The organism is Sphingopyxis yananensis, assembly GCF_020687785.1.
Lineage (GTDB): Bacteria > Pseudomonadota > Alphaproteobacteria > Sphingomonadales > Sphingomonadaceae > Sphingopyxis > Sphingopyxis yananensis.
Genome location: NZ_JAJEWI010000001.1, coordinates 1 through 57,671, shown reverse-complemented (window position 1 = coordinate 57,671; position 57,671 = coordinate 1). Strand labels below are relative to the sequence as shown.

The 57,671-nt window shown below is 54.2% G+C and carries 50 protein-coding genes, 1 tRNA gene and 1 pseudogene (1 of these 52 running past the window's edge); 23 read left to right on the top strand and 29 right to left on the bottom strand.

The window, feature by feature from the left end:
* Nucleotides 1-858: the 5' portion of a sulfate adenylyltransferase subunit CysD gene (gene cysD, locus LKO31_RS00260; protein ID WP_227688082.1), read on the bottom strand. 48 nt of this gene lie to the left of the window's left edge; the window shows 858 of its 906 coding nt (coding positions 1-858); the start codon lies at nt 856-858; the stop codon falls past the left edge of the window.
* A 208-nt stretch (nt 859-1,066) separates the two neighbouring features.
* Here cysD and LKO31_RS00255 point away from each other — a divergent pair, with 208 nt between their 5' ends.
* From LKO31_RS00255 to LKO31_RS00245, 3 genes are all read left to right on the top strand, one after another.
* Complete coding sequence (locus LKO31_RS00255) at nt 1,067-1,324, top strand: hypothetical protein (RefSeq protein WP_227688081.1); 258 nt, start codon at nt 1,067-1,069, stop codon at nt 1,322-1,324.
* A 225-nt stretch (nt 1,325-1,549) separates the two neighbouring features.
* A complete protein-coding gene (locus LKO31_RS00250; protein WP_227688080.1) occupies nt 1,550-2,002 on the top strand; it encodes a MaoC family dehydratase in 453 nt (150 codons plus the stop codon).
* A gap of 22 nt (nt 2,003-2,024) precedes the next feature.
* On the top strand, nt 2,025-2,876 hold the full coding sequence (locus LKO31_RS00245; protein WP_227688079.1) for an HpcH/HpaI aldolase/citrate lyase family protein: 852 nt from the start codon (nt 2,025-2,027) through the stop codon (nt 2,874-2,876).
* Between the two features lie 91 nt (nt 2,877-2,967).
* Here LKO31_RS00245 and LKO31_RS00240 read toward each other — a convergent pair whose 3' ends face one another.
* The 5 genes from LKO31_RS00240 to hisI form a co-directional block, all read right to left on the bottom strand.
* Nucleotides 2,968-4,443 carry a phospholipase D-like domain-containing protein gene (locus LKO31_RS00240; protein ID WP_227688078.1) on the bottom strand — a complete coding sequence of 492 codons (1,476 nt, stop codon included), beginning with the start codon at nt 4,441-4,443 and terminating at the stop codon, nt 2,968-2,970.
* Between the two features lie 196 nt (nt 4,444-4,639).
* On the bottom strand, nt 4,640-6,442 hold the full coding sequence (locus LKO31_RS00235) for an acyl-CoA dehydrogenase C-terminal domain-containing protein (protein WP_227688077.1): 1,803 nt from the start codon (nt 6,440-6,442) through the stop codon (nt 4,640-4,642).
* Between the two features lie 69 nt (nt 6,443-6,511).
* Entirely contained in the window at nt 6,512-6,934 is a 423-nt protein-coding gene (locus LKO31_RS00230; RefSeq protein ID WP_227688076.1) for a MerR family transcriptional regulator, read from the bottom strand.
* Nucleotides 6,935-7,061: 127 nt separating this feature from the next.
* The gene (locus LKO31_RS00225; protein ID WP_227688075.1) at nt 7,062-7,667 is read right to left on the bottom strand and encodes a hypothetical protein; all 606 of its coding nucleotides are present in this window, start codon (nt 7,665-7,667) and stop codon (nt 7,062-7,064) included.
* Nucleotides 7,668-7,695: 28 nt separating this feature from the next.
* A complete protein-coding gene (gene hisI / locus LKO31_RS00220) occupies nt 7,696-8,097 on the bottom strand; it encodes a phosphoribosyl-AMP cyclohydrolase (RefSeq protein ID WP_227688281.1) in 402 nt (133 codons plus the stop codon).
* Between the two features lie 153 nt (nt 8,098-8,250).
* Here hisI and purF point away from each other — a divergent pair, with 153 nt between their 5' ends.
* The gene (gene purF, locus LKO31_RS00215; RefSeq protein WP_227688074.1) at nt 8,251-9,708 is read left to right on the top strand and encodes an amidophosphoribosyltransferase; all 1,458 of its coding nucleotides are present in this window, start codon (nt 8,251-8,253) and stop codon (nt 9,706-9,708) included.
* 5 nt (nt 9,709-9,713) lie between these two features.
* Complete coding sequence (locus LKO31_RS00210; RefSeq protein ID WP_227688073.1) at nt 9,714-10,439, top strand: SDR family NAD(P)-dependent oxidoreductase; 726 nt, start codon at nt 9,714-9,716, stop codon at nt 10,437-10,439.
* A 112-nt stretch (nt 10,440-10,551) separates the two neighbouring features.
* On the opposite strand, the gene LKO31_RS00205 is transcribed toward LKO31_RS00210, so the two are convergent.
* Both LKO31_RS00205 and LKO31_RS00200 read right to left on the bottom strand, forming a co-directional pair.
* Complete coding sequence (locus tag LKO31_RS00205) at nt 10,552-11,754, bottom strand: serine hydrolase domain-containing protein (RefSeq protein ID WP_227688072.1); 1,203 nt, start codon at nt 11,752-11,754, stop codon at nt 10,552-10,554.
* 53 nt (nt 11,755-11,807) lie between these two features.
* A complete protein-coding gene (locus tag LKO31_RS00200) occupies nt 11,808-12,770 on the bottom strand; it encodes a metal-dependent hydrolase (RefSeq protein ID WP_227688071.1) in 963 nt (320 codons plus the stop codon).
* Between the two features lie 181 nt (nt 12,771-12,951).
* Here LKO31_RS00200 and LKO31_RS00195 point away from each other — a divergent pair, with 181 nt between their 5' ends.
* From LKO31_RS00195 to LKO31_RS00180, 4 genes are all read left to right on the top strand, one after another.
* Nucleotides 12,952-13,896 carry an alpha/beta hydrolase gene (locus LKO31_RS00195; RefSeq protein WP_227688070.1) on the top strand — a complete coding sequence of 315 codons (945 nt, stop codon included), beginning with the start codon at nt 12,952-12,954 and terminating at the stop codon, nt 13,894-13,896.
* Nucleotides 13,893-14,384, top strand: a complete 492-nt coding sequence (locus tag LKO31_RS00190) for an RNA pyrophosphohydrolase (protein WP_227688069.1) — start codon at nt 13,893-13,895, stop codon at nt 14,382-14,384. The genes LKO31_RS00195 and LKO31_RS00190 overlap by 4 nt, the downstream gene beginning before the upstream one ends.
* Before the next feature lie 156 nt (nt 14,385-14,540).
* Nucleotides 14,541-15,095, top strand: coding sequence for a 2-amino-4-hydroxy-6-hydroxymethyldihydropteridine diphosphokinase (folK, locus tag LKO31_RS00185; RefSeq protein ID WP_227688068.1), 555 nt, complete (start codon nt 14,541-14,543; stop codon nt 15,093-15,095).
* A 53-nt stretch (nt 15,096-15,148) separates the two neighbouring features.
* A tRNA-Lys gene (locus tag LKO31_RS00180) sits at nt 15,149-15,224 on the top strand.
* Between the two features lie 14 nt (nt 15,225-15,238).
* Here LKO31_RS00180 and LKO31_RS00175 read toward each other — a convergent pair.
* From LKO31_RS00175 to LKO31_RS00140, 8 genes and pseudogenes are all read right to left on the bottom strand, one after another.
* Nucleotides 15,239-15,424 carry a hypothetical protein gene (locus LKO31_RS00175; protein ID WP_227688067.1) on the bottom strand — a complete coding sequence of 62 codons (186 nt, stop codon included), beginning with the start codon at nt 15,422-15,424 and terminating at the stop codon, nt 15,239-15,241.
* A gap of 603 nt (nt 15,425-16,027) precedes the next feature.
* Nucleotides 16,028-17,193, bottom strand: a pseudogene (locus tag LKO31_RS00170) (IS3 family transposase).
* A gap of 447 nt (nt 17,194-17,640) precedes the next feature.
* Nucleotides 17,641-20,247: a porin family protein gene (locus tag LKO31_RS00165; RefSeq protein WP_227688066.1), complete on the bottom strand. Its 2,607-nt coding sequence runs from the start codon at nt 20,245-20,247 to the stop codon at nt 17,641-17,643.
* 105 nt (nt 20,248-20,352) lie between these two features.
* Entirely contained in the window at nt 20,353-20,841 is a 489-nt protein-coding gene (locus LKO31_RS00160) for a hypothetical protein (RefSeq protein ID WP_227688065.1), read from the bottom strand.
* An 82-nt stretch (nt 20,842-20,923) separates the two neighbouring features.
* On the bottom strand, nt 20,924-24,301 hold the full coding sequence (locus LKO31_RS00155) for a TonB-dependent receptor domain-containing protein (protein ID WP_227688064.1): 3,378 nt from the start codon (nt 24,299-24,301) through the stop codon (nt 20,924-20,926).
* A 795-nt stretch (nt 24,302-25,096) separates the two neighbouring features.
* A complete protein-coding gene (locus LKO31_RS00150) occupies nt 25,097-27,283 on the bottom strand; it encodes a TonB-dependent receptor (RefSeq protein WP_227688063.1) in 2,187 nt (728 codons plus the stop codon).
* Nucleotides 27,284-27,503: 220 nt separating this feature from the next.
* Nucleotides 27,504-29,270, bottom strand: coding sequence for an alkyl sulfatase dimerization domain-containing protein (locus LKO31_RS00145; protein WP_227688280.1), 1,767 nt, complete (start codon nt 29,268-29,270; stop codon nt 27,504-27,506).
* Nucleotides 29,271-29,273: 3 nt separating this feature from the next.
* Complete coding sequence (locus LKO31_RS00140; protein WP_227688062.1) at nt 29,274-30,116, bottom strand: SDR family NAD(P)-dependent oxidoreductase; 843 nt, start codon at nt 30,114-30,116, stop codon at nt 29,274-29,276.
* 279 nt (nt 30,117-30,395) lie between these two features.
* Between LKO31_RS00140 and LKO31_RS00135 the strand changes: the two genes are divergently transcribed.
* Together LKO31_RS00135 and LKO31_RS00130 are read left to right on the top strand one after the other, a co-directional pair.
* Complete coding sequence (locus LKO31_RS00135; protein ID WP_227688061.1) at nt 30,396-31,643, top strand: TetR/AcrR family transcriptional regulator; 1,248 nt, start codon at nt 30,396-30,398, stop codon at nt 31,641-31,643.
* An 835-nt stretch (nt 31,644-32,478) separates the two neighbouring features.
* On the top strand, nt 32,479-34,002 hold the full coding sequence (locus tag LKO31_RS00130; protein WP_227688059.1) for a flavin-containing monooxygenase: 1,524 nt from the start codon (nt 32,479-32,481) through the stop codon (nt 34,000-34,002).
* A 207-nt stretch (nt 34,003-34,209) separates the two neighbouring features.
* On the opposite strand, the gene LKO31_RS00125 is transcribed toward LKO31_RS00130, so the two are convergent.
* From LKO31_RS00125 to LKO31_RS00115, 3 genes are all read right to left on the bottom strand, one after another.
* The gene (locus LKO31_RS00125; RefSeq protein WP_227688057.1) at nt 34,210-34,722 is read right to left on the bottom strand and encodes a hypothetical protein; all 513 of its coding nucleotides are present in this window, start codon (nt 34,720-34,722) and stop codon (nt 34,210-34,212) included.
* Nucleotides 34,723-34,842: 120 nt separating this feature from the next.
* Nucleotides 34,843-36,021, bottom strand: a complete 1,179-nt coding sequence (locus LKO31_RS00120; protein WP_227688056.1) for an HPP family protein — start codon at nt 36,019-36,021, stop codon at nt 34,843-34,845.
* Between the two features lie 162 nt (nt 36,022-36,183).
* A complete protein-coding gene (locus LKO31_RS00115; RefSeq protein WP_227688054.1) occupies nt 36,184-36,843 on the bottom strand; it encodes a TetR/AcrR family transcriptional regulator in 660 nt (219 codons plus the stop codon).
* Between the two features lie 154 nt (nt 36,844-36,997).
* On the opposite strand from LKO31_RS00115, the gene LKO31_RS00110 reads away from it, so the two are divergent.
* From LKO31_RS00110 to LKO31_RS00100, 3 genes are read left to right on the top strand one after another with little or no spacing between them, the layout of a single operon-like run.
* Complete coding sequence (locus LKO31_RS00110) at nt 36,998-37,876, top strand: alpha/beta fold hydrolase (protein WP_227688052.1); 879 nt, start codon at nt 36,998-37,000, stop codon at nt 37,874-37,876.
* Nucleotides 37,869-38,732 carry a thioesterase family protein gene (locus LKO31_RS00105; protein ID WP_227688050.1) on the top strand — a complete coding sequence of 288 codons (864 nt, stop codon included), beginning with the start codon at nt 37,869-37,871 and terminating at the stop codon, nt 38,730-38,732. The genes LKO31_RS00110 and LKO31_RS00105 overlap by 8 nt, the downstream gene beginning before the upstream one ends.
* The gene (locus LKO31_RS00100) at nt 38,729-39,367 is read left to right on the top strand and encodes a GNAT family N-acetyltransferase (RefSeq protein WP_227688048.1); all 639 of its coding nucleotides are present in this window, start codon (nt 38,729-38,731) and stop codon (nt 39,365-39,367) included. The genes LKO31_RS00105 and LKO31_RS00100 overlap by 4 nt, the downstream gene beginning before the upstream one ends.
* A gap of 72 nt (nt 39,368-39,439) precedes the next feature.
* On the opposite strand, the gene LKO31_RS00095 is transcribed toward LKO31_RS00100, so the two are convergent.
* Nucleotides 39,440-39,886, bottom strand: coding sequence for a globin domain-containing protein (locus LKO31_RS00095; RefSeq protein ID WP_227688047.1), 447 nt, complete (start codon nt 39,884-39,886; stop codon nt 39,440-39,442).
* Nucleotides 39,887-39,978: 92 nt separating this feature from the next.
* Between LKO31_RS00095 and LKO31_RS00090 the strand changes: the two genes are divergently transcribed.
* A complete protein-coding gene (locus LKO31_RS00090) occupies nt 39,979-40,404 on the top strand; it encodes an RrF2 family transcriptional regulator (protein ID WP_227688045.1) in 426 nt (141 codons plus the stop codon).
* A 93-nt stretch (nt 40,405-40,497) separates the two neighbouring features.
* Here the strand turns inward: LKO31_RS00090 and LKO31_RS00085 are convergent, their stop codons facing one another.
* Nucleotides 40,498-41,337, bottom strand: a complete 840-nt coding sequence (locus LKO31_RS00085) for a TauD/TfdA dioxygenase family protein (RefSeq protein ID WP_227688044.1) — start codon at nt 41,335-41,337, stop codon at nt 40,498-40,500.
* A gap of 86 nt (nt 41,338-41,423) precedes the next feature.
* Between LKO31_RS00085 and LKO31_RS00080 the strand changes: the two genes are divergently transcribed.
* The gene (locus tag LKO31_RS00080) at nt 41,424-42,077 is read left to right on the top strand and encodes a Crp/Fnr family transcriptional regulator (RefSeq protein WP_227688042.1); all 654 of its coding nucleotides are present in this window, start codon (nt 41,424-41,426) and stop codon (nt 42,075-42,077) included.
* Between the two features lie 5 nt (nt 42,078-42,082).
* Here the strand turns inward: LKO31_RS00080 and LKO31_RS00075 are convergent, their stop codons facing one another.
* The 3 genes from LKO31_RS00075 to LKO31_RS15135 form a co-directional block, all read right to left on the bottom strand.
* Nucleotides 42,083-42,472: a VOC family protein gene (locus tag LKO31_RS00075; RefSeq protein ID WP_227688041.1), complete on the bottom strand. Its 390-nt coding sequence runs from the start codon at nt 42,470-42,472 to the stop codon at nt 42,083-42,085.
* A gap of 91 nt (nt 42,473-42,563) precedes the next feature.
* Nucleotides 42,564-42,788 carry a hypothetical protein gene (locus LKO31_RS00070; RefSeq protein WP_227688040.1) on the bottom strand — a complete coding sequence of 75 codons (225 nt, stop codon included), beginning with the start codon at nt 42,786-42,788 and terminating at the stop codon, nt 42,564-42,566.
* 409 nt (nt 42,789-43,197) lie between these two features.
* On the bottom strand, nt 43,198-43,902 hold the full coding sequence (locus LKO31_RS15135; protein WP_407699223.1) for a substrate-binding domain-containing protein: 705 nt from the start codon (nt 43,900-43,902) through the stop codon (nt 43,198-43,200).
* On the opposite strand from LKO31_RS15135, the gene LKO31_RS00060 reads away from it, so the two are divergent.
* On the top strand, nt 43,847-44,023 hold the full coding sequence (locus LKO31_RS00060; RefSeq protein WP_227688298.1) for a hypothetical protein: 177 nt from the start codon (nt 43,847-43,849) through the stop codon (nt 44,021-44,023). The two genes, LKO31_RS15135 and LKO31_RS00060, sit on opposite strands and share 56 nt — an antisense overlap.
* Nucleotides 44,024-44,030: 7 nt before the next feature.
* Here the strand turns inward: LKO31_RS00060 and LKO31_RS00055 are convergent, their stop codons facing one another.
* From LKO31_RS00055 to LKO31_RS00040, 4 genes are all read right to left on the bottom strand, one after another.
* Nucleotides 44,031-44,912, bottom strand: a complete 882-nt coding sequence (locus LKO31_RS00055; RefSeq protein ID WP_227688039.1) for a PstS family phosphate ABC transporter substrate-binding protein — start codon at nt 44,910-44,912, stop codon at nt 44,031-44,033.
* Between the two features lie 193 nt (nt 44,913-45,105).
* Nucleotides 45,106-46,209 (bottom strand): PstS family phosphate ABC transporter substrate-binding protein, encoded by a 1,104-nt coding sequence (locus LKO31_RS00050; protein ID WP_227688038.1) that lies wholly within the window; start codon nt 46,207-46,209, stop codon nt 45,106-45,108.
* Nucleotides 46,167-46,820 (bottom strand): type 2 periplasmic-binding domain-containing protein, encoded by a 654-nt coding sequence (locus LKO31_RS00045; RefSeq protein ID WP_227688037.1) that lies wholly within the window; start codon nt 46,818-46,820, stop codon nt 46,167-46,169. Before LKO31_RS00045 ends, LKO31_RS00050 begins: the two co-directional genes overlap by 43 nt.
* A 93-nt stretch (nt 46,821-46,913) precedes the next feature.
* Nucleotides 46,914-48,170: a PstS family phosphate ABC transporter substrate-binding protein gene (locus tag LKO31_RS00040; RefSeq protein WP_227688035.1), complete on the bottom strand. Its 1,257-nt coding sequence runs from the start codon at nt 48,168-48,170 to the stop codon at nt 46,914-46,916.
* 275 nt (nt 48,171-48,445) lie between these two features.
* Between LKO31_RS00040 and LKO31_RS00035 the strand changes: the two genes are divergently transcribed.
* From LKO31_RS00035 to LKO31_RS00015, 5 genes are all read left to right on the top strand, one after another.
* Nucleotides 48,446-50,698: a TonB-dependent receptor gene (locus LKO31_RS00035; RefSeq protein WP_227688032.1), complete on the top strand. Its 2,253-nt coding sequence runs from the start codon at nt 48,446-48,448 to the stop codon at nt 50,696-50,698.
* A gap of 26 nt (nt 50,699-50,724) precedes the next feature.
* On the top strand, nt 50,725-52,095 hold the full coding sequence (locus LKO31_RS00030; RefSeq protein WP_227688030.1) for a sulfatase family protein: 1,371 nt from the start codon (nt 50,725-50,727) through the stop codon (nt 52,093-52,095).
* Between the two features lie 88 nt (nt 52,096-52,183).
* Entirely contained in the window at nt 52,184-52,876 is a 693-nt protein-coding gene (locus LKO31_RS00025; protein ID WP_227688028.1) for a TetR/AcrR family transcriptional regulator, read from the top strand.
* A gap of 77 nt (nt 52,877-52,953) precedes the next feature.
* On the top strand, nt 52,954-54,339 hold the full coding sequence (locus LKO31_RS00020; RefSeq protein WP_227688026.1) for an MFS transporter: 1,386 nt from the start codon (nt 52,954-52,956) through the stop codon (nt 54,337-54,339).
* A 13-nt stretch (nt 54,340-54,352) separates the two neighbouring features.
* Nucleotides 54,353-56,431: a beta-glucosidase family protein gene (locus LKO31_RS00015; protein WP_227688024.1), complete on the top strand. Its 2,079-nt coding sequence runs from the start codon at nt 54,353-54,355 to the stop codon at nt 56,429-56,431.
* A gap of 77 nt (nt 56,432-56,508) precedes the next feature.
* Here LKO31_RS00015 and LKO31_RS00010 read toward each other — a convergent pair whose 3' ends face one another.
* The gene (locus tag LKO31_RS00010) at nt 56,509-57,300 is read right to left on the bottom strand and encodes a hypothetical protein (protein ID WP_227688022.1); all 792 of its coding nucleotides are present in this window, start codon (nt 57,298-57,300) and stop codon (nt 56,509-56,511) included.
* A 92-nt stretch (nt 57,301-57,392) separates the two neighbouring features.
* On the opposite strand from LKO31_RS00010, the gene LKO31_RS00005 reads away from it, so the two are divergent.
* On the top strand, nt 57,393-57,671 hold a 279-nt coding region (locus LKO31_RS00005), incomplete at its 3' end, for a transposase (protein ID WP_227688021.1).

Sequence of the window (57,671 nt, the reverse complement as noted above, 5' to 3'; positions counted from 1 at the left end):
ATCCTTATCAATCACGCGGCCTTGGCGTTCGCTGGTCGTGGTCAGCAGCATTTCCTGAATGACTTCTGACAAACTGCTGGCGGTACTTTCCACCGCGCCGGTCAAGGGATAGCAACCCAAGGTGCGGAAACGGATCGACCGTTCCACGGGCACTTCGCCGTCATGCAACGGGAAACGTTCGTCATCCACCATCAGCAACATGCCGTCGCGCTCCACGGTCGGGCGCGGCGCCGCGAAATAGAGCGGCACGATGGGGATATTTTCTCGGCTGATATATTGCCAAATGTCCAATTCCGTCCAGTTGCTGATCGGAAACACGCGGATACTTTCGCTCTTGGCCTTTTTCGCGTTGTAAATATTCCACAACTCCGGCCGTTGTTGCTTGGGGTCCCAGCCATGGCTGGCGGTGCGGAATGAAAAAATACGTTCCTTGGCGCGGCTTTTTTCTTCGTCCCGCCGCGCACCACCAAAGGCCACGTCAAAACCATATTTGTCGAGCGCCTGCTTCAACCCTTCGGTTTTCCACATGTCGGTGTGCAGCGGGCCATGGTCAAAGGGGTTAATGCCCCGCTCGGCGGCTTCGGGATTTTGATAAACGATCAATTCCATACCGCTTTCGCGGGCCATACGGTCGCGCAGTTCATACATGGCTTTGAATTTCCATGTTGTGTCGACGTGCAGCAACGGAAATGGCGGCGGCGAAGGATAAAAAGCCTTACGCGCCAGATGCAGCATTACCGCGCTGTCTTTACCAACGCTGTAAAGCATCACGGGATTGGTGGCATCGGCCATCACTTCGCGCATGATGTGAATAGATTCGGCTTCCAGCCGGTCCAAGTGGGTCATTGCTTCGCTCATCGGTGTGAATTGCAACCAGCGATGCCGTCAATCAAGCTGAATGGCCTTTCATCGCCCAAAGCCTGCCTTTCACCCCGCCCCCATTGCAGCCTCTCCACTTGCCCCGCGTTACCACGAATAAGGGCCGCAAAAGCGGCACTTTGAGCGTCAAGACATAGCCACATAAATGGACGCAAAAGAATAATAAAAATAGAAGGAAGGGCCGGACATGCTCGACATATTGCAATATTATGGAGCGATCAGCGGTGTCGTCGCCGCCTTGATGATCGCCATGAATTTGGGTGAACGGTGGACCGGCATCGCCTTTATCATCTTCGTCAGCAGCAGCCTGTCCCTTCTTCTTTGGGGGTTTTTGCAAGACGATAGCGACGGCATTGGGATGCAGAATGTCGCGCTCTTGTTCATCAACGGCTTTGGCGTTTATCGTCACCTGTTCGCCAAGCGGACGCCGACCGCATCAGAATGATTTAGAATTTTTGGATATCCCGCGCTGCCGTGCAATCCCCATGGCGCAAGCTACCGACAAAATGCGATTGATGGTCGTCTAGCTGATGCCCCCGCATATTTGACCAATTCGTCACAATATTGCTGGATTTACCGCTTGGGCTTGATGCCAAGCTTCATTACATCATGCCAAGCGCTGGCTGAATGCCATAGCAGTTCAGAGAAGAGACAGATTAAAGGAAAAAACATGGCTGGCCGTTTCTTTGACCAATGGTCCATTGGCGATATGATCGAACATGATATTCGGCGCACCGTGACGGAAACCGACAATTTGTTATTTTCGACCATGACCCACAATCCCCAGCCACTGCACTTGGATGTGGAAGCCGCCAAGGCATCAGAATTTGGGCAGATTTTGGTCAACGGAACCTTTACATTCAGCCTGATGATCGGCTTGTCGGTGGGCGACACCACCTTGGGCACATTGGTTGCCAATTTGGGTTATGATAAGCTGGTCATGCCGCATCCGGTTTTTCTGGGCGATACACTTTACGCCACCAGCGAAGTGATCGCCTTGAAAGAAAGCAAGTCGCGTCCCAATGCGGGCATCGTGACCTTTTTGCACCGTTGTATTAACCAACGGGGCCAGATCGTCTGCCAAAGCGAACGCAGCGCGCTGATCAAGCGCCATGCATCATAATTGAACTGAGTGAGGAAGCCCCATGAGATTGCGCAGCCTGTTGTTCGTACCCGGCGATCGTCCCGAACGGTTTGAAAAGGCAGCGGCATCTGGAGCCGATGCCATTATTTTGGATTTGGAAGACAGTGTTTCCCTGTCTAACAAAGAGAAAGCACGCGCGGCCATAGCCGATTATCTGTCCGGCGAGCGGCAGACCTTTACCTTGGTCCGTGTCAACCCGCTCGATAGCCATTTCACCGCTGCCGACGTCGCAGCAGTCATTGGTGCGCGGCCCGATGCCATCATGTTGCCCAAAGCCGATGGAGCATCCAGCATCGCGCAATTGGACACAATCTTACGCAGCGAAGGCGCAGCCGATGCATCCTTGCCCGCGATTTTGCCAATCGCGACCGAGACGCCGCAGGCCATTTTCACCCTTGGCAGCTACCGCGAAGTGAAGGACAGGCTGCTGGGCCTGACATGGGGCGCCGAAGACCTGCCCGCCGCCATCGGCGCGTCCACGTCCCGCGAAGCAGATGGCAGCTATACCGCCCCCTATCAACTGGCGCGTTCTTTGACGCTGTTCGCCGCGCACGGCGCGGGCACAGCGGCGATTGATACCGTATTCCCAGCGATTAAGGACGCAGAAGGTCTGGCCCGCTATGCCGCAACGGCGCGGCGGGATGGTTTTACCGGCATGATGGCTATTCACCCATCCCAAGTGGAGCCCATCAACGCCGCCTTCACGCCCAGCACCGAGGAATTGCAACGCGCCCACGCCATTGTCGAGGCATTCAACAACAACCCGGGCGCAGGCGTACTGCAAATTGACGGCAAGATGATCGACGCGCCGCATTTAAAGCAAGCGCGCCATATCTTGTCGTTGGCGGACTAGGGCTTGTCGCTGGCGAACGCGGGCCGAACAGGGCCGTATGGCGGCGGCCCTATTCTTAAAGCGGCGTCAACGCCCTCGCTCTAACCTAGTATTATTTCATATAGCGACGGCCAAAGCGCCGCCGGAAATAGCTTTTTACGCCATGCTCGCCCGGTGCTTCGAAAACGGCGTCGGGCCGTGTCGGATCCAGCAGTTCGTTATTGGCAATAAATTCGTCCAAGGGCCCGGGCTGTTCCAAATCCAGCCACTCCAGCGTTTTTCCATCACCGCTCAGCGTCTCGATCACCTTTGCGAGCGAGCCTGTTTCGCCATACAGGCGCGAAATTTCGCTGGGGGATACATGCAAGTGCTCGGCCAATAAATTTTCACGCAGCGCCTTGATACGTGGCGGAGTGTCCGCGTTGGCGGGCAAGGCCGCGTCAATGGTCACGTCGCATTCGCTATCCAGTCCCATAGACCGATTGTTCAAATTGGCCGACCCGATGCGCAGCAAGCGGTCATCCATCACCGCAACCTTGGCATGAACATAGATTGGCGCGCCGCCCTTGGTGTGAGGAACATAAATGCGGAAATTCTTGCCATATTTGGACTTGGCGATTTCGCGCACCAGCATCACCCGCGCGCCATCCATGGCCTTTTGCTCCAGCCAGCCGTCACCCTTTTCTGGCATCACCATGATAAATTCCGGCGGATTTTCTTCGTTCAATCGCTCGGCAATGGCCGCCGCTATCTTGCCGCTGGAGAAATATTGATTTTCAAAATAAAGGAATTTTTCGGTCGCCATGATCATATCGATATAGAGTTGCTCAATCTCCCGCAGTTCCGACACGTCGCCATATTCCGCGCGGGTGCGCGATATGGCGACGTCCACATTCTCAAAGTCCGGCGTCAAATCCTTGGGCCAATTTTCGCCGTCCTGCCGCAGCGGCGTCAATTCCTCTTTGGTCGCTCGTTTCCAACGCTCTTTGCCCAAATCCGCCAAGGCTCCGCCAATCGGCCCCGCTAGCAACATGGTAACATCATGCCATGGCTCATAAGCTTTGCCATTGGGCTGGACCCGCAAGGGATCATCATCCTTATGCTCAGGCGTGTCCCAGCGCCGGTCAGCCACATCAATACCGCCGCACACGGCCAGATGATCGTCAAACACCGCCACTTTTTGATGGTGACTGCACCCCAAGGGATGCGCGCTATCCAGCCGGAACCGAATGGATTTGGTCATTTTCCAGCGCAGCACCGTTGATACAATGGTGGGGGAAAAAAATTGTTTTAAGCCGCCAAAATTCCAGCGCAAAATATCAATATCGCGGTTCGGTTTATCCTTGGCCAAACGCAGCAAAAACTTCCCCAAGGACTGGGCCTTGCCACTGGCGGTGGGTTTCAGGGCGATACGGGGGTCAAAATCCCAGCCGATCAGCAAAATCCGCTCCCGCGCATTTTGCATCAGCCCCTCAAGCAACGCATAATAGTCGGCGGCATCGACAATCATTTTGGCGCTATCGGCCCGCTCAATACGCCAGCAATTGCGCCCCTGCTGAACCACAGGTTGCAATATCTTGTCCGCCATGCCGCTGTTCCCTCCGCTTATTATCGTCACGCCGCCTGTATACTGCGGCGATAGATCCTGTTTTTTGTCCAATGGTTAAATAGCGCGTCCGGTTGCAGGGAATAAGAGGATAAACAGAAAAAGCCGCCACTTGCGTGAATGCAAGTGGCGGCTTTTTTATTATCATGCCGCACGCATAGCATGAGCGGGCAGCCAATCAGGCAAGGTGGAATTGCTCTGGCGTCAGAGCCATCATCGTTTCGCTTCCAGCCTCAATTTTGCGTCGCAGCGCACCAGCGTCCGGCAAAAAGCGTTCCGCAAAATAACGTGCCGTAATCAGCTTCGCCTGATGATAAGCCGCATTGCCGCGCCCATCATCCAGCGCCTTTTGCGATGCTTCAGCCATGCGCACCCACATCAGGCCCAAGGCCACATGGCCCATGATATGCATATAATGATGCGCACCCGCGCCGATATTATTGGGGTTGGCCATGCCATTTTGCATGAACCACATGGTCGCGGCCTTCAGCTCACCATTGGCTTTTTCCAGCTTTCCGGCCAAATCGGCGATGGCCGGTTTGGACTTGGCCGCAGCGCATTCCGCATCGACGATGGCGAAAAAGGCTTGGATGGCACGGCCACCATTTTGCGCCAATTTGCGGCCAACAAGGTCCATCGCCTGAACGCCATTGGCTCCTTCATAAATCATCGTGATACGGGCATCGCGCACATATTGGCTCATCCCCTGCTCTTCGATATAGCCATGACCGCCGAAGACCTGTTGCGCGTTGGTGGCTACATCATAGCCTTTGTCGGTGCCATAGCCTTTGATGACGGGCGTCAGCAGACTGACCAGATCATCGGCCATTTGCCGATCCTCTTCGCTGGCCGCCATATGCGCCAAATCAACTTGCAACGCCCCCCACAGGGCCAAAGCACGCAGCCCCTCGACCGTGGCTTTCCCGTCCATCAACATACGGCGCACGTCGGGATGGACGATCAATGGGTCGGCTTTTTCTTGTGGGTCTTGCGGGCCGGTCAAGGCGCGGCCTTGGCGGCGGTCTTTGGCATATTCCACCGCATTTTGATACGCGATTTCGGCCTGCGCCAACCCCTGTATCCCCACGCCCAAGCGCGCAGCGTTCATCATGATGAACATGGCGGCCAGGCCCTTATTTTCATCGCCAACCATCCAGCCGGTCGCGCCATCATAATTCATCACACAGGTGCTGTTGGCGTGAATGCCCATCTTATGTTCAATTGAACCGCAGACCGCGCCATTGCGCTCTCCCAAAGACCCGTCATCCTTTACAAGAAATTTTGGCACTAAAAACAAAGAAATGCCCTTGACGCTGTCGGGGGCATCGGGTGTTTTGGCCAGCACCAGATGGATGATATTTTCGGTCAGGTCATGTTCGCCGGACGAAATAAAGATTTTCGTTCCACTGATCGCATAGCTGCCGTCGCCATTGGGCACAGCGCGTGTGCGGATCAGGCCCAAATCCGTCCCGCAATGCGGTTCGGTCAGGTTCATCGTACCGCCCCATTCACCGGACACCATCTTGGGCACATATTTCGCCTGAAGTTCTGCCGAGCCTTTGACCAAAATCGCTGAAATCGCGCCCTGCGTCAGGCCAGGGTACATGGCAAAAGCTTGGTTGGCCGACATACGAAATTCTTCGGCCGGAAAACCCACCACATGGGGCATGGCTTGGCCGCCAAAAGCCTCTGGCTGGGTCAATTGGGTCCAGCCCGCCTCGATAAATTGTTGATACGCCTCTTTGAAACCGGCGGGTGTGGTGACAGACCCATCAGCGTGGCGGGTGCACCCCTCTAGGTCGCCGGACTGGTTCAGCGGGAACAGTATCTCTTCACAAAATTTCCCTGCTTCGGTTAAAACCGCTTCGACCATATCCGGCGTTGCGTTGGCAAAGCCGGGCAAGTCCGCATATTGTTCAATCCGCAGCACATCGTTGAGCAGGAACAACATATCCTGAACAGGCGCGCGATACACAGGCATAATTCTTCCTTCCGCAAAACCAGCTATTGGCATGCGGAACCGGACAGGCACCAAATCAGCTTGGTGGTCTTACTGGCCCGCGTCTGCCATTTTTACAGTTGTGATGAATCGTGTGAGCTCATCTACAGCACTGTCAATATCGTCCCGTTGACGCTGTAGCAACTCTATCCGTTGCTCGCATTTTTCAATCGTGACCTGACGTTGCAATTTACGGCCGTCACCCACGTCATAAAGGTCAATCATTTCACGGATATCGGCCAGACTAAAGCCTGTGCGCTTGGCCCGCAAAATCCATGCCAGCCGTGCGCGGTCGCGTTTGGAATAAATGCGTGACAAACCCTTACGAGACGGGCTAATCAGCCCCTCATCCTCGTAAAAGCGAAGTGCACGAGCTGTCACGCCGAACTCGGTCGAGAGATCCGTGATCGAAAATTGTTCGCGCCCCAAATGGTCGGGCGTATCGATATGGGCGTGGCCGTATTCGTCGGTCATAAATTTCAGATTAGTTTCCGTTGACGTGAACGTCAAGGCGCATAGAGAGCCCAGCTGTAATTTTCATACAAAAAACATTAGGCCCAGCCCTGCTGCCCATGATTATTTCGACATAACAAAATGGTAGCTAGATTTTACAAGCCATATCCATACGGCCATCGGCCCGTCGCATACGCAATATGACCGCTTCATCCTGTGACCAACTGGTCCGATCCAGCTCTGCCCCCGCCAAATCCACGCGGCCAGCACATAAAGCAGAGCAACTTGCAGGAAAATGCGCAGGAAAAATCAGCTGATCGCCCTGCTCCGCCGCCAATATTGCGCAATTTTCCAGCCCTTGGAACCGAAGCGTCCAATGATGCGGCACATCGGGTCCGCCGTCCCCTTGCCGATCACCCCCGTCTTTGGCGGCGCGGCGCAAGGTGCCACGCGTTAAACAACTGCCCCCATCCTTCGCCCGAAGCTCCATGGCAAAGCGCCATTCATGCGCTAGGCTTGCCGCGCTTGCCGAGCTTGGCATTGCCGTCACGCACATACGGTCGCGCCCGTCGCCATTGCGGCGTTCAAAAATACCAACGGGTTCAGCCTGTTCGCCGCCGAGCAGCCCGCGCTGCGATGCAGCTTGTTCCAATTGCTGGCCGCCGCGACCAACCATCTCGTCTGATTTCTTGTCGCTGCAGGAGGCAACCGCCAATGATGCGGCCAGCCCGCCGATCAAACATAGGCCGAGCATCCTTGATCTGGAATCAACGTTGCGCATATCAACTATGCGGTGCAGCCTGATCGGAACAGGGCGGCGCATCGACAAAGGTCAGCGATCCATCGGCGTTCAACCGGCGGTAAAAGCAGGAAAGGCGGCCTGTGTGACACGATGGCCCCGCCGGACGCACGCGGACCAGCAAAGCGTCCTGATCACAATCCACCAGCATTTCGACCAGCGTCAGCCCGTTGCCCGAGGTTTCGCCTTTGCGCCACATGGCTTGGCGTGACCGTGACCAGAAATGCACCTGCCCGCTTTCAAAACTCAAGTCGATGGCTTGCTGATTCATATGGGCCACCATCAACAAACTGCCGTCGTCGGCGTCTGTCACTATGGCGGTTACCAAACCAGCCGCATCAAAACGGGGCAGAAATTGATCTGCATTGTCGCGCTTTTCGTCCATAAATTGGCCCATAAACGATATCTTCTGTCCCTGTCATCCAATACGGCAACATATTGGGTAACATAAATGCAAAAAAGCGGCCTTCTGGGGGGAGACATTTGCATTTGCCATGCCTATATGCCCCCCAACATCTTCCCCTGCCCTGGATTGATAATGCTAACGACTCATCCCTTCGATGACGACAAGCTCCGCGAGGAGTGTGGCGTCTTTGGCATTCATGGAGCGGACGGCGCGGCCGCAGTGGTCGCGCTGGGCCTTCATGCCCTTCAACATCGCGGACAGGAGGCTGCTGGTATAACGGCCTTCGACGGCGAAGGCTTTGACACCCATCGTGCCATGGGTCAGGTCGCCGGTAATTTTGACCGCGACGATATTATGAGCCAATTGGAAGGCGCATCGGCCATCGGTCATGTGCGCTATTCGACCACAGGCGAAACGGCGCTGCGCAATGTCCAGCCCTTGTTCGCGGAATTGTCGACCGGTGGTTTCTCCATCGCCCACAATGGCAATATTTCCAATGCTGGCGCCCTGCGCAAAGACTTGGTTCGTCGCGGCGCGATTTTCCAATCGACCAGCGATACCGAAGTCATTTTGCATTTGGTCGCGACATCCAGCTATCGCACCTTGCTCGACCGTCTGATTGATGCGTTAAAGCAGGTCGAAGGCGCTTATTCGCTGATCGTCTTGACCGCCGAAGGCATGATTGGTTGCCGCGACCCCTTGGGCATTCGCCCCTTGGTGCTGGGCAAGCTGAATGGTGCTTATTTGCTGGCGTCAGAAACCGTCGCCTTTGACGTGGTTGGCGGCGAATTTATCCGGTCCGTTGAACCGGGTGAAATGGTCATCATTCGTGACGGCCAATTAACCTCCATTCGTCCATTCCAAGATCAATCGGCCCGTCCGTGCATCTTTGAATATGTCTATTTCTCGCGTCCCGACAGCATTGTTGATGGCACCAGCGTCTATTCGGTTCGCAAGGCCATTGGCGCAGAACTGGCCCGCGAAAATATCGTCGATGCTGATCTGGTCATTCCCGTTCCCGACAGCGGCACCCCTGCGGCCATCGGCTATGCGCAGGAATCGGGCATTCCCTTTGAATTGGGCATCATTCGGTCGCACTATATCGGGCGCACCTTCATTCAGCCCAGCGACAAGGTTCGCCACTTGGGCGTCAAGCTGAAGCATAACGCCAATCGTGCCTTGATCGAGGGCAAGCGGGTCGTTTTAATTGACGACAGCATTGTGCGCGGCACCACCAGCCTGAAAATTGTGCAGATGATGCGCGACGCGGGCGCCGCCGAAGTGCATATGCGAATTGCCAGCCCACCGACATCGCACAGCTGCTTTTATGGCGTAGACACGCCGGAACGCGAAAAATTGCTGGCAGCCCAGATGACGGTCGAGGAAATGGCCAAGTTCATCCATGCTGACACATTGTCATTCCTGACCATCGACGGCCTGTATCGCGCTTTGGGCGAAGCAGGACGCAATGAGGGCACGCCGCAATATTGCGACGCCTGTTTCACCGGCGACTATCCGACCCGCTTGACCGATTTTGACGATCAACGCGGCGCGGACAATTTCTCCCTTCTCGCAGAACGGACGGTCTAAGCATTATGACATCGGTATCGCAAGATTTGGCGGGTCAAATCGCTCTCGTCACCGGCGCAAGCCGTGGCATTGGTGAAGCCATTGCCTATTCGCTTGCGATACGCGGTGCGCATGTTGTGATCACCGCCCGTACCGCTGGCGGGTTAGAAGATTTGGAAGACCGCATCCACAATGCGGGCGGCAGTGCGACCATCGCGCCGCTGGACCTAACCGATGGCGACAGTATTGCACGACTGGCCGCTGCGGTTGCGGAACGGTGGAACAAGCTGGACATGCTGGTGCTGAACGCCGCCATGTTGGGCACATTAACCCCCGTTGCCGCCATTGACGGCAAGGAATTCAACCGCACGCTGACCCTAAATTTGATCGCCCAGCAGGCCTTGATCGCCAATTTCGATCCCCTGCTGCGCCGTTCGGATGCCGGAAAATTGCTGGCGCTGACCAGCAGCGTCGCCAGCGAACCCCGCGCTTATTGGGGAGCCTATGCGGCGTCCAAAGCGGCGCTGGAAACGCTGATCATCAGCTATGGCGCGGAAATGCGGAACATTTCTACATTGCGTACGGCCATTTTAAACCCTGGTGCCACCCGCACCGCAATGCGCGCCCGCGCCTATCCCGGCGAAGACCCCGCCAGCATCAAAAACCCCGAAGCGGTGGGCGAATATGTGGCAGCGCGCATGATCGAGGGGTTCGACAGCACGGCCCGTTTCACCCTGCCCAAGGTGATGTAAACCGGCTATTCCAGCTTTCGGATCTAGAATGAAAAACCCCGCCACAGCAATGATGGCGGGGTTTTTCGTTGCCCCATACCGGATATTGGATGCCGGAAAATCGGCGCGCAGCTTAGCGCGCCTCGGCGTCCAATGTGGCTTGTATAAATTTATAAAATTGCTGGCGCTGTTCGCCAACGCCTTCATGGTCCGTGGCCTTGGGCCAATTGCCATTGCTGGCGATCACCAATTTGCGCTTGGGATCAATAAAAATACCCTGCCCAAAAATACCCTGCGCCGCATAGCTGCCATCCGCATAGGTCCACCATTGATAGCCATAGCCACGATCCGGCACGCCAATATTATAATATCCCGTCACCGCTTCGGAAAACCAATTGTCCGGCACCACTTGCTTGCCGCCCGCCACGCCGCCGCCCAAGGTGAATTGCCCCAAGCGCGCATAGTCGCGAAGGCTGGCAGAGATACAGCAACCGCTTACCTCATGCCCCGACGCGCCGAGCATCCACATAGCATCCATTTCCATGCCATAGGGTTTCCAGACTTTCTCTGTCAGATAGTCCGCCAGCGTTTTTCCGGTCGCGCTGCTGACCAGCACACCGATTAAGTTCGTCTCTCCGGTATTATAATTCCACACCGTTCCCGGTTTGGCGGCGCGGGGCAGCTTTTTCATATAGGTAACGGTTACATCCTCCCCCGCTACGGCTTGCTGCAAATTAAACTGCGCCACATCGCTTTTGGGGTCCTCATAATCTTCGTTCCAGCGCACGCCCGACGACATGGTCAGGACTTGCCGAACGCTGACCCCATCATAAGCCGATCCTTTCAGGGCGGGGATATATTGGGTCACATCATCATCCAGCGATCGAATATATCCATCTTTCACCGCTGCACCCACCAGCGTCGACGTGAAGCTTTTGGCGACGGAAAAGCTGGTCCAGCGCTTGTCCGCCGAAAAGCCCAAGGCATATTTTTCCAACCTGACCTTGCCGTCAACCAAGATGATCAAACCGGCGTGGCGCTGGTTGGCCATATAGGCATCCACATTGATCGCTAGCGGCTCGCCAGCCGGCAGCGGATAAGGCGTACCACCCGCCTTGATGATATTCATCGGGACGTTGGGCAGATGCTCCATCGCCTGAAACGCCTGATCGCGCACAACTTGGCTCCAGAATAACACGTTCAAATCCTTTGGCATATCTGTGTCCCCTTGCTGCGCGATTTGACTTTGCTGGTCAGCCGCCTGCGCCATTACAGGCGATGCGTTCAAGGCCATGCTACTGCCCACCAGCATCCATGCTGCGATCCATTTTCTCATTCACCCTCTCCCTGTTAATTTTATTTTTTATCAATATATTTCAGTATATTAATTTAGTCCCCTAAAATCACTTGAAAGCGTGTTTTGGCGCGTTCATCATGATATCGCTGATCCCGCAACACCATGGCGCCATTTGGGCTGTCTTCCTCAATCAACGGCATGCGGGCCCAGAATAAAAAGGCCCGCGCGTCCGCATTGCCAGCCAACCATCGGGCCAGACGCGGGTCATCCATATGCGTCGATGTAACGGCCGCATTCAACATCAACCCTCGCCCCAATTCATAGGTCCCGCTGCCATAAGCCAAGCCATCGCGCCAAAAAATGTCGCGCCTCCAAAATGCGATGGGCGGCGGACTGGCGACAGTCAGCGTGTCCGCATGACCCGCCGCCGCCAACTGGCTTTTCGCTTCGCGCTCTGCATGATGTGTGATCAGTGCATTGCCCAATATATAGGCACACACCGCCAAAAAGCCGCCCAAGGCGGTTCGCCGCCAACGTGCATCCCCACGCTTTTCCTGCTTAAGCGACCGCCACAGCAAGCCCCCCAACACCAGCCAAATCCACAGGTCGATGATGAACAAAGTGTCGCCATAAAACCATGTCGATGAAAATGGCTCCAGCAAACGGACGCCATAATTGTTCATCCAATCGAGCATCGGATGGCTGAGGCACCCCAAATAGGTCAAGGCCAGCAACCAGCCTTTATGAATGGGCAGACGATCCGCAGGCCGTTTGCCACGCCGCGATTGCCAATGATCAACGCCCAGCATGATGCCCCACAAGATGATCGGCAATATCAGCATGGCCAGCGGCCCATGGGTTATCCCGCGCCGCATCGACAGACTTTCGATGCCATAGACCACACAGCTTGCGTCAATGTCGGGCAAATTGGCGGCGATGATCAGCGTGGGCATCGCGAGCCCCGTCTTTTTCTTGAGACCGGCCTGACCCAAAATCGCGCCGAACAGGCTGTGCGTTAAATTATCCATGTCCAAGGGATAGGGTGTAAAATTCAAAAATCATCCGAAAAATCGGCTCATCAAGCGAATGGATTACCCGCCAACTCCTATGCCCCCTTATAATATCACCATAATATTGCGGGCATTCAAAAATATATCGTGCTGATGTTTTGTCCATTGAACTGTGCAGCCATTCCAGAATAGCTTCGTCGCAACCTAAAATAATGAGGGATGAAAAATGGCGGAGAGCAAATACCATTATACGCGGCCTGATGTGGCGGCATTTCTAACCTATCTGAACGGTCAGGATGGCCCCAAGATGGAGGATGTGCCAGTCGAGGTTGCGCGCCAAATGTTTCGTGCCATGGGCCAATTGGCCGACATGCCACGCGGCGACATCGCCAAGGTCGAAGACTTCATCATCCCTGGTCCCGCTGGCGATATAGCCATTCGCGCCTATGACAACCGCCCCGAGCGCCCCGCCGGACCCGTGATGGTCTTTTATCATGGCGGCGGCTGGGTCATCGGCGATTTGGACAGCCACGATCCCTTCTGCGCCGAAGCCGCACGGATTTTGGACATTCCGGTCTATGCCGTCGATTATCGCATGGCCCCCGAACATCCTTTTCCTGCCGCCCCAGAAGATTGCGAATATGCGACCCGCTGGATTGCCGAAAACCGTCCGTGCACGGGTTTGATTTTGTGCGGCGAAAGCGCGGGCGGCAATCTGACCATCGTCACCGGCCTCGCCTTGCGTGACAATCCGGCCAACATACCCGTATTGGCGCTTCACCCCATTTACCCTGCCACATCATCGCGCACCGATTGGGATAGCTTCCGCGATTTCGCCGAAGGGCATTTATTGACCGCCAGCAGCATGGCATGGTTTGGCGAACAATATGCCCCCGAGCCTAGCGACCGGCGCTATTCCCCTCTGGACTTCCCTGCCGATGGCCTGCCGCCGACCTTGCTCGTTACCGCTGGCCTAGACCCGCTGCGGGACCAAGGGCGCGCCTATGCCGCAAAATTGATCGAGGCTGGCGTTCCCACCACTTATCGGGAGGCAAAAGGCAATATTCACGGCTATATCAACCTGTCGCAGGCGATTCCCAGTAGCTTGGATGATATTCGCGGCGCCTTAAATGTTTTGAAATCTATGATAGCGGAAACCATAAATCGATGAGCGACTTTGACCACCTTCCCTTTCGCCCATGCGCGGGTGTGATGCTGGTAAATGACGAAGGGCGGGTATTTGTTGGCCAACGCGTCGATTCCCCTAGCGAGGCATGGCAAATGCCCCAAGGCGGCATCGACAAAGGCGAAGAAGCAGAAACCGCCGCCTTGCGCGAACTGCAAGAGGAAACGGGCGTCGACCCAAAACTGGTCAGCGTCATTGCCCGCAGCAAGGCCGAGCATTTTTATGATCTGCCTGTTGAACTGAAAGGGAAAATTTGGGGCGGAAAATATCGCGGTCAACGCCAGACTTGGTTTTTGTTGAAATTCAACGGCAGTGATGCCGATATCAATATCGAGACCGAGCATCAGGAATTCCGATCATGGCGCTGGTCCGATCTGGATGACCTAGAGGCGCTGATTGTCCCCTTCAAGCGCGAACTTTACCAAGCGGTCATCCAAGAATTTACACCATATTTAAATAGCTTAACACAATAATTGAAACTATTCTACAAAGCGGCACGGCATCGTCTGTGCCGCTTTTTTTTTTGTGTTGGGGTATCAAGACAGGTCACACCCCATCACCCTATCTGTCCAAATGTCTGGCCAACCACCGCGCTGGCGCATTCGCCAAATTTTGGCTAATTGCATATCATGTCCTCGCCATCGCCTTCCTCCACATCCTTACCGTCAAACGGTCCCAAATCGCCTGCCCCTTTGGCGCTTTACGCCATCGGCTTGGGCTCCAATCGCCGCCATCCCATTTTTGGCGATCCACGCGCTATTTTGGTCGCAGCGGTAGAAGCCTTGCAAAATGATGTCGTTGAAATTGTTGATACCAGCCCGATCATCAACAGCGCACCCATTGGCCCATCCCGCCGCCGCTATGCCAATGCCGCGATTTTGATCGCCTCCCCCCTCTCTCCGCCAGAATTATTGCGTCATCTCAAGGCCATCGAATCTCTATTCGGCATTCGGCGCGGTCAAAGATGGAGTTCGCGGGTACTGGACCTCGATATATTGCTTTGGTCCGAGGGAATATGGAGCGATGATCAGCTAAACATCCCGCATCGTGAAATGATCGGCAGAAATTTTGTCCTCTCTCCATTGGCCAAAATCGCCCCAAAATGGCGGCATCCGCTGCTTCATCGGAACATTCGTCAAATTTTATCGCAACTTCTTCGTCGTTACCCTGTTGACCAAAGATGAAAGTCCCTCTAGTGCGCCTCTCACCACAGCGGACGGCAACGCCGAACGATGATGGGCCCTTAGCTCAGTCGGTAGAGCAACTGACTTTTAATCAGTAGGTCGCTGGTTCGAATCCAGCAGGGCTCACCACTAATTCCAATAAGTTAGTGGTGAGTACAGATTTTCATTCCGACAGCATATTCCGACTTTTTTCCGACAAATCCCCCGATTAACGGTTCCATTTCGCCACACTTCTCAGCTGCAATTTCTTCCAGATATTTGTTGCAGCCCAGCTCCGCCGTCTTGGCTTTTGCCTGAGATGCTCGGTTATAGATGGCGGTGGTGTACAACTGGGCGTCGCCACTGATCGCTCGGGTGCCGTCGCCCCCCCGGTGCTTGAAATGCCCGTCTTCGCGAAGAGATTGAAAGTTACCCCCGTCACATCATGGTGGCGAACAGCCCAAAAATGCGAGTTCAATCTCACGCGGATAGATGTCGGGACACAAAGCGTGGCGGGAGACGTCATATAAGGCCTCGGCCTTCAGCACATATTGTGCCCGCATTTTCCGAGCCGATTGCAACCAGCGCCAAACGGTCCGGCTGAGCGCCCCCTAGCGAGCGAGCAAGAGCACTCTGACTGCCAGCAGATCATTCGCAGGCCAATATATGAATTTCCATTAGGCCTTGGAATGAATATCGGTGCGTATCAATGATCGGTTGCACTTGCTCGGGAAATGGCAGTCTCAGTTGGGACGAAACATAGGCGTCTCGCAAGCAATGATTGCTAGCATCATTGTGACAATCCTGAGCGACAATCCATCCATGTCTCACGAAATCGTCTATGACGGCGAGTTAAGTTTGATTGGCCGCGTGGTAGCTATCGTCAGAAAAATTTAATAGTTAATGTTGTATATTCATAATGCATGATGTCCATGTGACCTGACCCCCATCTTTCATCCAGCTGCAACTAGAAGCCGAGTGGTGTTGTCGCGCATAAGCGCAGGCGAAGCAACGGGCGAGGTTAACCCCGCCCGTTGCTTTTCAAGTTCGGCGGCGAACGCCGCCGGGGTGGCGTAGCCGAGCGAGGAGTGCGGCCGCTCGGTGTTGTAATCTTTGACCCAGCGGGCAAGGATCGTGCGCGCCTGACCGATCGTGAAGAACAGCGTCTCGTTGAGCAACTCGTCGCGCATGCGACCATTAAAGCTCTCGACGAACACGTTCTGCGTTGGTCTGCCGGGTGCGACATAATGCCACTCGATCCCGACATCGCCGCACCAGGCCAGCACCGCGTTCGACGTCAGCTCCGTCCCGTTGTCGCTGACGATCATCTTCGGTGCACCGCCCCTGGCGACCAGATCGCCCAGCTCGCGCACGACCCGCCGGTCCGAGATCGACGTATCGATCACCGCCGCCAAGCACTAGCGCGTCACGTCATCGACGATGTTGATCACCCGGAAGCGTCGCTCGGTGACGAGCTGATCGTGGACAAAGTCCAAGCTCCAGCGCTGGTTCGGAAGCGCCAGCACCGGCGCAGGGGCCCGCGCGCCGACGGCGCGTCTTCGTCCCTTCCGGCGGTGCACCGTCAGCCCTTCCTCCCGATAAAGCCGCTGCGTCTTTTTGCGGTTGATGGTGATGCCGTCCCTGCGGAGCAGGATATGCAGGCGGCGATAGCCGAACCGCCGACGCTGCTGCGCCAACTCACGCAACCGCGACCGCAGGTCGCCATCATCGGTTCGACACGAGCGGTATCGCATACTCGTGCGATCCGCTCCGACGACAGCACACGCCCGCCGCTCGCTCATCCCCAGCGTCGTCTGAAGATGCGCGACAGCTTCCCGCTTCGCGGCGGGCGTCACCATTTTTTTGAAAGCAGATCCTTCAGACCCGCATTGTCGAGCATCGTGTCGGCGAGCAGCCGCTTCAGGCGCGCGTTCTCTTCCTCGAGCGCCCGAAGCCGTCTGGCGTCCGACACCTCCAATCCCCCGAACTTGGCCTTCCACGCATAGTAGGTCGCAGTCGACATGGCGTGACGACGGCACAGATCCGTGACCACTGCGCCCGCTTCGGCCTCCTTCAGGATGCCGATAATCTGTTCTTCCGAAAACTGCTTCCACTTCATCTGTCCGTCCCTTCTTCAGGTCGGACTCTAGCTTCAACTGGTGGAGAAAATGGGGGTCAGGTCACTTTATCTATGTGGGCGTTGCAGACCGTTTAGTCGGGTCATTTCCCATAAAGTCATGTGATTAGAAAACAGCGCCGATCGACGCAAGGGCCGAGCTTCATAGCCATAATAACTTCCTAGCGGTTCGCGATGAAGCAGATGCCGGGACATCAGTCGCAGCATATAGTCGCCCACTCCTCCCTTTTTGATCCTCAAGCTGAATATTCTCAGGTCGATTTTCACAAAAGCCGCATCAATCATGATCGTTTTGCGTTCACTAGGTTGGATCCGAACCTTCCGCTGGTCAGCTAGCGAATATAAATTGTTCACCATTCAGGCTCTTAATCCGTAGCATGAGCCCCACCGAAGATCACAGACAACATAGGACGCGCGCGCCTTATAAAATCAAAATTTCTTGCGGATCGTGATGCGTATTGTGCGGCCAACCGGATCTACTTCATAGCGGCTATAGCCGGGCGGCTTGGTGCCATTACCAAGCGTCACACGGCGATAAGCGTCGAAGAGATTTTGGGTATCTATCGAAATCTTCAATCCTTCTAAAATTTTTCTTTTCTTTTGCACATCAAACAAGCGGTCAGGCTCGAGAAATATCGAAGTATCAACAGTTATCGGTGGCTTATAGATGAAGAATTCATCCCTATTCGCAGCGCCCCGCATCAGCCGCGAAGCGCTACTCCAGTTGCTACTCAGATTTGCGCCAACCCCTCTTTTTGCCACCGTCGCCTGTAACGAGAGGCTGTGGCGTGATTGACCGCTATCCCGCAGTTGATCGATCACCGGAACCCCAACGCGCGTCAGCAATTGACTTTTTAGTCGCCAGCGATGGTTGAGCGCTAGGCTGAACTGCACATCATCGCCGACGGAGCGTGCATTATGCGCACCGTTGCGCGGCTTCGACCGGCCCCTTTGAGGCAAGCGCAGAGCAAATGCGGACGTCAATTCCTCATCTCTGTGCTGCGCAATATTGATTGCACGGGCGTCCACGGCCAGCAACTGCCCGTCCACATCTCGGGTTACGCGTTCCGGAAAGGCAGCCTCAATCACGGGCGTCAACTCAGGGAAAGGGCTTATCCCACCCTTCGCAATGGATCGACGATAACCCAGATTCAAGGTCAAAAGTTGATCGCCCAAGGGCCGCGCACTAGCGGAGAGCGAAAGATTTTGCCGTTTCCCGCGCTGCAAATTCGGGTTACCACCAGTGGTCCAGAAGGGCGCAGCAGACACTTGCTGGGCATAATCGAAGATACGATTAACTGTCGTTATGATCGGAGCAGCCAAATGATCGAAGGAGGGTGCAACTTGCGTATAGTCAAGCCCAGCACGAAACTGCACAGCTGACCAAGGCGTCCAACTGACACTGCCGCCATAGCGTTTTTGCACCGGACTGTTTGTCATTATTTGCGCGCTCGCAGAGACATCAAATATTAGGTCGCCGAGCCACGAGGGGCCAGCACTTCCGCGCTGCACGACTGGTATGCTCAGCGACATCTGACCGCTCGACAGTCTGCGCGTCACATTCTGCGTTTCCGTCGGGCTATTCAGTGTGTCGCGCTGCTGCCCTCGCGTGCTATTATGGCTTGTATTGACAGAAAAATTCCAGACAAGCGGCCCTGCGGGAAGGTTGATGAGTGATTTTCGGACATTGAAACGAACACTAAGCCCCTCACTCGTTGAGCGACTACGGTCGGCAAGCAACAGGTCATCGTCCCACAGGCCAAAAGGGTTGAAGCTGGGTTCCGCCGCGTCCAGTAAGTGCTGAACGCGCACAGTGTCGATGCCACGCTCCAAATAGTTATTCGCCCTATTATGCGAATAGTTGATACCCAAACTTGTCTGCCAATCCCCAATACGGCCATTCACCGTCACCGAAGCGCCCAGAGCCCTAGAGTTATGACGCGTTCGTAACGGCCGTTCCCCCGCAAAAGGACGCGTTACCAATATATCGTCTGCAAAGGGAGACCATGGGTTCCCTGCCGGTACCATCACCGTCGCCATTGGCAGGCCGCGCAACCCATCGCTGCTATTTTTATTTGCATTGAAATTAAACGAAGCAGAAAAAGCACCAATAGGGCGCGTGACACCGATTGAGAAGGACGCGTTGCGCTGCCTTGACTGCAATGTCTCAAAGCGATTTGGATCGAGACGTTGAAAATTGTCCGCCGTGTCTGCAAAATCCATGATGTCGGGAGCATTCAAAAGGGCGGCTGGCGGGATGCCGGCATTTTTTACTACTCGGCCGGCGATCAAGCTTAGTGCTGGGTCAATTTCGTCCGCATCCCCACCCGAGATAAAGCCGACACCATCAAATATGCCTTCACGGCGAGGAACATCTCTTGCACTCTTTAGCAAAGCGCCCTCATGGCCGATCCTTGCCGAAGCGTTCCAACGCGTGTCCCCGCTGATTGCCGTGCGCGTAACCGATAATTTCTTCCCAAGCTGCCCGCCAGCAGTCGGGAAATCCACGCTCGCGTCGGTGCTCAACATTGAAAAACTTCGCTTCAGGACAAGATTGACGACACGCCTGCCAGCCGCCTCGCCATAATGCGCTGCCGCTTCCGGTTTTAATAGCGTCAGGCGCTCCAGTGCTTCCGTCGGGTAGGACAGAATAGACCGGTCAAATCCTGCTGGCTTGCCATTGATTAGCAGCACGGGCCCGCTCCCGTCATCGCTGATATAAGGGGCGATGCGCGTCAACAAATCTTGGATGCTATCGACACCTTGGTTGGCGATCTCATCCTCATGAAACTCTGTTTCGGCGGCGACTTCTGCTTCGCCCCGCCGCTTCGCCAAAACAACAATCTCATCGCTTGAATTATTCGAAGGGGCGTTACTGGGCGGGACGGTTCCATGCAAAACCGGCCCCGCCACAGCCCCCCCCTGACTTGTCTCGGCAAAGGCCGCCGCGCTGTGCAGCAGCCCAATCGGCGAAAGTGCTGCAAACAAGGCAATATGCTTTAATTGATACAGCTTAGCCAGAATAAGCGTAGCCACCCTTTAATAAAATAACATCACAATAACGAATAAAATTCCATTTTAACAATATGCAGCACTGCAAATTCATTGCAGTGCTGCTTTATTCAATTAAAATTGAGAATTTTAATTGATATCGCCACCTGTTGGGCTGAGCAAATCAAGGACACCATTCATGGTGCACGGAGCACCTGCTGTTGCGGCAGGCATGCTTCCGGCGACACTCAACGTCTGCGTTGCAACATCCCAAGTTCCGACGATATCCCCTTGGCAATCGCCAGCTGTAACCGTTTGTATAAAGACATTTTTAAGCGTCAACTTCTTGGATGTCGCGTCATAATCAATATCTGACGAAGGTACATGGTCAGGAAGGACCGATGGGCAAAGAGTATTGAGGCCACCGGGGCTCGCAGGATTGGGGGCCAATACGATTGTCGCGCCTGCACTATCGATATCCAGCGTAACAAGGCAACTCAAGGCAACACCTTTGTTCACAGCCACAATACCATCCAACGACCAAGGCAACGATGGCGTGTAAACAGGCGTCGCAGCTTGTACCAAAGGAGCCATCGCCAGCACAGATGACGCTACGACTAAAGAAATAAATTTTTTCATTTTCACTCTCCCAAAATGTCAAACTATTGTTTGACGAATCGATTATATCAAAAAACTATTCTGTTGCAAATAAAATAATTACTTAAAAAGATTTAGAAACACTAAATGCTATAATCCTTGGATCAAGAGTGAATACATTTGTAGTCAAACCTGTATCATCACTATTTGTAAAAAAGTCAGTTATAGTGTCATTATTAAATATATTTTTTGCATATAATTGAAATGATAAGTCGTTTTCGACATTTTTCAATGTTATTGCAGCATTCACATTATCCCATGACCTTAAGCGATCATATGCCGTATTATAAACACGGGCATAGCTTTTCGATTGTCGGTAATAATCACCTCGGAAGGTTAATTCCCAATTTCCAGCATCCAGGAAGAATGTATATTGCGCACCTATATTCAGGGTCCAGCGTGGAGAATTGGGAAGTTCATTGCCCTCCAGCGGGGCAAAAAATCCACGGCCTCCATTCGGAGCCCCGCTGCCGCCATCTGCAACATTCAGGCCAATGGTATCGGGATTATAAGGCGCAAGCGGATTATAGGTAACACCGTTAAAGCTGTAATATGGAAGGCCTTTTTTGATAATAGGGTTCCCTTCAGCATCCTTTAGATCAGGGTCCCAAGTTCCAACCCGATTAGAACCTGGGCACAGCGATGCCAAGGCAACCTCGGGAGAAAATGGAGAGGCGAGTATCTTTTCCACTATCACGCGCGGCGCAATGCAATTGGATGGCACCTGCAACCAGGGGCGCACCACCACCCAATCCGGATCACCTTGGGTTCGGTCCATCACATCGATCGATTGCGCACCCTTTTTCAATCGGGTCTTTAGATAACCCAAATTGCCATCGACACGAAACGCACGCGATGGACGCCAAGCCGCTTCCAGTTCAGCACCCCAAATATTGGCATCGAAATTCTCATTATATGAGATACGATCGACAATTTGCGAAATCTGGTAATCTTTATAATCATAAAAAAATGCGTTGGCATTTAATGTGAAGCGGCCCCCAGCGAAGCTGTTTTTCGTGCCGATTTCCAGCGCATTGACAAACTCGGGCTCAAAAGTTCCTGGCAGAAATTGATATTGCACAACTTCTGGATTGAAATCCACGCGCGGCGGATTTGTGCCACCCCCCTTATACCCCCGAGAGAGCGAGAGGTAGACCAGCGTATCATCACTAAAGCTCGTATCCGGTTTCCAATCAAGGACCAGTCGGCCCGTAAATTCGCCCCATTGCTGATGAATATCCGGAAGCGCTGGATATCCGCTATTGACGCGTCCACCCGTGATATCGCCGGTTATAACATTCGGATCCACGTCACCCGTATCAGGGTCTATACCATTGCCGCCGCCAAGCAAAAGTTGGCTGGGAATCTGCGACGATCTTTTTCTGTCATTGGTATAACGTGCGCCAACCGTTAATTTCAATTGATCATTAAAATTATAATAAACCTCTCCGAACAATCCCAAGCTCTTAATATGGACATTATTTTTGCTTAGAAAATAATTATGTCCTGTGTCCTGAATATTCTCGAGAGAATTTTTCTCGACATTGATGCATTCCGTTTTTTCATACCCCAATGGACAATTGGCCTTGACAAGCCCAGTAGGAGTCATCCCCCCACCGTATAAATATTCCGCTATGAAGGTGAAAAGATTGTTAAATACGTAATAATTATCCTTCGTTTTAAAATCCAAATAATTTGCGCCAATGTTAAAATTGAACGGACCAGAAAAATCTGATTGAAGCCGCACTTCCTGCGACCATTGGCGATTGTTTGACTTCATAAGATCGGCAGAGATCATCCGATCAGAACAGCCCAACTGATAATCGCAATAGACTCCGCCAGGAGTTGGGCCCGGATTAACCTTGGGGTCCATATATTGACGCGAAGAATTCCATAGTCCCGGATGATTTGGGTCGCTCAGGGACGGTGCGGAATCATTGAAGATAGGATCTGTTGCGAAGCGGTTATAATCTTGGGTTGAATAGAATTTATCGCGAGCATAAGCGGATTGCGACACGATCTTTAAGCCGTCGCTCGGCTCAAATTCCATATTCAACTGTAGAATGTCATTCTTTGCGCGAAAGACGGGATCATAGCTGGTCGAAATCTCGCGCAGATTTTTCGACTGAGTTAATCCCTCATAAAGATTGGCTTTTTTTGTTGCATTAAGAGTTGTTCCGCGGGGACGTGCACCGCCGGTCGCCGGTGAATTTGTTCCAATAACTATCCCCGACGGAACAATCATATAGACGAGACTATCGCCGTTGGGCACACCATAGGCTGCATCGTCATAGATGGACCCAGGCAGACACCCCTGGCTAAGTTTGCCACGCAATGCGGCATTAGGGACCTCCACATTGCCAACCATTTCCGGTCCCGGATCGGTATGACAAAGCTGCTTCCCTGTACGGGAACGATCATCATCCTCGTTGAAGTGCTGCCAGATCAAATTGGCCCGAAAGCGATCGCCGGGGTCCCATGCCACGATCGCCCGCGTGGAATATAGGTCGCGACCATTCACGCGCTTTTGCGAAAATGTATTAAAGTCAAACCCATCCCGCTGGGTGGCCGCACCTGATACACGGACGCTTAGGGCATCGCTCAACGGCACGTTCAACATTCCGCTGATCCGCTTGGTTTTAAAATTCCCAACCTCGCCCTTCATTTCGCCGAGGAAATCCGTACCGGGCATAGCTGGGATCATGTTGACCACGCCAGCGGTTGCATTGCGTCCGTAAAGCGTACCTTGCGGACCACGCAGGACCTCTACGCGCTGCATATCAAAAAATTCTGCTTCAAACAGGCGATTGCGCACCAGCGGCGTGTTGTTGAAACTCACGGCCACAGCCGGATCGCTGGATGCGGAGATTGCCTTGGTCCCAATCCCTCGGATTGAGAAATTATACATGCTGAAGTTGCTTTTTGAGAAATTGACGTTGGGGATAGCGCGCAGCAACTCCGATCCGCCCTCAATTTTGCGATCATCCAGTGCTTCGTTCGACAATGCCGTCATTGCGATAGGCACGTCGATAATTTTCTCTTCTTTTTTCTGGGCTGTAACGACAATTTCGGAATCAGTTGGTGCCTGCACCGCCTGAGAACTGGTCTGCACGGCGTTTCCCACCCGCTTTACCACAAATATGTTGCCGTCCCGCTGAAATGTAAGGCCTGTGCCCTTTAAGAGCGTGCGCAAAGCTGTGTCTGGATCAGACTGTTCACGCAGCCCCGCTGTGCGCTTTCCGCGGACAATCGACGCTTCAGCTAGAACTGTCATGCCATTTTGCAGACCAAAATCCCGCAATGCATTTTCGACAGCCTGCGGCGGAATATTGTATCGAACCAGATTTTCACGAGCCATAGCCGGTGACACGGAAACTATTAAGCTGCCGCTGGCTACGCTGCCCAGTAAAATCTGTTGTAATGCTGTCGCACGAAAGCGCATTGCGTCGTCCCCATCCCTATTTCTAATACGGGGTTCTAACCCCTCTGGCTTTGGGCAGGTTATCGCCTGCTCAGATAGTAAGACGTGAACTATGTGAAAGAGGGGGTGTTGACGGGAAGATAATTTTACCGGATTCTGTATGTGAATAATTATTGTTTAAAAAATATAAAATGATTTCAATAATTACATCAGCTATTCCGTGACCTTTTCGCTACATATCGTTGTAGATTTGCTTTTCGGCGAAGAACAAGTGCAAGGAAGTGGTACTATTCCATAAATTACGGCCACTTATACTCGCTCTCCCCGTGGACGGAGCCCCCCAATGGTGCTCAGTGACGATCAAATGCCGGACACACCCGCTTTGCCATCAATCTGTGGGGGCAGGCTGAGCGGCGAGCAGCAGGAACCGCACCGCGTGAGAAAAGCTTTACCGCACATGGTCTGATCAGCAACGCAGCCAATGTCGTGATTTACGCCGCCAACGCTTTTCATAACAAAACCGCCTACCCTAACGAGATGTGGCAGAGTGATTGTATCGGCTGCATGAAACCGAGGGCACGCAAAAATATAATTCACATTAGATTACGCGATTACCGTCCGTCATAGATCATACATATAGGTCCAAAAACAAAATCACCTCGGAACCCATTGCCGGAGTTCCAAGGTGAATTTGAGGAGATGTGATTGAAATCCCACCTTCTGAACAGCTTTCACCACATCGCGCTGCGACGCAGCGAAAGCATATCATAGCAGGTGCCCCGACATGCCAAGCAAATGGGGCACCTGCTTATACCCTTAATATTCGAAGGTCAGTTCCATACCATAGTTACGCGGTTCACCAAAGATCGCGCCGGGGGCACCTGCTGTGAAATGCGTGACATAATAGGCTTTGTCCGTCAGGTTCTTGGCGAAGGCCGACACACGCCAATTGCCAAAGCCAACAGGAATGTCCGACAGCGTCAGGCGTGCATTGAGCAAGCCATAGTCACCAATCACATAGCGCGCATCACCCGTTGCCGTCGATTTCTTGCTCTGCATGAAATAATCGATGTTGGCCGTCAGCAAACCGATTGACGTTTCGGGGAATGCATATTCCGCGCTGGTCGTCAAAGTGTGCTTGGGCGCTTCGATGAACGTAAAGTTCGACGTGATGTTGTTGCCAGTCAGCGGGTCGATGATGCGCTGGAACTTGGCGTCCAGATAGGCATAATTGGCTGTGACCGTGAACGCCGAGGTTGGCTTGGCGGTCAGATCCAGTTCAAAGCCTTGGATGCGAGCCTTGCCAGCGTTGAAGATATCGGTGTCTTGTGGACGCAGTGGATTGGTCTGAACGTTGGTCTGGATGTCCTTATATTGCGAACGGAACACCGCAAGGTTCGCACGCAGGCGGTTGTCCAGCCAGCTCGACTTCACACCAAATTCCAGCGAATTAAGCGTTTCGGGACCGAAACCAGCGTTGAAGCGCGCCGTTGTGGTTGCCCGCAAATTATACCCGCCGGTCTTATAGCCCATGGCATATTTGGCATAGACGTTGACGTCGGGGTTGATGTTGTAACCAAGCGTAAAGCTGGGGCTGACATCCGAGAAGCTGTTCTTGCCAACACCCGGAACATCCGCCGTCACACTGTCGTCCGTAAGGTTGGTATTCACCGAAGCGCGCGTTGCTTCGCGTTCGTCGCGCGACCAACGCAGACCACCCGTCAGATACAGGCCTTCCATGAACGAAGGACGCACCGTCACTTGACCATAAGCCGCATAAGCGCGGTTGTGGATCGTCGCGGCGCGATTGTTGCGATAGCTGTTCGGAACAAGGGTAAAATCGGCGCTGTCGCCCTTTTCGTCGAAATAATAGCTGCCAAGGACATATTCGACTTGGTCGTCAAACAGCGAACCAATGACTTGAAGTTCTTCGCTAAACTGCTTTTGCTTCTGATCAAAACCAGTCACGAAAAAGGGGTTAACATTGCCGATAGCACCGGTCAGATAATCCTGATAGGTGTTGTTTGACAGCTTGCGATAGCCGGTCAGCGACTTGATGGTGACGCTATCCGAAACGTCCCAGCTGGCAGTCAAATTATGGCCCTGCGACGTGACATCATTGGCCATCAAACCGCGAACGTGCGGCGAACCAGCAGTCGGGCGGTCAGCGGTGTTGGGGTAAAATGGCGTCAGCACCATATACGGCGGCGTATCATTAATGTCCGAACGGTCGTAGCTGTAACGTAGGTCGAGGCTGTCGGTTGGCTGCCAGCGGATGGCCGCGCGATAGGCGTCACGGCGTTGATCGCCCCAGCGCTTCACGCCGGTGCCCGGATTTTTGACGAAACCGTCCTTCTTGCTGTGCAGATAGGCCAGTTCAACCGCAATGGTGTCGCCGATCGGCACATTTACACGAGTGCGCGAACGGAACTGGTTATAGTTGCCAATCGCTAGCGTCTGCTTGGCACCAAATTCGCCGAGCGTCGGAGCCTTGGTGATATAGTTGATCGCACCGCCGGTGGCATTGCGGCCATAAAGCGAGCCTTGCGGGCCGCGCAGCACTTCGATCCGTTCGATCTCGGCGATCTCAGCCGACAGACCCTGACCGCGGGCAATATAGATGCCATCAAGATAGACAGCAACGCTGGGGTCCACCGTGATCTGATCGTCATTATTGCCAACACCGCGAATGAAAACCCGCGCAGTCGTGGCGCTGTTCGGGTGCGGCGTCACTTGCAGGGCGGGAACTTGCGTGCGCAAATCCGTCAGGTCAACAATGCCCTTCTTCTCCAGATCAGCGCTGGTCATCGCCATGATCGAGATAGGGGTTTTTTGCAGCGATTCCGACCGTTTTTGCGCGGTAACAACGATTTCTTCTAATCCGCCCGAACCTTGCGAAGACGCTGACACGGCTTCTTCTGCAACATTGTCCTGAGCCAATACGGGCGACACGCCCGTCAATAAACAAGCTGCCATGGCAAGCCGTGAAACGAGGCCCTGCATATTTCCTCTCCCTGCTGACGCGCGATACCGCGCTGAACTTCTCCGTCTTCCATCAGACGGACCGCCCCTGTACGCAATGGTTTCGTACAATTCAACGCACCAATGTCAAAATTTGTAGATATGCGTATTTTTGCAACACTGGGAAACGCATATCACGTGCTACATATAATTTAGGCGCAGCTTTATGCCGTTTTCACGACATAAAGCTGCGCCTGTTACCTTAGCGAACGACGAGGTTAATCGGCGCTGGTGCAAGGTCGATGGTAGCAAAAATACGCGCGAGGTCGGCTGCCCCTTCCCCGCTGATCACCCCCTTGGCGGTCAAGGCGTCCACGCTGGCAGCACCAGCGACCAATTCACCCAGCGCCGCACGGTCCAGCGTCACAACAGGCAAGGCCCCTGCCGCCCCGGGCCGCGCCTTCAACACGCTGTTGCGCAACTCCAGCGCCCAAGCGGCCTTTTCGCCAGCAATGTTCAGCGCGACACCAATATCTTGCGCCCCAGCACGTGCAGGGTCCACCTGATAGCGGATGGATTCCAGCATCAAGGCCACCGGCATTTTCTTGATATTTTCTGGATTCATATAGCGAGCGGTCAGCCCTTGCGGATTCAGCTTACCTTCCAATTCCAATGCGCCCATCAAGTAAAAACCACGGCGGTTGGAATTGTAAGTCGCATAACCCAAGGTGCGGAAAGCGGCAGCCTTCAACTGACGGGCGCCCATATCTTGTTGATTCATGGCGATCAACATCGTCGTCAGTTCCGCGGCCCATTGCGCGTCGCCGCCCTTCAAGGCTTGGGTTGCGGTTTCCAACACGCGGTCACGTCCACCCATCATTTCCACTTCCCGCTTGCTACGTTCCGCACGCGGCGTTGGTGTAAAGTCGGTCGCGTCGCCCGAAAACCAACTGACATAGCCGACATAATAGCTGCGGGCCGCATCAGCGGCTGTGCCATAATATTCGGTGGTATAAGGTTCGGAACGCAGCCATTCGGGCAGCGGGCCCAAGGCATCCGGCAATTCTGCTTCGGTCACACCCTTGTTAATCAAGCGGATCGTCTGGTCGTGCGTATATTGAATGGCATCTTCATAGCCCGCCAACAGCGACTTAATCTCGGCCCTGCCCTTCACGATTGGCCCATGGATTGGCAGCATCCATTCTGCATCATAGCGCTGCATCCGGCGTAAGGCATTCACCCAGCGATTGGCGTCGCGCATCTTGGTTCCGCGCATAGAGTGCAGATTCGGGAAGGTTGGTCCCTGCACTTCGTCGCCGGATACCAACACCTTATGATCTGGCAACCAAGCCGCGATATGCGAACCCGCTTCGCCGCCCGTATAAAATAGGTGCAGCTTCACACCCTCAATTTCAATGTCGCGCTCGCCGTCGACGTCCACAAATTGCGTGGGCGGAATATAGGCCGATTCATTCTTTCCGGGCTTACCCAGACCACCGCAGCATCCGACGTGATAGTTTGACGCTTCCTCTCCGGTCAGGCTGAACCCGAACATATAGGCCGCGCGGTTGGCGACGATCGGCAGCAAAGCCACGCCTTCGTCGGCCATTTCCTTCAAGAAATTGGCCGAGGCATAGATGGGCACCTTGCCGCCCTCGACATCGGCGCGGTCCACAAACACGCCAGCGCCGTGGATATGGTCGGGGTGATGGTGAGTATAAATAATGGCCTTCACGGGCTTGTTGGAAATCTGTTGCCGGATTTTTGCCAAGGCCGCGCGGGCGATATCGGTATTCATTCCGGTATCGATCATGATCAGACCGTTGCGCCCCTCGACGACAGCCAGGCTCATGCCCTGAAATTCAATCTGCCAAACAGGGGTATTTCCAACCCGCACCACACGTTCTTGGAACAGCTTGGCATGTTCTGTGTAATTTTCCGGAGCCGAAAAGGGCACGTTCAAATGGGCATCATGTGCCAGCACAGGGGTGGTCGCGCTGGCCAACAGCATCGCAATCAAAAAGCGCATCACTTACAACTCCGAAAAATCGATCAACTGGGGATTGACGCGGTCCATCATGGACGCGACGCGGTGCTGGAATGGCGCGTCGATGGTTTCGGGCTGAGGGAACAACCAATAGCGACCTTCGGCTAGGCCTTCATAAACCAGTTCCGCAAATTCGTCGGGGGTCAGACCATTGGCATTCAGCATTGATCGCATCGTGTCGACGAAGGCTGCTGCAGCGGGGCTGACATTGGGACCAAAGGGATCATCAAAAATGCCGCTTTTTACCGGACCCGGCGACAATAACGACACGCGGACTGGCGCGCCAATCATCTGCAATTCATAATGCAGCGACTCTGTCAACGCGACGACAGCCGCTTTGCTGACGGAATAGGGTGCCATCAGCGGCGCAGGCAGAAAACCGCCGACCGACGCCGTGTTAATGATCTGGGCGGGACGCTCTGCCGCCAATAAGCGCGGGACAAAGGCGCGGATGCCATTTTGAACACCATCAACATTCACCGACATCGCGCGGTTCCAAAGCTCGGGTTCAATTTCCCAGCTAAAGCCCGTCGCCATGATGCCCGCATTGTTGAACAGCATATCAACCTGACCAAAGCGATCATAGGCCGCCTCGGCCAATGCCTCCACCGAAGTCAGGTCGCGCACGTCGGTCGGGACAGCCAGTACCTCACCATCCAGCGTCGCAGCAAAGGCCTCCAACGGCTCGGCACGCACGTCCGCGATCACCAGCTTCATCCCCAGCGCCAGCGCCTTGCGCGCCAAACCTGTTCCAATTCCACTCGCAGCGCCCGTAATCACGGCGACACCGCCATTGGTTTGGACAGACGCCCCCATTGTCTCAGTCATTGCATTCCTCTCTTGGCAATTGGCCTCTCTTGATGATTGGGCATATTCGTAATGTACGAAACTCGTCCGTACAAGAAATTTTTAAAAGGAAAACAACCCCTGTCTCGCTGCCATTGCCAGACGCCATTTTATGCCGTGGCCGAAACTTTGGTGAATGGACCGGCAAATTCAGCCTCAAAAGGCCCACCCCGACCGGCCTGAGAAGCGCCGACCAACCTGCGCAGCACATGATCAACGCACGTTGACATCGGATTCGCATTCGACCTAAGAGCGTGGCCGATGAACGATGTTACGGCCCCGCGCGACCCCATCGCACGCATTTTAGAAGCAGCAGGCTCGGTGTTTTTCACCGCTGGCTTCGAGCGGACAAGCGTCGACATGATTGCCGCCTCAGCACGCATGAGCAAACAAAGCATCTACGAAAGCTTCCCAAGCAAACTGGCGCTCTTCGAAGCGACGGTACGCAGCACATTGGACCAAGCATGGCTCAATATGACAGCCGTGGATGACACTCAGGATGTGGAGACCACATTAACGCGCTATGGCCTCCGGGTCTTCGAAGGCTATTTCAGCTCGATCAGCTTTGGCATGTTCCGCGCCAATATTGCTGCGGCACGTCACTTCCCCGAACTGGCCTCAGAACTTCACATCCAGCGGCTTCGCACCTCGCAGCCATTGGCCGACTATTTGGAAAAGCTTCGTTCTACCGGCCAAATTGGTCCAATTGATCCCCAAGCTATGGCCATTCGCTTCGGCGGCCTTGTTGTCGAGGGGTCTCGCTATTTTCTGGGTGCCCCCAAACCTGATGCCAATGCCCGAGCAACCATTGCCGCGCGGGCTGTCCATCTGTTCTTGAACGGCTATCAAAATATGCCGATCGAACCCGCACCGCCGCATGAAACACCGCCGCTCCATGCACCAGAGCTGGCCGGAACCGCGACACTGCGCCTGTCACCCGACAAGCTTTTGGCGCTGGTCAACGCCGCGGAAAAAGAGTTTCAAACCCAAGGCTATCACCGTGCCAGCATAGACCGCGTGGCAGCGGCGGCACATGTCAGTAAAGCCACAATTTATCGACAGTTTGGAAATAAAGAAAAGCTGCTGCGCTACATCATTCAACGCCATATTTTCGAAACCTATAACCAGCCCATTGCAATAGACAATCGGCCTGCTGATCTCGAAAGCGCGCTAGCCTTGTTCGCAAGGCAAATGCTCGACCTCAACCTCAGCCCATGCAGCATAGAAATGCACCGCTTGATCATCGAAGAAATTGAACTGGTCGGTGATTTGGCGCGAAATTTTCATGATTTACGCGCCCAAAAAGTGGGCGATGCGCTGAGCACCCTTTTACAGCAATTCAATGCTCCACCAGCCAGTGACGCCGCACGCCTAGCTTTCTATCTGCTATCAACATTTGCGGTCCGCTTCGTCACTTCAACACAGCTTCCCAGTTCCGAACTGCGTCGTCGCTACTCACAAGAAACCGCTCAACTTTTTCTATACGGCATACGAAACGCGCGCGGGTAAAGCGGCGTTCCGATAGGATATTGCGCCCTCAGCTTTCGCCACAAGACCTAAGCCCGACGTGTCATTGCGGGGCATCTGGTTTGCAACAGATTTCGCGCCAAACCATCGCCGAAGAATTAATAATATTCATTTAAAAACATATGCTTGACTGAAAATCGTCAAGCAAATTCGACTGCACACCACTCCCGGCTGGATCGCAGCGCCCTCACCAAACATACCGGACACCCTATACACAAGGTCATTAAATATTAGCCCACAAAGACGGGCTAATAGCATGACCATGATTTACGGCATCTATGACAATGCAAGAGCCCAGCAGGCCCTGCATGAGAGCGAATAAAATTAGCAATAAAAAATCCAGCAACATCGCAATTTCTCCCGCCGTTCGGAGCGGTGAAAAGCTTGAAAATCCGTTGCCAAATGCATGTCAAGCATATGATTAGATTAGATCTATCACCATATCAATTTAGGTTGATCACATTCCTCAAATTTGCAATTCTCTCATGATCATGCTAGCTATTTTTGATCAAAAATAACGGGGAGATCGCGTGAAATTTAAATTATATTCTTAAATATATCTTTAAGAATATCACAAAAAGTTTACTTCTTATTGTTTAAATTTCTAACAATTTTATTGAGTTGTGAACTTAATTTATTTCGGATTTGACAACCGTCATATAGCTTGAACATTTTACTGTTCTGGGTGGATTTTTTGGCTTTGCGCACCGCGTCATCGCCGCGCACCTTCGTCCGCCCCCTGATATCCGAAACCTTCATTTTCTGACCCACGATACGGCTAACGCAGCCCTCGGGTGCTCATTTGAATAGGTAGATTATGTCCAAAGAAAAACGTGTCGCCATCATTGGTGCAGGCCCATCGGGGCTTGCTCAGTTGCGAGCTTTTCAAGCCGCCAAGCAAAAAGGCGCAGACATCCCCGAGATCGTCTGTTTCGAAAAGCAAAAAGACTGGGGCGGCATGTGGAACTATAGCTGGCGCACCGGCGTGGACGAGAATGGCGAACCCGTTCACGGCAGCATGTATCGCTATCTTTGGTCCAATGGACCGAAGGAGTGCCTTGAATTTGCCGATTATAGTTTTGATGAACATTTCGGTGAACCGATTTCATCTTACCCCCCGCGCGAAGTATTGTGGGACTATATCCAAGGTAGAGTTCAAAAAGCAGGGGTTCGGCCATACATCCGTTTCAACACGGCGGTGAAATCCGTAACCTTCGACGAACACAGCAAAAAATTCACCGTGACAAGCATGGATTACACGGAAGATCGCCTAATTTCCGGCGAGTTCGATCATGTTATCGTCGCCACAGGCCATTTCTCCACGCCGCATATGCCCGAATTCTCTGGCTTCGACCATTTCCCAGGCCGCATACTTCATGCCCATGATTTCCGCGATGCAACGGAATTTCAGGACAAGCATGTCCTGCTTATCGGCTCCAGCTATTCAGCCGAAGATATCGGCTCGCAATGCTATAAATATGGCGCAAAATCAGTGACCACCAGCTATCGGAGCAAGCCTATGGGCTATGACTGGCCGGATAATTGGACCGAAAAGCCATTGCTCGCCCACGTTGACGGCAATGTTGCGCACTTCAAAGATGGATCGACCCAGCATGTCGATGCCATCATCTTATGCACCGGTTATCGGCATGACTTCCCGTTCCTGCCGGACGCGCTACGCTTGAAAACAAGCAATCGACTATGGCCTCTTGATCTTTACGAAGGCGTCACATTTACGCCCAATCCGCAACTCTTCTACTTAGGGATGCAGGATTTATGGTATAGTTTTAACATGTTTGATGCCCAAGCGTGGCTGACGCGCGACATCATCATGGGCCGTATCGCGCTTCCGTCCGCACAGAAAATGGAGCAGGCCAATCAACATTGGCGCGAATTGGAAGATGAGATTGAAACCGATGCCAATGCTTTTGAATTTCAAGGCGCCTATATTGACCGGTTAATTCGGCAAACGGATTATCCTGCCATTGATATCAAGGCTGTTAATCAAATATTCTTGCAATGGAAAAAGGATAAAAAGGCGGATATCATGGGGTATCGCAACCGCTGCTACACATCCGTGATGACAGGAACGGACGCTGTTCCGCATCATACGCGATGGCTCGACGCAATGGATGACTCACTCGAAGCTTATTTGCAACGCACCGCTCGGCCAAGCAACATGTCGGTTTTTCGGCCCGCGAAAGCAAAAGCAACGACGAAAGTCCCCTCAAAGCCCCAACACCAAATGGCCAGCCACCTTCGCGACAACCGCCATAGCATCACAGCCAGACCCAAATCCCAACATCTAGGCGCTAGCCATTCCGCTCGAAGCGCCGACTGACGCACGACATGGGGCGGCGGGGTATATTTAAACCAATGCCTTGGGGCGGCGTGGTCCATCTGCACACGCTAGTTTGATCTGCCGAATCTGATGATTGCGCCGCCCGTCCGTGCAATCCCTAGCCCTAGCTCTTTGCAAGCTAGGGCTAGGGGCAGACAGACCAGCGCATCCGACGCCTTGCGCCCTACGCATCCGACTCTTGGCACATTACAAATCACGGCTATCATAGGCCCATTGTAACAATGCTTGGCGCTGCTTGGGCCGGCAGAATGGATCGCCTGGATTACAGTTTTTCACCACTTGCGCAGCATGACGCCGAAATGCTTTCCAGCGTGAGATCTGACGCCGATCCTCTTCGGGCAACCTCCGTCCAGAATAATAACGACAATACCATTGAAACCACCCGCGCGGATCGTCCGGATAAATCCAGCCTTTTTCAATCCAAACACGAAGCGGGACACTGGCGCGCACCCCAAAATAATTGAGCGAACAATCCGGCTGTCTGGGTGCCAGCTTCGCCGCAAGGAACCAGTCAGCGGGAAATTCTTGCTGGCAGTCCGTCATATATTTCCCGCAAAACACCCCAAGACTGAGCATTTGCGCAGGCGTTAACTCCGGCTGAAAATCAGGGTCAAAGCCCTGCCCAAATGCTTCCGTTCGGGCGTAACGATACCCCTGCTGCATCCGATCATTTACGATCACTTCGACAATTTGGCGCATCAGGCATAGCTAGCATCAGACTGGGCGATCACATAATATAATGTGGCCGCCATATCGAAAGACAAATCATCCCAAAGGGTGCGGCCGCTCTCCATCGCACCCCAGCATGCCAACAAAAGATTATGGTGCCGCAGGGGCAATGGCTCGGGATGCATCATCATCCACCCTCGCCGCCATTCGCGTTAAACCAGCAACCAAATCCGTGCGTGTCGCAATGCCGACAATGCGCTTGCCATCCAGCACAGGCACAGCGTCCACGTCGCCATCCGCCATCAAGGGCAACAAAGATGCGACACTATCTTCAGCCCTCACCTGCGGAGCCCTATTTTGCATAATGCGGCCAGCAGTGGCTGTTTCGATGCGGAACATACGCCCCGCCTGTGATGCGATGCCGCGCATATGCTCCGCTAGATTATTCTTGAAATGATCGATCACGTCGATCTGAAAAATGATACCCAAAAACTCCTGATCATCGCGCACCACCGGCAAAGATGTGAAACGATGCCGCTTGAACAGATCCAACACCTCGGAAACCGGCGTTTCCGGTCCTACCGAAATTAAATCCGTCGACATAATATCGCCAACGTACAAAGGCCCTGTTTTATGGGACGCCGCTTGCAGTTCCGCAGCGCCAATCAAACGCGCCAAATCTTCGACACCCAAGTTAAATGACTGTCGATATTGTTTCAGAATATCCGCCAGCTCGTCCTGCGACAACCCCAGCCGCTCGCTGGGGTTACGGTCATGAGTGGCATGTTTGCTGGGCTCATCAAATTGACGAAAGGGATATCGCCGCCCCGTCAAATGGGCATAGCCAATAGCAATCCCCACCAAGGCGCATGTCCCCACCCCGACAGGTGCCACAGCATAGAAAAATCCTAGCCTTTCAACCAAATCAGGGTTTAATGCCGCCGTCATCGCAATCGCCCCGCCGGGCGGATGCAAAGCGCGGCACAGGATCATCGTGGCAATGGCAGCGCAGACGGCAATCGCAATTTTCAAAATCGGGTCATGCACGATCATGCAGACTGCAATTGCGACAACAGCCGCGACCACATTTCCAACAATCGCAGACCATGGCTGGGCCAAGGGGCTGTTCGGCACCGCAAAAAGCAGCACGGCGCTGGCCCCAAATGGCGCCATCAGAAACAAACCCTGCTGCAAATCAATCAAGGGAGACAAAAGGAACAGGCCCGTCAGCCCCAACCCGACAAGCGCACCAACGCCCGCCCGAACCGCCTCAGTCCATGGCACCCGTCCCACCGCTGGACCAAAAGCACGGAAAAATTGCTTGTTCAATCTGACCTCCGCTTTGAAGCCATTCCTATTTTGGGGTCAGAGCAATCGAGCGAATATGAACACAACGAAGACAGCAAGAACCTGCACAGGAAAACGAGCCTCCCTAGCATGGCGAAAACAGAAATCAATTTCGTAGCGTCATGACATCATCTAGCGATCAGGTCACTGATCTATCACAGGTCCGGCATCCAATACGGCTTGCACCATCTGCCGCATTTGGCGTGCGAAAACCGCGTTCATTTGGTACGCAGCCTCTGCGCCGAAAATCCCCCTAACAGTCGGTCCCGACACCGCGTGATAATTTACCGCGCCCAGCAATTGCAGCAAACAAGCCTGTAATTGCGCATCCGGTGCACAGGACCAACTTGGTACGCGTCGTAGCAATGCGGTAAATTCGTCCAAAAAAGGCTTTAGATACCAAGAACCCACATGCTCGGCCCGCACTTGATTATCCAAAATTTCGCGCATCAATAAACGTGATCGTTCAACGCGTAACGGCGTATCCGAAATCATGGCAGTCAGCCAGTCCTGCAATTGCTGCGCGGGACCCAAATCCGCCACCTCCGCGTCCTTCCCCGCCTTGCTTGCGCTGTTTGGCCGAGGTTGAAGGCTGATGAGTTGTTCCGCAATCTGTTCCAACACCAATCCATATAGCCGCTCTTTGGTGCCAAAATGATGAAGCAAGGCTTGTTTCGTCAGACCCAGTTCCGCAGCAATTTGCGCGATGCTGACGCCATAAAAACCGCGTTCCGCAAAGAGAGCGCGCGCTTCGTCGATCATCCGTTCACGGGTCGATGCGGAAGGGTGAAAAGCCGAAGCCATAGACTATAGCTTGACACCTACCGATCGGTAAGTCAACGTCCCTACCAATCGGTAAGACTGCCAAGCGATGGGATAGGATGAAGATGCTTAAAAACGAGATGGTAGATCGAGAATTTGCGCACTCGCAGCCTGTTCAGCTGAACGGGCTGCCACAATGAACCAAGTTCAAGACATAATCGACGCGCAGCAACGCATCATCCATTCACCCGCTGGTCTGAACATCGTCGCCGATCATCGCGGGCCCGCCCATGCTCCGGCCGTGATCTTGTTACACGGCGGCGGCCAAACCCGCCATAGCTGGAACCGAGCCGCCGACCATTTAGCGGCATCAGGATTGCAATGTATCAATTTTGACGCGCGGGGCCATGGCGATAGTGACTGGTCACCAGAAGGCGCTTATTCGCTGAGCGATCGCGCCAGCGACCTAAAAGCCGTAACCGATATTTTGGATACTCCCTTCATTTTGGTCGGTGCTTCATTGGGCGGCGCCACCGCCATTCAGGCCATTCACGAAGGACTGCGCCCCGCTGGACTGGTGTTGGTGGACATCGTCCCTGAACCCGAACCCAGCGGCCTTGCTCGCATTTTGAACTTCATGCAAAGCCACCATGGCGGCTTTGCCTCCATAGAAGACGCTGCGGCAGCAGTTAACGCCTACAACCCCCATCGCCCCCCTACCCGCGACACCAGCGGTTTGATGAAAAATCTGCGCCTAAAGGATGACGGACGGCTATATTGGCACTGGGACCCGCTGATGCTCAGCAGCCCACAATCCAGCCATTTGCGGAACCTGCCCACCGCCGCAAACACACTCATCACCTTACCTGAAATTCCGGTGCTGGTGGTGCGCGGCCTCTCCAGCGATGTTGTCAGCGACGCGAGCATCGACAGCTTTCGATCGCGCTTGCCACGGCTACAAGTGGCCGACATTGCCGGTGCCGGACATATGGTCGCGGGCGACCGCAATGATATATTCAATGATGCGATCATTGCATTTTGCAAGCAAACGCTGGGCACGGCTTTTCATGGCTGAAACAAGCGCCCCCAGCACAGATGTCGCGCCAGATAGTGTTTTCGTCCACCACGGCAAGAATTGGCAAGCAACCGCGCTTTCCAGCGGCCCGTGGGATCCGCGCGCGCAACATGGCGGCGCTCCCGCGGCGCTATGCGTTCATCTAGCAGAGCAAGCGATGCCAGATGAGGGCTGGCAAATGTCGCGGCTCAGCCTAGAGTTGATCAAACCTGTTCCGGTCGCATCGCTGACATCACAAATCGACGTCCATTCTGGCCGTTCGACCTGCCGCCTGACGATTGACTTGTTCGCTAGCGACATTTTGGTAGCCCGCGCGCATGCCTTGCTGGTGCGGCGGCAGGATGTATCGCTTCCTGCGGATGTTGCCGGATGGGATCCCGCCCACATGACCCCGCTACCCGCACAATGCGGCGCGCCATTGGTCATTCCAGGGATGCCAGTCAGAACGTCTTTTTATCACAGCGCCATGGACCACCGTCTGGCCCAAGGCAATAGTAACCAAGCTGGCCCCGCTGCGGCGTGGTTTCGATTGACCGTCCCCCTGATACGCGGCCACGAAAACACCCCGGCTATGCGGGCCGCCGCTGCGGCAGACTTTGGCAGCGGTGTCAGTTGGGTCATTTCGCCGCAGCAATATCTATTTTCCAATGCCGACCTCAGTGTGCATTTGCACCGCCCCGCGATGGGGGAATGGATTGGCGTGATGGCGCAAACCCAAATTCAATCCTGCGGCGTTGGCACCACGCTCACCCGCCTATTTGATGAGCATGGCCCCATTGGTGTCGCCAGCCAAACTTTGGTCGTAAGGGAACGCCCAGCCACCCCAAGCCCAGCCCCGCATAAAAACTCGTCATGAGCGCGCCGCCAACCACCATCCTAAGCGTCTGCGACCAAGAAGCACAGGCCATTCGCGCAGCGGTGCGCAGCGCTGACCTGCAATTGCTAGGTACAAATTATCACCTCGCCAGCAGTGATCATGTCGACGGACTGATCGCCCTGCTGTCCGACCCCAATGTGTCAGACCCAATTTACGACCTCCCTCGACCATTTACCCCCAACATCATCGCGGACTGGATTGCCACGGCCCGTGAAGGCCAGTCGCGCGGAGAAGCAATTTTGGCCGTCACGCTGGACGATGATTCCAAGGTGGCAGGCTATTCCTATTTCACCATTTGGCCAGACCGCTCTGCCGCAGAATTGGCGGGGGCCAGCCGAGCGGATATTCAAGGCCAAGGACGCGGGAAAATGGGTGCCGCGCGCAGTTTCGGGTGGATGTTCGACCATTTGGGCGTTCGCCTGATTGGCCTGACCGCCGCCAAAGATAATGTAAAATCTGCCCGCGTTATCGAAGCGGCTGGCTTTACCCCCAACGGAGAACGTCAAAGCACCCGCCCTGACGGAAGCATCCGCCTGTCCAACTATTGGGAATTGCACCGCGACAGCTGGCGCGCCTTATTTTCGGATCATATCGGACCATCTTCGGCCCAGTAAGGCGATCTTTGCCATTAAAAATTATGCGGCGACGCCAATGTACCATCGCCGCATAATATCATATCTGACGATTTATGCGTCTTGCAACGCATAGGCATCTTGTTCCTGCGCAATCAGGATATTCGCCAAAAACCAATAGGCTTCGCCCCACGCAGCCAAAACCTCATCGGTTGCGGCATCCTGCAAGACATCCCGAATGGCGGGCAACAAAGCATCGGCGACCAACGGATAATGTTCGGCCTTCACGCCCGTTTCCACATGGCGCTTTACCATACGGGCCACGACCGGGGTTAAATTCTGCAGCTTATCCACATTTTGGGCATATCCCAAAATCGCGGCGGCCAAACGGCGCGGCTGCTCACCGGACTCTTGGGCCGCTTGGTCAAACAAACTGCGGACCTCGGCGTTCACAAACAAGCGTTCATACATACGGGTGGTAATTGCGACACCATGTTCTTGCAGTGCGGGTGCCGTAGCCTTGACGATCGCGATGGTTTTTTCGGACAAAGAAGTGGTCACAAGCGTTCCTCTGTAATCATGCAGATGCAATGCATGTATACGCATGAATCAAAAGATGCAATATAAATGCATGATTATGAATTGGGAATAAAATGCGTTTGACTGCTCACACCGATTATGCGCTGCGTATCATGCTGCACGCCGCGATGGCGGGCGATGATCCGGACCATTTATTGGGCATCACGGCTGTGGCGGATGCGCATGGAATATCACGAAATAATGCAATGAAAGTGGTCAACGAACTGGCCAAAGCGGGACTATTGGAAACGGTGCGGGGCCGCCATGGTGGGTTTCGACTGGCCCGCCCTGCGGACAGCATTGCATTGGGTGAAATTGTGCGCCTGACCGAACCCTGCCTCAATCTGGCAGACTGCGAAAATTGCATCTTGCAGGGGCAATGCGGGCTGACCGCCATCTTAAAACGGGCCCTGCGCGCTTTCCTAGCGGAACTCGACCAGCAAACACTGGCGCAGGCCGCCGAAACAACCCGCCTGCCCGCCGACTTTCTGTCTTTCTAATCCGCCCATACGGACGAAACGGATGTCGCCAGCGGTAGCGGCGAAAAGGATGGAGGCCCCCGCCCGCCTCCGTCCCAACATCGACCGATCAAATTATGCGCCGAACAATTCGCATCCCGACAAAGTAATGCGATGCATCAATCGGCGATGGCCGTGATAATCATTCATGGCATAATGCCATGTGGACCGATTATCCCATATGGCAATGGAACCTGGCGCCCATTGCAGACGGCATTGAAACGCCTCATTTTGCGGAATTTGATACAGATATTGTAACAATGGCAGGCTTTCTTCGCGCGTCCACCCGTCGAAATATAATGTAAAAGCGGGGTTCACATATAAAATCTCACGCCCTGTTTCGGGGTGCTTAATCACCACCGGATGCACCGCACGGGTGCGCAGATCATGACCACGCAGCAAATCGGCCTGATCGGTTTGCGCATAAATACCGTCCGCCGCATAAATATGATCGGCAGAATGCACCGCCCGCATCGTCCGCAGCGTCGCCTTCATTCCTTCGGACAAAGCATCAAAAGCCGCCGTCATGCTGGCGAACAGCGTATCGCCACCGCTGGGCGGCGTTTCACGTGCCAGCAATATTGAACCCATAGCGGGTATTTGATCATAGCTATGGTCCGTATGCCATGCGCCGCCAATATTGGTTTGCTGTGTTTCCGATTTTTTCACTTCCGCGATTTCAGGATATTCACCGTCAATGGGGAAATAATTATTAATATCAATGGCACCCCAGCGCTTGGCAAAGGCAATATGTTGCTCGGGCGTTAGGGATTGGTCACGCGCAAACAACACACCATAGTCCGCCAAACCCCGACGCAGCACATCGACGTCCGCGTCCGTCACATGGCCCAGATCAACGCCGACGACTTCCGCGCCAACATGCTCTGCCAATGGTTTCAATGTGATCATGCTCATGAATTTCTCTCCCATATCCCATATGCTGTTGGCATGATCTTACTCACTCCATCGACAATGATTGTAACATTCGTTACACTTATCCGATGATTGGTGCCGACCAAATTCGCAGCCCATGGTTTGACGCTTTGCCTCCGCCTTTACGCTTGGCAATTCTAGCATCCGCGCGAACTCGTCAATTTGATCAGGGGCAATGGATTTATGGCGAAGGGGATGAGCGCGCCGGCCTCGCAGCAATCTTGGACGGCGCGGTACGACTAGAGGTCGCCGTCGATGCAGATCGCACCGCTTTGATTGGTTTAATTCAAAAAGGTGCGGTGCTCGGGCAATCCCGCAGCACTGGCGGCGGCCAACGCATTGTCACGGCTCGCGCTGCCCGCCCCAGTTTGATCTTGATGCTGGACGATGACGCCATCAGCAAAATCGCTCTTACCCAGCCCGAAATTTTCGGTGCCATCAATCAATTGCTCTATGGTCAGTTGGACACGGTGGTTCGGGCGATGGCCCAATTGCTGATTTTATCCTCCCGAGCGCGCGTTGCCGCACGCCTGCTGTCCAATGCTATGGACGGGCGCGTTTTTGCCAATCAGGCCGACATTGCCGAAATGACAGCCATGTCCCGAAAATCCGTCAACGGCCATTTAGCGGCACTGGTCCAAGCAGGCGCGATCGCAACATATTATGGCGAAATTCAAATAGTGGATGCGGCACGGCTTACCCAAATCGCATCACAGCATTAACGATCCTATTCCGCTTCACCAAAATAGACAAAACTCATCTTATTGCCATCGGGGTCGCGAACATAAGCACCGTAAAAATTGGGGCCATAGTGGGGACGCGGGCCAGGCTCGCCTTCGTTGCTACCGCCATGCGCCAAGGCCGCGCGATACGCCGATCCGACTTCCGCCTCGCTGCCGCACAACAGCCCGACCATCTGCCCGTTTCCGGCCACAGCGGCTTGTTGATCAAAAGGTCGCGCGACCCAAATTCGGCCCCCACCCCGCATTTCATAACAAAAACCATGTGGCATAAAATCGGCAAAGATGGTCCCGCCAATTTGGGGCAAGATCGCATCATAATAGCGCCGCGAAACAGCGACATCATTCGACCCTATCATAACATAATTCAGTGCCATCACGCCCTCCCTTCAAAAAGAACATAAAGTGAACATGTAAATATAATCGCCCTAGCTGGCAAGCCAATTTTCACTGACACTCATCCGTTGATCAATCATTGCCATGGCAAGTTTTACCGCCGTGACAGTCCAATGACAGCAAATCCTGCCAGCTTAGCAAGGCGCGCAGCAAAGCCGACGATGATCCATCCGCCCTGCTGTGACGTTGACCAACGTTCGAGCGAATATCGCTGCCGTCCGGTTGATTGATTTGGGACGAGAGGAGTAAATATATGCGGACATTCACAAGGCGCTCGGCGCTGTTTACGGGTGCCATGGCCAGCCTCATGATGATTGCAGGCTGTTCCGGCGGCAAGGACACAGCCCAAAATGACGGCGCTAGCCCCGCAACAACAGAAGAAAGCGGTCCAGCCTACGCCCTGATCACCCAGCCTGTCGGCAAATCAGCCCCCGCTGATTACGCCCAGCAATTGGCCGCCGCACGCACAGCGGGCGAGATCAGCGACGTTTTGCTGCTGACATCCAAGCCCAGCGAAGAAGGTCCTGTTGGTTTTACCAGCCTTGCGGTTGTTGAATTTCCAAATGGCACGGCCTTTGACAAATGGTCGGGCGAAGCCAAAGCCAAGCTAGGCAATGACTTGGTGGTGCGACGCGCCGACCTGTTGGTTGATGACCGCGCCAAGGCCGATCCCAACGCAGCCTATGTCGTCAATCATTACGAAGCACTAATCCCTGCTGACGACTATGCCGGCTATACCCGTACCTATATTTCGCCCAATATGGACGGGCAGAAAAAGGGCGGCGTCATGACTGGCTATGCCATGTATTATGAGCGCGAACCCGTTGCAGCTATCAAGCGCATGTGGATCGCGCGCAATGGCGCGCTGCATATCGGCGGCCGCTTTGGCTTCGGCAGTTTCGGGGCGCGGAGCCACCGGATATTCCCGCATATTCGCCCATGCCATCCGATTGCTATCGTCCAATATCTTGGCGCGAAAATAGCGACCCGTCCCGCTTTCTGCTTCTGGCGCATAAAGATGGATTGGGCGCTTCGCCCATATACCGCGCAATCCCAAATCGCCCCAACGCCGCGCGCGCCGCGCATGATCGCCAGATGCCGCCCTCAGATCATCGATCGTCAACGATGAGACGGGGTTTGTGGGATGCACCAATGCGGCCAATGCGGGCGAACAGCCCGCCGTGCCAACACTGCCGCACAATATCGATATTCCTTTGGGACGAAAGCGATAGACCCACTCAAAGGCCTGTACCTCGGACTTGGTGGCGTCGCGCCCAATGAAGGCCAAATCGCATGTCGCTGTATAGAGGCCTGCCATCGCGATGTCGCTTCCCCGCATATCGATGGTGACATCAATGTTGGGATGGTCGCTACGAAATGCTTGGCCCCAAGCGGCCAGCACGGCGGCCATGGCCGGTGTTCCTGCCAAACGCAAGCGTCCGCGCTGGCTATGGGCGGGCGGCGCCAAAGTCTGTGCCCATGAAGGCGTGGATATCATCCTGGGCAAAAAGGCCGAGGCCGCCAAGAAATAGCGCCGCTTCATTGCACTTTTCCTAGCTCGCGCCGCTGGAATTCCGCACCAAGCGGCAGATATCCGCTATGCTGGATCAGGATTTTCTGCCCCTCTTTGCTTAGGAGAAAGCGTAGAAACTCACGCACAGCGGGTTTCATCGCTTGGCCGGGCGGCACATCAACATAAGCGGGTATCAATCGAACCAAGGGATAGCTGCGATCTATTAAACTCTGCGGCGTGGCTTCGACAAACGGCCCCTCTGGGGTCCATGCAAGTGGCAGAGGCCGCGCATCGGCGTTGCGATAGCGTATATTGGAAATGGCAATACCATTGGGGTCATCGCCCAGCGCATCCACCATGCGCTGCCCATGATCAACCTGCGCGCCATCTGCACCCACAGCATGTTCATATGCCCGCATCGCGCCGTTCCAGCGATGGCTGCCTTCCAATACGCGCTCACGGAAAAACAAGGCGAAATCCACATCGGTTTTCCAACCATAGGGTTGAATAGCGCGGCCTCGCCACTGTCCCTTCAGCCCCAATCCGCCCCAATCACGAACAGGCCCGCCACCGCGCCGATTTTCTTCGCCAAAAACCGCCTCCAACTGCTTCAGCGTCATGCCCTTGATCGGATTATCCCGATGCACAAAAATCATATGGGCATAGTCGTAAAAATTCACATCAACGCTGCCAGTCGCGACCTCAATTGCCGTCGGGTCATATCCTTTCGCGCGACGAAACGCGCGCAGCGCAGCGGGGCTGATTTCTTCGCCCAAAATCGCAATATCCGCTGCTCCGCTATATAGGGCACCGATAGCCGAGGCCGTGCCATACATCCGGTTTTCAAACGTGACATTCGGGTGATGTTTGGAAAATTCGTCAACCCAACTGGCCAATAATTTCCCCATAAAATCGCGCTTAAAGCTGCCATGCCCCAAATACGCAGATTTCCCGAAACCGGACCGCTTGGTTGATAGGGCGAAAAATCATCCACCACCCGCAATGCGGGATGATCGCCCAAAATTTCCATGCTGCTCTCCGCCAGAGCGGGTTGGCCATGAGCCAGTCCCAATCCGGCGGCCATGGCCCAAAGCCAACGCATTAATCCAGCTTCGCCAATTGGGCTGCGGCAACTTCGGCGGTCAGCGGCAGATATTTTCCGTCTGCCTGAATGGCCGCCTGCCCCTCGCGGCTCAGGACATAACGTAGAAATTCCCTGATCTTGGGATCAACAGGTTTGCCCTTTTCACGGCGGAAATAATAATAAACATCGCGGATCAACGGATAACTGCGATCCTGAACGCGGTCCAACTCCAACGGAACATAAGTTTTCCCGCCATCCGTCGACAGGGGAAGCAATTTTGTTTGCGCGTTTAAAAATGGCTTACCCGTATAGGCAATGCCATATTTATCATTGGCCAAGGCATTGATAATCAATTCACCGCCAGCGGTCAGCGACCCGTCTACGTTCAGGCCCGCCATATTGGAAAAGGCGCGCATTTCCTCATTCCATTTGCCAGACCCTTTCAACACTTTCTTGTCAATTTCGTCGTTGAAATGATATTTCGCATTATAACCGTAAACGGTGATCGGCTTGTTCGCCCAAGCCCCCTTGACGCCCAACTGGCCCCATGTCCGAATATTGCTCTCGGATCCCCGCGCTACACTGGTATCCCATGTCAGCCCGTCCCAGCCTCCGTCGCGGCGGCTGCCCAATATGCCGTCCAATTGCTCCATCGTCAGGCCGGTAATGGGATTATCTTTGTGAACAAAAATACCCAGCGCAAAGGTCCATCCGCGCACATCATGCGACCCTGTGGCCATGATGATTTCAACAACCTCGCCGGCCCCCACGCCTTCATCGCCGCCCTGTGCGCCTTCGCCGTCAAAGCCTTTTAACTCATCCCACAAGGCTTGCCGCCCCATCGGGGCGAGATCCGCTGCGCCGGAAATCAACCCAGGAAAGGCGATAGAGGAACTGTATAAATTATCGTCAACTTCAATCTGCGGATGATATCGGCGAAACTCCTCCTGCCACACGTCCATCAACCCGCTGTCGCTCAGATAATTATTTACCCATTGCCTTACACCTCCCTGAACCTGTTGTTGTGGAACATAAGGTCCTAGTTCTGATATATTGAATTTAGGGGTATAAAATATTTTCACGGCACGACCGCGATTGCCAATGGCGCGTGCTTTGGACAAAGCATCCGCATCGGTGGTGGGGGCACTGCTATTTCGTGCCCCTGCCGATAGACGCTGCCATTATATCCGCCGTTGCGCGCCGTGCCGAACACACCGCCTAATTGCTTCATGCTGATCCGGCTGATCGGATTATCTTTGTGAACCAGAATGATAAAGCTGGGCGAGCAACCATAAACATCGTAAGACCCCCTCGCGGCCCTAATTTCGGTGGCGGGATATTTATATACCTGTTCAAAGGTTAGATGATCCATCAATGTCGCCGGACGCCCGACGCCCAAATCCGCCACTTTACCAGCAACGCTTGGTACCACGATACCGGCGGTTGGCAAATTATATTCAATCTCGATATTCAGGTGTAACTTATTGAATTCACTTGCCCAATATCCACAACGCGGACCATCTTTTAAATAGTTACGGCCCCAAATGCGCAGCTTGCCACTCAGTTGCTGTGTCGGGCGATAAATCGGCAGGTCGGACAGGTCCCACTTCTTGCTATATCCACCGACGGTCGCTTTTTGTCGGCGAAATCCCGTAACGTCCAGCGTCCAAATGCTCCGCTTGGCATTGGTTGGCCAGCCTCTGTACCACTGACCGTGTCCGAAGGGGCACAAGATGCGCCTTCGGCACTTTAGGCTGGTCCGGTCGCAATGCTGAGCATTGCAACCGAAACCGAGGCACAGAGGATAGCCAATCGCTGCATCATATTAGTCGAGCTTCTTCAATTGCTCGGCCAAATATTCTGGCGTCAGCGGGTAATAATAACCCACGCGCGCCATGATTTCCTGACCTTCGCGGCTCAGGACAAAGCGCATGAATTCACGCACCTTGGGGTCCAAAGCTTGGCCGGGCGCTTTATTGACATAGAAATATGCGTCACGGATCAACGGATAGGTGCGGCCTGCAACCGATTCCGGCGTCAAGGCAACAGCAGCGCCGCCGCCACGTGGGATCACTTTCAGAACCTTTACGTCCGGATAGTTTTTGGCGTGCATCAAAGCTGCAATGCCGATGGCATTGGGGTTCTTGGACAAATCCGCCAAAGCTGCGGTGCTGCCGATATCATTTTCAGTGCCAGGAACAGCTTGCTTCGCTTCCACATATTCGCGGAAATTCGGGTTCATCTTTTGCGACCAGCTCAGCAACTGACGCTGAATTGCGATCGAGAAACCAGGGGCGACATGACCGAAGGTTTCGATTTCTTTATTGGCCATTGCACCGCGAATGCCAAGCTGGCCCCAAGTGCGGATCAGGTTGGAACGGTCTAAAGCCAGACGCGAGCTATATTTATAGTCGCCGTTATACAATTCCCAACCGCCGGTACGTTCCGAACCGAACAGACGTTCCAGTTGGTCCACCGAAATTTCATTCAGCGGATTATTCTTGTTGACCACAATAGCCCAAGCGAACAGCGAACCGCGCTTTTCATAACCACCGGTGGCCACCGAAATTTCGATCGGCATATAACCATATGTGTTATAGAAAGGCATCATGTCGGTAATCTTGGCGTCGTCACCCATGGGGGCAACGTCCGATGCGCCCATATAAAGACCAGCAATACCACCTTCGCTGGACGGAATATGGCTCGTCGCCATTTTCGCTTCGGGGTGGAATGGGGCAACGGCTGCGGCCAATTGCGGCACAGCATTTTTCAATTCACTGCCAACAATGCGCAGACCACCAACAACACGGTGCTGCGGGGTATAAGACGGCAGTTTTGGCAGCAACGGCGGTGGCTGTTCGCGGTAACGCGCCATCGTTTCGGGGCCGTTTTTACGGAGCATATCCTTGGTGCGATCAAATGCCGCATAGGTCGCATTTTCTGCCAACAGACGTGGACGCAAAACACCCTTGAAATCTTCGGATTTTTCAAAGGCTACGGGGTCGCGATATTCCATCAGCAACCATGTTTTACCGGCCGTTCCGCGTTCCAAATACATGGTATAGCGCAAGATTGCTGACATGCCCCTGTCACTGGCTATCTAAATCCTATCATTCTGCGCGGCAAAAATGGTGTTTCGAAGGTCCCTAGGGTGAAGCCTGTCCCGCCCAATGGCGGCAGCACCTACGTGCCGCGATCCCCAATAGTGTTGCTAAGTCGCGAAAAGAAAACTTCATCCAAATTACGCAAAATGTAAATATATAACTGATTTTTAATAATATTTAAAATTTCCTCCACCAATTGACAGCCGCGCACAAAAATAGCTATCCAAGTGGATAAAAATTGGGAGGGTGAAATATGCGCGCACTTACTATGTTGCTATGCTCGGTCATGATGCCCAGCATCGCCGCTGCACAAGAGGCAGGAAATCAAGCCGACGGACCGCACAGCAGCGGCAGTCACAATGACATCATCGTGACCGCGCAAAAGCGCACCCAGTCTTTGCAAGAGGTGCCGGTGTCCGTCGCCGTTCTTAGCGGGGAACAGTTGACGGACCGCAACATCACCGAAATATCGCAGTTGCAGACCTCCACCCCCAACTTCTCCTTTCAAGGCAGCAGCAATCCACGCGGCGCAGGCATTTCCATTCGCGGTATAGGCACCAATAATTTCTCCTCGGCGGTCGAGGGGTCCGTCGGCATTGTCGTCGATGGCGTCCCACTGGGCCGACAGGGCGCAGGCCTGACAGACTTTTTCGATGTGGCCCGCGTTGAAATTTTACGCGGACCCCAAGGCACTTTGTTTGGCAAAAATGCCTCGGCGGGTGTGCTTAACATTGTCACCAACGACCCAAGCTATGACTGGAGCGGGCGCGTTCAGGCCAGCTATGGCGAGCGGAACGAATTTGTGCTGCGCGGCGTGGTCACGGGCGGACTGACCGACACATTGGCCATCCGCGCCTCCGCCTATCGGACGACGCGTGACGGCTATATCAACAATGTGCACAATGGGTCCAAATTGAACAACCGCGACGAATGGGGTGTTCGCGGCAAGCTATTGTGGGAACCCACCGACCATGTCCGCGTGCTGCTGGCGGGCGATTATAACAAACGCGACGCGGACTGTTGCATGTGGACCATCCGCAGCTTTGGGAACAATGCCGATATTCGCACCCAATTAACAAATGCTGGCATCACCGTCGGACCCAACAACCGGGATGTTTTGCTGGATGGCCAAACCTTTATCAAACAGGAAAATTACGGATTTTCCGGACAAATTGACGTCGAGACATCCGGCGGCCTAACATTGACGTCGATCACCGCAGTGCGCCAATGGGACACCATCGACAATAGCGATAGCGACCAACGCGCCACAGCGGTGCTGAACCACAATGCGGGGACCAGCACCCAGCGTCAATTTACGCAGGAATTGCGACTGACGTCGCCTGCCAAGCAGAATGTCGAATGGGTAGCGGGCCTGTTCCTGTTCGATCAAGATTATGACCTACAAAATTCGCAAATGGGCAGCTTTGACTTTGTTCCGCTGACGACAGTTTTGTCTCGGGCAATTGATGTTAAAAATGATACGCTAAATATCGCGGCCTTTGGCGACATGACGTTGAATATAAGCGATAAATTCAATATTTTCGGTGGCTTACGCTATACCCATGAGAAATTGGAAACCAGCTTCCGCCGCTATACTTTGCCCAATACCGGCGCTGCGGCAGCCCCCATTCCGCTGCAAAGCCGGACCCGAACAGACAAGGCTTGGTCGTGGCGCATGGGTGCGCGCTATATGCCGTCCGATGAAGTGACAATTTATGGCAGCATCGCCCGCGGGTTTAAGGGTGGCGGATTCAATCCTTTGCTGGATGTTGCGGCGCTTCGCACCGTCGAACCGGAAACTCCAACAGCCTATGAACTGGGCATAAAGACCCAGCTTTTCGACCGGCGCGTTCGCTTGAACATCGCGCTTTTCCATACCGATTTCGACAATTTTCAGGCCCAAGCGATTGGCACGTCCGACACCGGAACCATTGTCTTTGACGTCATCAATGCGGGGTCGCTGCGCACACGCGGGGTTGAAGCGGATGTGAACATCGATTTCGGCGCAGGCCTGACGCTAAGCGGGGGCGCAGCCTATACCGATGCCAAATATACCGACTTTGTGGGCGCGCCTTGCTTCTTTGGGCAAAGCGTTTCGCAAGGATGTGAAGTCTTTGGCGCACAAAAACGTCAGGATTTGACGGGCAAGGCCTTGGCTATGGCCCCCAAATTCACGGGCAATGCCACGCTGCGCTATGAAACACAGATCAGCCCAGCCGGCCACGGCCTGTTCGGCCAGATCAGCTATGCCTATCGCAGCTCCACCTATTTGGCGCTGGATTTGGACCCCAATTCCATTCAACGGCGCTATGGCCTGTGGGATGCACAAATCGGCCTGTCCTTGCGAGATGACCGGATGAAAGCATGGCTGTGGGGCAAAAATTTGACCAACAAGCATTTTGTTGAAATGATTTATGACACCCCGCTGGATACCGGTGGCCAAGCCCAGTTTTTCCCGATGAACGCCGACCGCCAAATTGGCGCAACCGTGGAGTTTCGTTTCTAATGACCCAATGGGACCGCCGAAGCGCAATGGCTTCTATTACCGCCATGGGGGCAGCGCTGCTTGCGCCCATGGCACTGGCGAAACCGAAACAGCCATCATCCGTCAAGCCGCCCAATTTCATCATCATCTTGGCCGATGATTTGGGCTATGGCGACATGTCTGTGACGGGCAGCCGCGCTATCAAAACCCCCAATATCGATCGCATGGCCCAAGACGGCCTGCTGATGAGCGATGCTTATGCTTCGGCCAATATTTGCACGCCGTCGCGGGCGGGATTGTTAACCGGACGCTATCCCATTCGCACGGGACTTGGTTGGCAAGTCATTCAGGCCAATGATGAAAATGGGCTTCCCCCCAGCGAAGTGACCATAGCCGAAATGTTGGGCAAGGATTACCGCTCTGCCTTGATCGGCAAATGGCATTTGGGCCATGTCGCCCCCTATTGGCCGCCGACCGTCCAAGGCTTTGACCTGTTTTTCGGCTTACCATACAGCCATGATATGAAGCCTTTATCGCTGTATAGCGCGGGCGATGGCGTCGAATTTACGCAAGAAGATGTGGACATGGTCCGCCTTACCCAGCGTTTCTTCGACCGCGCCGGCGAATTTGTCGCCGCCAGCCAAAATCAGCCTTTCTTCCTGATGCTCGCCCTGACCGCGCCGCATATTCCGCTACACCCCCATCCCGACCATCATGGCCATAGCGCGGCGGGCGATTATGGCGATGTGGTAGAGGAAATCGACGCCCGCGTCGGAACGCTGCGCCAGCAGTTGGAACAATTGGGGCTGGCGGAAAACACCTATGTTTTCATCACGTCCGACAATGGTCCATGGTTTGAAGGCTCCAGCGGCCCCTTGCGCGACCGAAAAGGCGGCGCAGGCTGGGACGGCGGATATCGCGTGCCCTTGGTTGCATGGGCACCAGGCCGTATTGCCCCAGCCAGCACCAGCAATGCCCTGACGATGAACATTGATTTTCTGCCAACCCTCGCGGCCTTGGCTGGCCGCCCCCTGCCCGCCAATGTGGCCATAGATGGCAAAGATATCAGCCAGATACTGCATCACGGCGGCCCCAGCCCCCATGATGAACTCTTGCTATTCGACAATGAAAAAGTCGCCGCAGTGCGCACCGATCAGTGGAAATTTGTCGCGCGCAGCTATTACCGCGAATATGATATTCCCTTGGCGGCAATGGGGGCCAATTTGCTGTTTGACGTGCGAGCAGATCCGTCGGAAAATTACAATATCGCGGCGCGCCACCCCGATATTGTGAAGGACATGCGCGCACGTTTTGAGCGGGCCCGTGCAAATTTTGAGCCCTTGGCAAGGCATGTCGCGCCCGAAAAAATACCCATCGCTTCGCCCAAGCCCGCCCCCAAAGCAGAACCAATGCCGTAGCGACCACGCTGACGGCACATCACCCCAATTGCAAATGGCCGTTCAGCGCATCATCAGCGTTGCACAGGGCCATATTTGCCGCGTAAGCATGACAATCGACCGCGATATCGCAGACGATCAACGGAGAAGCCAGTTGCCGGCCACGCCCGCACCCAAAAAACGCGTCCAAGACCGAGGTCTTGCAACCAAACAGCGCATCCTTGACGAAGCTCTGCAACAATTTTCCCGTTCCGGCTTTGACGCCGTAGGCGTACGCGACATTGCCGAGGCAGCTGGTGTGCAACATGGTTTGATCAAATATCATTTCGGTACCAAGGATAATTTGTGGCGAGAGGCGGTCCGGCAATTGTTTCAACGCGCCACCCAAATTCTTCAGGTTCCGCCTGAAGAAGAGAATCTATCCACCGAAGAAGCAACAGAAAAAGCGTTACGTCGATATGTGCGTTATTGCGCCGATCATCCCGAGCACGCCCGCCTGATGGTTCAGGAAAGCTTCCGTGACAATGAACGACTGGAATGGGCGTCCCGTAAATTTATTCGCCCTAGCCATGACGACATTTTGCCACGCTGGCAGGATTTGATCGGCAAGGGCGTAGCCCCCAATATTGATCCTGTCCTGATGCTTTATGCCATGACGGGGGCGGCTCAAACCTTGTTCAGCATCGCTGCCGAAGCGAAACACAGCCATGGCATAGACGCATTATCCGAAGAAGTTATCCAACAATATTCGGATGTTATCGTTACACTGTTCATGCCGGGCCTGATGTCCGCGCACATATAATTCTCCATCTGGATAAAAATCTAGAAATTGCCGCCGTCATTGATTAGGCTCTGCATGATAAAAGCGGAGAGAGAGCGATGGCGGGCGAGCAACAAAGCAGTGACGCATCCGAAAAATTGGGCCTAGGCCGCGTCATCGCTTATGGCTCGGGCGATTTGGCGTTCAATCTCTACTTCACATTTTGTTCGTTGTTTTTGCTGTATTTTTACACGGACGTTCTGGGCATTTCGCCATCCGTCGCGGGGCTGATCATCATGGCCGCGCTGGTGTGGGAAGGTGTTACAGACCCAGCCATGGGGATTATCGCCAGCCGCACGCACAGCCGCTTTGGCAGCTATCGCCCCTATATTTTATATGGCGCACCCTTTTTGGCCCTGTCTTTCATCGCCATGTTTTGGCCAACGGGGCTTCAAGGTCCGGCCCTCGCGCTCTTTTGCTTGGTCGCCCATATCTTATTCCGAACCGTCTATACGGTGGTGAATATTCCTTATGTGGCGCTATCCGCCCGCATGACCACCGACAGCATGGATCGATCGCGATTGGCGGGTGCGCGTATGATGTTCGCCATTTTGACGGGGCTTTTGTTGGCGGCCGCCACCCTGCCCATGGTGACGAAGTTCGGCGGCGGCGAAGACGGGTTTCTGCGGGTCAGCCAAATCTATGCCTTAATCGCGACACTGGTGCTGCTTGTCTGCTTTGCCCGCACCCACGAACAGGCGAACGTGGCAGATACCAACCACTCCAATTTACGGGACATGATGGTCGCGGTCCGTCGCAATCGCCCATTTCTGCTGTTGCTGGCCGCAACGCTGATCGGATCCATTGGATACACAATGGGCGGCAAGGCTTTGCTTTACTATATGAAATATCATGCTGGTAATGAAAATAGCATCACCGTCGGTCTGACCATATCCTTGACCGCTGCGGCGCTGGCGATGATCCCATGGGTCATGGTGACGCGGCGCACCAGCAAGCGTGCCGTGTGGCTGTGCGGTGTATGTCTGGGCTCCACCGCCAATATCCTCATCTTCGCCTTCGCGCCCAAAGCAGGCCTATTTTTTTATGCGTTGCTGGCGATAAATGGGGTTGGCAACGCCGCCTTTGTCCTCAGCTTTTGGTCGATGCTGCCGGACACCGTCGAAATTGGGGAATGGCAAAGCGGCGTGCGCGCCGAAGGGGCGTTGGTGGGCTTTTTGGCCTTTACCCAAAAGGTCGCCTTGGGGCTGGGCACAGGTATGATCGGCATTTTGCTCGATCTGGCGGGATATCAACCCAATCGGACCCAATCCCCCGAAACCATTGGCTATATTCAAGCCATGACCGGCCTAGCACCCGCGGTCGCGGCCATCATGGCGGGTGCCATTATCGCCTTTTATCCGCTCGATAATCATACCCACAACCGCCTTGTCCGCGCTTTGTCCCGTCGCCGTACGCGTTCGCCCCTCTCTGCTTCTCTATTGTAACAAGGCCTTCGCCATGACCCTAACCTCCGCCTATGATTATGATTATTCCCCGCGCCGCGGCGCATCGCCCGAATGGATAGACAATATAGTCGACGCCATATTGGCCGAAGCCACGCTTGGCGAAAAAATCGCCATGTTATCGGGCCGTGGCTTCTTCCAAGAATTTGTCGAGGATGGACGCTTATGGGGTGCCCGCCCCTATCGGGCAGGCAGCGGCATTGAGCGACTAAAGGTTCCGCCCATCTATTTTTCTGACGGACCACGCGGGGTCGCGCGCGGTCAAAGCACTTGTTTTCCTTGTACAATGGCGCGCGGCGCAACCTTTGACACAGATTTGGAAATGCGCATTGGCGCTGTGATGGGCACGGAAATGCGGGCCCAAGGCTGTGACTTGTCGGGGGCCATTTGCATCAACTTGCTTCGCCATCCCGCTTGGGGGCGCGCCCAAGAAACCTATGGCGAAGACCCGCATCATTTGGGGGCGATGGGAACCGCCTTGGGGCTGGGCATCCAAAGCCAGAATGTCATGGCGACGGTCAAACATTTCGCGCTCAATTCCATGGAAAACACACGCTTCAGCGTCAATGTCAGCATCGACGAGCGCTCGTTGCACGAAATTTACTTGCCACATTTCAAAATATGTCTGGACGCCGGCGTTGCGACGGTAATGAGCGCTTACAACCAATTTAATGGCGAATATTGCGGCCAGCACCATGGCCTGTTGACCGACATTTTGCGCGGTGAATGGGGTTTTTCGGGCTTCGTGCACAGCGACTGGGTGATGGGCTTGTACAAGCCCTATGCCGTATCGGCGGGGCTGGACATTGAAAATCCCGAACCGCAAATTTGGGGCGACAAGCTGTTGACCGCTGTTGAGGCTGGCCATATCGCGCCCTTTGTGATTGATCGGGCGTGCCGCAATATTTTACGCACCCAATATCATTTCGCCTGCGCGCCGGACCCACGCCCAGAATATGGCATAGATTTGGTCGCCAACCCTCAGCATATCGCCCTAGCCCGCGAGGCAGCAGAAAAATCCATCACCCTGCTGGAAAATAACGGGATACTACCCCTTGACGCCAAAAAGATCGGCCGCCTTGCGGTGCTTGGGAAATTGGCTGATCAGGAAAATACGGGTGATCGCGGGTCCAGCCGCGTTCGCCCACCCTATGTGGTCACACCCTTGGCAGCGCTGGAAGAAAAATTGGGCCAAGAGGCCATTTTGCGCGGCGATGAAGATGATCTGGAAGCCGCCGCCGCCGCCGCCAACGCCGCCGATGCTGTGCTGATCGTCGCGGGTTACACCGCACGCGAAGAGGGCGAGTTCATCCCTGGCGACCTGACCTTGGGCCAAGACGGCGAAGGACGCCCCTCCATTGGCGGGGACCGCACATCGCTGTCGCTGCCCCCACAGCAGATTGCGCTCATCCACGCCATGGCGAAAACGGGAAAGCCGGTTATCGTCACGATCGTTGCGGGATCGGCCGTGATGGTCGAGGAGTGGCGGGACCAAGTCGGCGCAATATTCCAAAGCTTTTACAGCGGGATGGAAGGTGGGCATGCCTTGGCCGACCTGTTATTCGGCGAAATCAGTCCGTCGGGACGGCTACCCTTCACCGTTGCCCGTGACGCCGCCCATTATCCCTATTTTGACCGCGACGCCACGCAGGTCACCTATGATTATTGGCATGGCTATGGGAAATTCGCCCGCGATAACAGCGTCCCGCGCTATGCCTTTGGCCACGGCCTGAGCTATGCGTCCTTCAGTCAAGGCGGTTTGAAACTTCACCGCACCCATGACGCAATAGAGGTTGAGATCCAGATCACCAATAACGCCCCCATTCGCAGCGATGAAATCCTCTTCGCCTATATCAGCACGCCCGGCGGAATTGAGCGGTGGCCATATGTGCTGAAGGCCTTCACGCGGTTGAGCTTATGCGCCGGAGAAACGCGCCTAGCTAGACTGCAAATCAAATTAGAGGATTTACGCTATCGCGATCCGCTGTCCCACGGGTGGCGATTTGAACATGGGCAATATGAGCTGCGTCTGTGCGGAACCGGCCACGTATCCAGCGCGACCATCATGCTATAGCAGCAATTTTTCAGCAAAAATTCCCATAAAAAGGCCATAGTTTCTGATAACTACGGCCTTTTTATGATGATATACGATTAAGGCTGTTGACCAACACGCAATGTGTATCGCCCTGATGCGCTTTCATCGCCAATGCTCGATGCACGCACGATATAATTGCCTGTTTTTTCTGGAACGAAGCTAATAAATGCATTCACTTCATCACCGCCGTCATCATCGCTGGCAATTTCATTATTTCCGTTCCGATCATTTTCGGCAAATACCGACAAATGCGGATCCAGACCTTCACCATCGCGGTCCATATAGATGAAGGCTTGCTTTCCTGCTTCGAAGCGGAACAGATAATCATCCACACGGCGATTGCGTACGACGGCATCAGATGATGACAATTCACCGGTGAAATGCTTAAATACAACGGTGCTGGTGCTCACGGGATTGGGGCGTAACAACGCTGGCAAAGGCGGCAGATTTTTAATTTTCAGGACATAGCTGCCCATATTGTCATTATAGGATGACACCCGAACCCGATAGGTGCCAGTCCGCGCAGGAATAAATTCCAAATAGCTGTTGGTACCGTCACCGCCATCATCATCCTCGGCCAATGTCTCATCATTGTCATCCGCGAACGACAAGCGTAGCTTGGTGTCGAAATCATCGCTGGTCACGCCAATGGAATAGCGCTTTCCGGCTTCAAATGTTAGCGTACGAACCTGATAGCGACGCCCGTCATTTGATGGGCTCGAATTGCTGATCGTACCATTTAGATTTTGCTCGCCGCCGCGTCCGCTTTGGGCGAAGGCTGGGCTTCCGACCATTGCGGTGGCGGCCAATAACATGCCGCTGATCTTCGCTACCGAAGCTTTTGCCATAAATTCCTGTCCCCCGTCAGCGCCTATGGCACAGATTTGAGGTTGCGAATTAAGGAGTGTTTTGGTCTCATCGTAGTGACGAAGGAACGCAGATGAGAGCAAAACACTCAGTCGCCAAAAAGCCAGCCGAGGCGGTGGTGAAGGACATACGCCGAGCGACGCGTCGGCAGTTTTCAGCCGAGGATAAAATCCGGATTGTGCTGGAGGGCTTGCGCGGTGACGATAGTATCGCCGAACTCTGCCGCAAGGAAGGTATCGCCCAGAGCCTATATTACACATGGTCGAAAGAGTTCATGGAAGCTGGCAAGCGCCGTCTGGCCGGCGACACTGCCCGCGCTGCGACAAGCGGCGAAGTGCAGGATCTGCGCCGT

What these genes read in the sequence shown, in the direction of transcription:
- LKO31_RS00130 (WP_227688059.1), top strand. Translation starts at nt 32,479, where the DNA reads ATGTCCAAAGAAAAACGTGTCGCCATCATTGGTGCAGGCCCATCGGGG.
- LKO31_RS00040 (WP_227688035.1), bottom strand. Translation starts at nt 48,170, where the DNA reads ATGTCAGCAATCTTGCGCTATACCATGTATTTGGAACGCGGAACGGCC.
- LKO31_RS00080 (WP_227688042.1), top strand. Translation starts at nt 41,424, where the DNA reads ATGATTGGTGCCGACCAAATTCGCAGCCCATGGTTTGACGCTTTGCCT.
- LKO31_RS00155 (WP_227688064.1), bottom strand. Translation starts at nt 24,301, where the DNA reads ATGCGCTTTCGTGCGACAGCATTACAACAGATTTTACTGGGCAGCGTA.
- LKO31_RS00025 (WP_227688028.1), top strand. Translation starts at nt 52,184, where the DNA reads ATGACAATCGACCGCGATATCGCAGACGATCAACGGAGAAGCCAGTTG.
- hisI (WP_227688281.1), bottom strand. Translation starts at nt 8,097, where the DNA reads ATGGACGAAAAGCGCGACAATGCAGATCAATTTCTGCCCCGTTTTGAT.
- LKO31_RS15135 (WP_407699223.1), bottom strand. Translation starts at nt 43,902, where the DNA reads ATGGCCGCCGTGCTGGCCGCTTGGGGCCAAGCATTTCGTAGCGACCAT.
- LKO31_RS00245 (WP_227688079.1), top strand. Translation starts at nt 2,025, where the DNA reads ATGAGATTGCGCAGCCTGTTGTTCGTACCCGGCGATCGTCCCGAACGG.
- LKO31_RS00085 (WP_227688044.1), bottom strand. Translation starts at nt 41,337, where the DNA reads ATGAGCATGATCACATTGAAACCATTGGCAGAGCATGTTGGCGCGGAA.
- LKO31_RS00115 (WP_227688054.1), bottom strand. Translation starts at nt 36,843, where the DNA reads ATGGCTTCGGCTTTTCACCCTTCCGCATCGACCCGTGAACGGATGATC.
- LKO31_RS00140 (WP_227688062.1), bottom strand. Translation starts at nt 30,116, where the DNA reads ATGACTGAGACAATGGGGGCGTCTGTCCAAACCAATGGCGGTGTCGCC.
- LKO31_RS00070 (WP_227688040.1), bottom strand. Translation starts at nt 42,788, where the DNA reads ATGGCACCCGTAAACAGCGCCGAGCGCCTTGTGAATGTCCGCATATAT.
- LKO31_RS00145 (WP_227688280.1), bottom strand. Translation starts at nt 29,270, where the DNA reads ATGCGCTTTTTGATTGCGATGCTGTTGGCCAGCGCGACCACCCCTGTG.
- LKO31_RS00190 (WP_227688069.1), top strand. Translation starts at nt 13,893, where the DNA reads ATGAGCGACTTTGACCACCTTCCCTTTCGCCCATGCGCGGGTGTGATG.
- LKO31_RS00030 (WP_227688030.1), top strand. Translation starts at nt 50,725, where the DNA reads ATGGCTTCTATTACCGCCATGGGGGCAGCGCTGCTTGCGCCCATGGCA.
- LKO31_RS00255 (WP_227688081.1), top strand. Translation starts at nt 1,067, where the DNA reads ATGCTCGACATATTGCAATATTATGGAGCGATCAGCGGTGTCGTCGCC.
- LKO31_RS00135 (WP_227688061.1), top strand. Translation starts at nt 30,396, where the DNA reads ATGAACGATGTTACGGCCCCGCGCGACCCCATCGCACGCATTTTAGAA.
- LKO31_RS00205 (WP_227688072.1), bottom strand. Translation starts at nt 11,754, where the DNA reads ATGAGAAAATGGATCGCAGCATGGATGCTGGTGGGCAGTAGCATGGCC.
- LKO31_RS00150 (WP_227688063.1), bottom strand. Translation starts at nt 27,283, where the DNA reads ATGCAGGGCCTCGTTTCACGGCTTGCCATGGCAGCTTGTTTATTGACG.
- LKO31_RS00060 (WP_227688298.1), top strand. Translation starts at nt 43,847, where the DNA reads ATGTTGGGATGGTCGCTACGAAATGCTTGGCCCCAAGCGGCCAGCACG.
- LKO31_RS00105 (WP_227688050.1), top strand. Translation starts at nt 37,869, where the DNA reads ATGGCTGAAACAAGCGCCCCCAGCACAGATGTCGCGCCAGATAGTGTT.
- LKO31_RS00020 (WP_227688026.1), top strand. Translation starts at nt 52,954, where the DNA reads ATGGCGGGCGAGCAACAAAGCAGTGACGCATCCGAAAAATTGGGCCTA.
- folK (WP_227688068.1), top strand. Translation starts at nt 14,541, where the DNA reads ATGTCCTCGCCATCGCCTTCCTCCACATCCTTACCGTCAAACGGTCCC.
- LKO31_RS00090 (WP_227688045.1), top strand. Translation starts at nt 39,979, where the DNA reads ATGCGTTTGACTGCTCACACCGATTATGCGCTGCGTATCATGCTGCAC.
- purF (WP_227688074.1), top strand. Translation starts at nt 8,251, where the DNA reads ATGCTAACGACTCATCCCTTCGATGACGACAAGCTCCGCGAGGAGTGT.
- LKO31_RS00230 (WP_227688076.1), bottom strand. Translation starts at nt 6,934, where the DNA reads ATGACCGACGAATACGGCCACGCCCATATCGATACGCCCGACCATTTG.
- LKO31_RS00240 (WP_227688078.1), bottom strand. Translation starts at nt 4,443, where the DNA reads ATGGCGGACAAGATATTGCAACCTGTGGTTCAGCAGGGGCGCAATTGC.
- LKO31_RS00195 (WP_227688070.1), top strand. Translation starts at nt 12,952, where the DNA reads ATGGCGGAGAGCAAATACCATTATACGCGGCCTGATGTGGCGGCATTT.
- LKO31_RS00075 (WP_227688041.1), bottom strand. Translation starts at nt 42,472, where the DNA reads ATGGCACTGAATTATGTTATGATAGGGTCGAATGATGTCGCTGTTTCG.
- LKO31_RS00055 (WP_227688039.1), bottom strand. Translation starts at nt 44,912, where the DNA reads ATGGGGAAATTATTGGCCAGTTGGGTTGACGAATTTTCCAAACATCAC.
- LKO31_RS00250 (WP_227688080.1), top strand. Translation starts at nt 1,550, where the DNA reads ATGGCTGGCCGTTTCTTTGACCAATGGTCCATTGGCGATATGATCGAA.
- LKO31_RS00010 (WP_227688022.1), bottom strand. Translation starts at nt 57,300, where the DNA reads ATGGCAAAAGCTTCGGTAGCGAAGATCAGCGGCATGTTATTGGCCGCC.
- LKO31_RS00035 (WP_227688032.1), top strand. Translation starts at nt 48,446, where the DNA reads ATGCGCGCACTTACTATGTTGCTATGCTCGGTCATGATGCCCAGCATC.
- LKO31_RS00015 (WP_227688024.1), top strand. Translation starts at nt 54,353, where the DNA reads ATGACCCTAACCTCCGCCTATGATTATGATTATTCCCCGCGCCGCGGC.
- LKO31_RS00235 (WP_227688077.1), bottom strand. Translation starts at nt 6,442, where the DNA reads ATGCCTGTGTATCGCGCGCCTGTTCAGGATATGTTGTTCCTGCTCAAC.
- LKO31_RS00125 (WP_227688057.1), bottom strand. Translation starts at nt 34,722, where the DNA reads ATGCGCCAAATTGTCGAAGTGATCGTAAATGATCGGATGCAGCAGGGG.
- LKO31_RS00110 (WP_227688052.1), top strand. Translation starts at nt 36,998, where the DNA reads ATGAACCAAGTTCAAGACATAATCGACGCGCAGCAACGCATCATCCAT.
- LKO31_RS00225 (WP_227688075.1), bottom strand. Translation starts at nt 7,667, where the DNA reads ATGCTCGGCCTATGTTTGATCGGCGGGCTGGCCGCATCATTGGCGGTT.
- LKO31_RS00100 (WP_227688048.1), top strand. Translation starts at nt 38,729, where the DNA reads ATGAGCGCGCCGCCAACCACCATCCTAAGCGTCTGCGACCAAGAAGCA.
- LKO31_RS00160 (WP_227688065.1), bottom strand. Translation starts at nt 20,841, where the DNA reads ATGAAAAAATTTATTTCTTTAGTCGTAGCGTCATCTGTGCTGGCGATG.
- LKO31_RS00210 (WP_227688073.1), top strand. Translation starts at nt 9,714, where the DNA reads ATGACATCGGTATCGCAAGATTTGGCGGGTCAAATCGCTCTCGTCACC.